Source organism: Methylobacterium sp. 174MFSha1.1, from assembly GCF_900116815.1.
GTDB lineage: Bacteria > Pseudomonadota > Alphaproteobacteria > Rhizobiales > Beijerinckiaceae > Methylobacterium.
The window spans coordinates 170,223-218,370 of record NZ_FPCB01000012.1 but is presented as its reverse complement, the minus strand read 5'-3'; the positions used below and the strand labels follow the sequence as shown (position 1 = coordinate 218,370).

Sequence of the window (48,148 nt, the reverse complement as noted above, 5' to 3'; positions counted from 1 at the left end):
ACCCGATCCCATCTCGAACTCGGCCGTTAACCGCCCCAGCGCCTATGGTACTGTGTCTCAAGACACGGGAGAGTCGGTCACCGCCAGACCTGCCAAGCACGCACACCTTCCCTCATCGCGAACACACCCTGGCGCGGGGTGGAGCAGCCCGGTAGCTCGTCAGGCTCATAACCTGAAGGTCACAGGTTCAAATCCTGTCCCCGCAACCAACCACATGAACAAGCCCGTCAGCGAAAGCTGGCGGGCTTTCTCGCGTTCAGCTCAGCGACAGCCGTACGCGGCGGTTCTGCTTGCCCTTCTTCTCGATCGCCGTGACGGTGGCGGTACCGATCTCACCCGTCCGGGCGACATGGGTGCCGCCGCAGGGCTGGAGGTCGAGGCCCTCGATCGCCACCAGACGCACCCGGCCGCTGCCGATCGGCGGCTTCACCGACATCGTCTTGACGAGGCCGGGATTGGCCAGCAGCTCCTCGTCGCTGATCCAGCGCGTCGTCACCGCCTCCTTGTCGAGACCGGCATCCGGGATGTCGAAGTCGAGCCGGCCCTCGCCGTCGCCGATCGAACCGCCGGTGACCGGGTAGGGGAGGGCGACCGACAGCAGGTGCAGAGCCGTGTGCACCCGCATGCGGGCGTGGCGCAGAGGCCAGTCGAGGACGAGGCGCACCGTCTCGCCCGGCGCCGGCAGGACCATGCCCGGGGCGACGCGATGCAGAATCGTGCTCTTGTCGGGACCGTAGACGGTGTCGAGAACCGCGATCTCGGTTCCATCCGCCCGCACCACGTGGCCGCGGTCGCCGGGCTGGCCGCCGCCCTGCGCGTAGAACAGGGTCCGGTCGAGGACGAGACCGGTATCGTCCGCCGCAACGATGCGAGCCTCTGCTTCGCGGAAATAGGCGTCGTCGCGGAAGAGGAGTTCGGTGGGCATGGGGGCCTTATCACACTCTGAGGCGGGAAGCGCGACATTGGCGCGTCGCCGCGCCGCCGTCGAGGTTTTGGTAAACGTTAACCATCTCGGTTAGCGAAGGCGCAGGAGTGCCGGGCCTATCCTCCGGATCAGTTCCGCGTCCGAGCCCGCGATGATCGCCACCCCGACCTTCCCGGACCTCTCGGCCCTCGTGGTCGACGAGAGCCTCTATATCCGCCGTATCGTGCGCGACATGCTGATGCGCGTCGGCATCAAGCGCCTGCTCGAGGCGCCGGACGGCGCCGAGGCGCTGGGCGTGCTCGCCGAGAGCAAGCCCGACCTCGTTGTGCTCGACTGGGATCTGGCGATCCTCTCCGGCGAAGAGTTCATCCGACTCGCGCGCACCCCGGCGACCTCGCCGGCGCCGACCGTGCCGATCATCCTGATGCTGGCACAGCCGCGCCGGAACGTGGTCGACCGGGCGATCAATCTCGGCGTCAACGAGATCATCGCCAAGCCGTTCTCGCCCAAGACCCTGTGGTCGCGCCTCGACGAGGTGATCAACCGGCCGCGGCCGTTCTCGCAGGTCAAGAGCCTGCTGCGGCCGCAGCCGCGCCTGGCTGCGGCGGCCGCCGTCAAGGGCATGCTCTGAGGCTTCGTCGCGAGTTAATCCGCGAGTCTAAAGTCTTATCTCTTCCCCGGTAATCCTGCTTTCGGCCGGCCCGACCTTTGTCCAGTATCCCGTTCCAAACCGGGCGCTCCCGCCGTCCGGACGGATCAGGGAGAGAAGCATGCTCACGCGCCTCGCCGCCGTCGCTGCCGTTCTAGCAGCCATCTCCGGCCCGGCCGCCGCCCAGGACGTCGTGCGTCTCGGCAACCTGAAATTCGCCCATTACGGCGCGATCTCCTACATGAAGGAGATCGCCGCGAAGTATAACCTGAAGATCGACGAGAAGCAGTTCGCCAAGGGCGCCGACATCTACCCGGCGATGGCCGTCGACCAGATCGACATCGCGGCCTCGGGCGCCGACGGCGCGGTGGCGGCGCGCGGCAACGGCGTGAAGCTCCTGGTGGTGGCGGGCTTCGCCAATGGCGGCGTGCGCATCCTCGGCCGGCCTGATCTCGGCGCCAAGACCCTGGCCGACGTGAAGGGCAAGAAGGTCGCGGTGGTGCGCGGCGGCACCCAGGACCTGATGCTGCTGGCCGAGCTGGAGAAGAACGGCCTGACCTGGTCCGAGCGGGCGGGCAAGGACGTCCAGCTCGTCTACTTCAACAACTACGCCGACCTGAACCAGGCGCTCGCCCAGAAATACGTCGACGTGATCTGCCAGAGCGAGCCGCAATCGACGCAGGCCATCTCGAACGGCTGGGGCTACGAGATCGTCAAGCCCTACGACACCCCGGTCGGCGTGCCGTACCGCCCGCTGGTCATGACCGAGAAGATGTACACCGAGAAGCCCGAGATCGCCGCCCGGGTGCTGAAACTGTTCGTGGAGGCGACCAAGACCTTCATCGAGAAGCCGGACCTGGCGGAAAAGTACGTCCGCGAGCAGGTCTTCAAGGGCCAGCTCAGCAGCAAGGATTTCCGCGATTCGATGGAGAACGCGGATTACACCTACGACATGCCGGCCGGCCACATGCAGGTCACCGCGGACCTGATGCACAAATACGGCCTCGGCAAGATGGTCAATCCGCCGAAGGGCGACGCCGAATGGGTCAAGCTCGACCTGCTCGAGAAGGCGAAGGCCGAGCTCGGCGCCAAATCGACCACGAAGACGAACTGAGCTCCGCATCGTGACCCGCCTCTCCGCCTTCCGCGGCGCGCTGCTGCCGGTCGGGCTCCTGATCCTTTGGGAGCTCGCCAGCCGGGCCGGCCTGTTCTCCGCCGTGGTGCTGCCGCCGCCGAGCGCGGTGGCCTCGCGCTGGTTCGCCAGCCTGATCCCGGCCCTGCCCTACGATCCGGCGAGCCAGAGCTACGCCGCCTGGCTGGTCTCGGGCGAGCTGCCGCACGACGCGGTGGCGAGCCTCGGCCGGGTGATCGCGGGCTTCGCCATCGGCGTCGGCCTCGCCCTCCCGGTCGGCCTGCTGATGGGCACGAGCGACCGGCTCTACGGCCTCGTCAATCCGCTGCTGCAGATCCTGCGGCCGATTCCGCCGATCGCCTACATCCCGCTCGCCATCGTGTGGTTCGGCCTCGGCAACCCGCCGGCCCTGTTCCTGATCGCGCTCGGCACCTTCTTCCCGGTCCTCGTGAACACGGTGGCGGGGGTGCGCCAGGTCGATTCGATCTATATCCGCGCGGCGCGCAACCTGGGTGCGAATTCCTGGACGATGTTCCGGCGGGTGATCCTGCCGGCGGCGAGTCCGTTCGTCCTCGCCGGCATGCGCATCGGCATCGGCACCGCCTTCATCGTGGTGATCGTCGCCGAGATGATCGCGGTGTCGGACGGGCTCGGCTACCGGATCCTCGAGGCGCGGGAATACATGTGGTCGGACAAGATCATCGGCGGCATGCTGACGATCGGCATCCTCGGCCTCGTCATCGACGGCGCGATGTCGCGCTTCAACGATCACCTGCTGCGCTGGCACCGCGGCCTGGAGCGCTGACCCCATGACCGCACCGCTCCGCAAGCCCGAGCCTGTCCACCGCTCCGCGCCGGCCGCCGCCGAGATCACGATCGACCACGCCTCGAAGGTGTTCGGCACCGGCGCGGGCGCCGTGGTGGCGCTCGAGGACGTCACCGCCGCGATCCCGAGCGGGCAGTTCGTCTGCCTGCTCGGGCCCTCGGGCTGCGGCAAGTCCACCCTGCTCAACGCTATCGCGGGATTCTCGCCCCTCACGACTGGCGAGATCCGGATGGCGGGTCGTCCGGTCGTCGATCCGGGCCCTGACCGGGGTATGGTCTTCCAGGAATACGCCCTGTTTCCCTGGATGACGGTGGAGCAGAACATCCGCTTCGGCCTCGACATCAAGGGCGCGGCGCGGGGGGAGGCCGACGCGGTCGTCGCCCGGATCGCGGACAAGCTCGGCCTGTCGGACTTCCTCGGCCGCTTCCCCAAGGACTTGTCCGGCGGCATGCGCCAGCGCGTCGCCATCGCCCGCATCCTGGCCCTCGATCCGCCGGTGATGCTGATGGACGAGCCGTTCGGTGCCCTCGACGCGCTGACCCGGCGCACGCTCCAGGACGAGTTGCTGCGGATCTGGGCCGAGTACCGCAAGACGATCGTGTTCGTGACCCACTCGATCGAGGAGGCGATCTACCTCGCCGACCGCATCGTCGTGCTCACCTACCGCCCGGGCCGGATGAAGCGCGACCTGATCGTGCCGCTCGCCCGCCCCCGCGACACGGCCTCGGCCGAGTTCAACGCGCTGAAGCGCGAACTCGCCGGGCTGGTGATGGAGGAGCAGCAGCGCTTCACCCAGGCCGAGCTGCACGGGACGGCGGTCGATTGACCACAATTCGTTGGCGGACATCGGGATTACCCCGGTGATGGGGCGGCGGCCGCGGCACGATCGCGGCTTTGCGTTCCGCCCGGAGCCACGTAAGCTCCCCATCATGTGATGGACTTTTCGCCCCGCGAGGGTGCGGATGTGAGGGATATCGGCACGGCCGATGAGGGATGAGACGGTCGTCTCCGTGCCGGCGCGCGCCGCGGAGTACGCCGAGACAGCGCGCGCGACCGCGCCTCCGCCGCACCCGGCGGGGGATGATCCTCCACGTCGCCCGGACCGGCGCGCCTACGCGGCGCTCGATCTCGGCACCAACAATTGCCGGCTCCTGATCGCCGAACCGGCGCCCTACGGGTTCCGGGTGATCGACGCCTTCTCGCGCATCGTGCGGCTCGGCGAAGGATTGGGCAGCACCGACCGCCTGAGCGACGGCGCGATCGAGCGCACCGTCGACGCGCTGGCGGTCTGCCTCGGCAAGATGCGCTCCCGCGGGGTGGTGCGGGCGAAGTCGATCGCTACCGCGGCCTGCCGGCTCGCGGTGAACGGCCCGGCCTTCGTCGACCGGGTGCACCGCGAGGTCGGCCTCGACCTCGAAGTGGTGGACCGGCGCACCGAGGCCTATCTGGCGGTCACCGGATGCGCGGCGCTCGCCGACCGGCACGCCGAATCGGTGGTGATCTTCGACATCGGCGGCGGCTCGACCGAGATCGTCTGGCTCGACGGCTCGGCCGCCCTCGCCCGCAGTGCCGACCCGACCCTGCGCATCCGCGCCTGGGACTCGCTCCCCGTCGGAGTGGTCACCCTGGCCGAGCGCTACGGCGGGGCCGACGTGACCCGCCCGGTCTTCGAGGGCATGGTCGAGGAGGTCGCCGACCGTCTGACCAAATTCGCGCTGATCGCGGGCGCGGCCGCGCACGCGCCGAACTTCCACCTCCTCGGCACCTCCGGCACGGTGACGACGCTCGCCGCCACCCATCTGCGCCTGCCGCGCTACGACCGGCGGCGGATCGACGGGCTGTGGATGCGCGACCGCGAGGTGACCGACGCCATCGACGGCCTGCTCGCCACGCGGCTGTCGGACCGGGCGCAGAATCCCTGCATCGGTCGCGACCGGGCCGATCTGGTGCTCGCCGGCTGCGCCATCCTGGAGGCGATCCGCCGCGCCTTCCCGTCCGAGCGCCTGCGCATCGCCGATCGCGGCCTGCGCGAGGGGCTCTTGATGAACATGATGCGCGAGGACGGGGTCTGGCGCCGGGGCGTGCGGCCGGGCTGACACGGCGTTCCGGGCTTGCGCATGTCAGCCCGGGGCGTCATCTGCCTTGCAAGATTTCGATCATCGAAGGTCAAGGCATATGAGCGATCGTCGCGGCGGCGGCGTCCGGGGCGACCTGAAGCAGCGGGTCAAGACCGCGCGCGGGCGCACGGTCTCCTCCAAGATCTGGCTGGAGCGCCAGCTCAACGATCCCTACGTGGCCCGCGCCAAGCGCGAGGGCTATCGCTCGCGGGCGGCCTTCAAGCTCATGGAGATCGACGACCGCTTCCGGCTGCTCAAGCCCGGCCAGCGGGTGGTCGATCTCGGCGCGGCGCCCGGCGGCTGGTCGCAGGTGGCGGCGGCCAAGGTCGGCAGCCATCCGGGCGCACCGACGCCGCGCGGCCGGGTGGTCGGCATCGACCTCCTCGAGATCGAGCCGATGCCGGGCGTCGACTTCGTCACCCTCGACTTCCTCGATCCGACCGCGCCGGGGCTCCTCACCGAGATGCTGGGCGGGCCGGCCGACGTGGTGATGTCGGACATGGCCGCCAACGCCACCGGCCACAAGAAGACCGACCACCTGCGCATCATGGGGCTCGCCGAGACGGCGCTGGCCTTTGCCCGCGAGATCCTGGCGCCGGGCGGCACCTACCTCGCCAAGGTGCTGCAGGGCGGCACCGAGGGTGGCCTGCTCGCCGACCTGAAGCGCGATTTTTCCGCCGTGCGCCACGTCAAGCCGGCGGCGAGCCGGGCGGATTCGAGCGAGCTCTACGTACTGGCGACCGGCTATCGCGGGGCCGAGGCGACCGACGGGCCGTATCGCGAGACCGATGACGGTGATGAGGAGGACGAGGCGGGCTGGCGGCCGTGACCCCGGCGGCGGCGATGGATCGCGCCCGGGCGCTCCTCCTGGCGGAGGGATTTTTCGAGATCGGGCAGGGGACGCGGGGCGAGAGCTTCTACTTCGGGCTGCCCGGTGCCGGGGGGCAGGTGCGGGTGGCGAATCACGCCCGCACGCCGAAGCAGCGGTTGAAGCATCCGGAGGTGGTGGCGAGCCTCGTCGTGACGGGGCCGTTGTCGGAGGCGACGCTCCAGGAGCGTGTGCGGGCCACCCTGCGGGATTTTCGAGCGCGCCAAGCATAGACAATGACGGCAATCGGGCCATCCTGACCCCTCTAGGGTAAGCGCGCTCCTCCTCTTGCATGGAGGAGCGGATCTGCGGTTCCAATTCTTATCAGCTTGGCTGCGTGAGTAGCTGATTTCAATCCCTTGCGGCCGTTCCACATCTCGCGCCCCCGGTCAGGGAGAGCAAGTGCCTGGCGATGACCGGATCGCCGACTGGTCGATCTGTTCCGGTGACCTCACCCAGTCCCTGTCTGCCCTGTGATACCATTTCCGGAAGATTACTTCCGGAAATGGTATCACCAGCCCGCGCGGCACCTGAGCGAAGCCGATTTCCGCATCGCGAAGCGATCAATCGGAAATCGTATGAGGCGCGGGCCGTCGCGTCGTGAGCGTGGCTCGATGCGACGTCCGCACGGGGCGCTGCCGTTCCCCGCGAGGTGTGGGGTCAGGTTGCCGCAACCACAGCGATGGGTCGCGCCGGCGAAACAACCTATCGTATTTATGATTTGTCTCTCCGCGCAATTCGATATAACGCGGAGTGCCTATACTTGACTTATTCTAAATAAGAAATAGTCGTATTTTCTGCCGAAAATCAATAGCTTGACCCGCTCACATGGATGATTTCCCTTTCAAGGATACGAATATCACCGGTCTCGCCTGTGATATCGTCGACACCTACGCCACGAGGAAGACCGTTTCGGTATCCGATTTGACGAGTCGTATTGCGGCAACTCACGCACGATTGGCGAAGCTGTGTGCAGGAATAGCGCCTCTCGAACGTAAGTTCATACCTATCGTCCCAATCGAAGGGACGGTTACCCCCGATCACATCATTAGTCTGGAAGACGGAAAACCCTACAAGGCGCTCAAGCGCCACTTGGCATCGCATGGACTTACCCCCGACCAGTACCGCCGCAAATGGGATCTGCCGCCCGACTACCCGATGGTCGCCGTCAATTACGCAGCGCGGTGTTCCAGCTACGCCAAGCGTATCGGACTGGGTCGAATCCGTCGCAAACCGACTATCGCTCAGGAAGCGAACATCAAAACGCAAATTCAGCTTCGCGCACTAAAATGTCGCTATAAGCACTAATCCGCGTTCTTCATTTGGCGCACAATTGCCTATCGATAACTAATGTTGGCTCTATGCCCGAGACAAGCAATGCCGAGATACTATTTTGATGTTCACGATGGACAGTACCTCACCCGGGACGAGGTCGGCATGGAGTGTCGTGATTCGGATGCGATCAGGGCCGAAGCGATGGCCGCCCTGCCAGCGACTGCGCGAGATGTCGTACCAAGGGAAGGGGATCGGCAGGCCTTGACGATACTCGTCCGCAACACGAGCAATCTGACCGTTCTCACGGCCACCTTGACCTTCTCCAGCATCTGGCTGGGGGAGGACACGCCGCCGTTGGCGGAAGATTTCGATCAAGCGGGACTTGTCTTTCTCATCTGAAGAGAGGTTTTCCGTACATGCTCCTCGGGTACGGACGAAGGGCTACGTCCCGCTCCGGGCCGCAAGAGGGACGACGACATCCGGGATAGCGGGATCCGACGACGCCGCGCCCGCTCACCCCGCCCGCTTCGCCGCATCCGCCAGGAACTCCGCCACCGCCTCGACGAAGGGCTGCCCGTAGGCGTCCCGCTTGCGCTCGCCCACCCCGTGGACCGAGCGCAGCGCCCAGAGGTCGACGGGCTTGGAGCGTGCCATCTCGATGAGCGTCCGGTCGGGAAAGATCATGTAGGCGGCGACGCCCTCCTGGCGGGCGAGCGTCGCGCGCAGGCCCCGCAGGTGCTGGAACAGGGCCTCGTCGGCCTCCGACAGGCCGAGCGTGTCGTCGCGGTCGGTCGAGCCGCGGCGGCGCTCCTTCGGGGCCTTCGGCTCGGGATCGGGGCGCAAGCTCACCGGCTCGCGGCCGAACAGGATCGCCTCGCCCTTGTCGGTGAGGGACAGGCCGCCATAGCCGTCGCCGTTCTCCGCCACGGCGCCGGCCGCGAAGAGCTGGCGCAGGATCGCCCGCCAGGCCGCCACCGGCTTGTCCGATCCGACCCCGAAGGTCTTGAGCTGGGCGTGGCCGTTGCGGCGGATCTGGTCGCTCTCCTTGCCGTGGACGAGGTCGCAGATATAGGCGGCGCCGAAGCGCTGGCCGGTGCGCACCACCGCGGACAGAACCTTCTGCGCCGCCACCGTGCCGTCGATGAGGGAGACGCCGCCGCGGCACAGGTCGCAGCGCCCGCACGGCTCGCTCTGCTCGCCGAAATAGCCGAGCAGCGACTGGCGCCGGCAGGTCGCGCCCTCGCAGAGCCCGATCATCGCCTCGAGCTTGCGGCGCTCGACCCGTCGGCGGTCGTCCGGCACCTCCTTCTCGTCGATCTGGCGCCGGCGGAGCGCCATGTCGTCGAGGCCGTAGAGGGTGAGCGTGTCGGCCGGCAGCCCGTCGCGGCCGGCGCGGCCGATCTCCTGGTAGTAGCTCTCGATCGTCGAGGGCATGTCGGCGTGGCAGACGTAGCGCACGTCCGGCTTGTTGATGCCCATGCCGAAGGCCACCGTCGCCACCACCACGACGCCGTCCTCCTGGAGGAAGGTGTCCTGGTTGCGCATCCGGACGGTCTGGTCGAGGCCGGCATGGTAGGCGAGCGCGTTGAAGCCGTCCTGTTGCAGGATCTCGGCGATCTGCTCGGTGCGCTTGCGGGAGGAGCAGTAGATGATGCCGCTCTCGGCCTTGCGCGGGCGCAGGAAACGGGAGAGCTGGCGCGTCGGGTGCTCCTTCGGCGCGAAGGTCAGGCGGATGTTCGGCCGGTCGAAGGAGTGGACGAACAGCTCCGGCTTGCGGCCGCGGGGAAACAGCCGCTCGGAGATGTCGGCCCGGGTCGCGGCGTCGGCCGTTGCGGTCAGCGCCACGGTCTGCACGTCGCCGAGCGCCTCGCGCGCGCGCGCGAGATCGCGGTATTCGGGCCGGAAGTCGTGGCCCCATTGCGAGACGCAGTGGGCCTCGTCGACCGCCAGCCGCCGGACGCCGGCGCCCTGCAGCGCCTCGATCAGGCCCTCCATCAGCAGCCGCTCGGGCGAGACGAAGAGCAGGCGCAACGATCCTGAGCGGATGCCGCGCCAGGTCTCGCGGGCGCTCGATTCCGAGACTGTCGAATTGAGGGTGCCGGCCGCGATGCCGAACCCCTCCATCTGCTTCACCTGATCGTGCATCAGCGCGATCAGGGGCGAGACGACCACGGTCAGCGACTGCTCCACCAGGGCGGGGAGCTGGTAGGTCATCGACTTGCCCGAGCCCGTCGGCATCACCGCGAAGACGTCGCGCCCGTCGAGCACGGCGCCGATCACCTCGGCCTGGCCGGGACGGAAATCCTCGTAGCCGAAGGTCTTTCGGAGCGCGGCGCGGGCCTCGTCGAGGCGGTCTGTCATGATGTTCGATGGCTCCGCGCGGCCTCGCGACGGGGCGCGAGGCGTGTCGATGGATCGGCGCCGGTGTCTATACAGGAACGCGCCCCCTGTCGCTCGACATCCGCGCCCGGACGATGGACCGGCTGGCTGGTAAATTGGCGACGAGGGCGGGCGCGAGCAAGACGGGAGCGGCCGGCCGGCGCCGGCCCGGGACGGTGTCGCGTCCCTACCGGCAGGGCGGGCCGCCCGGATGCCCGCAGCCGTGGCCCGGCGGAGGGGCGTGGGGGGCCGGGCGCGGCGCGGCTTGCGGATGGGGCGGCATCGGCTGGGGCCGCGGCGCCATCATCTGCGGCTGGCGCAGGGCCTGGGCCTGCTGGCGCCGCATCGCGTCCTGCATCTGCTGCTGCTGGCGCTGCATCATCTGCTGGCCCTCGAACCGCTGGCGGGCCTGGGCCTGCTGCGCCTGCATCATCTGCTGGCGCTGCATCGCCTGCTGGCGCGCCGCCTGCTCCATCCGCATCCGCTGCAAGCCGTCATCCGGCCGCGGCGCCCGGGCGGGAGCCGCCATGCGGGGTGGCTGTGCCGCCTGCTGGGGCTGCATCGCCGGCCGCGGGGCTTGCGCGGGGGCGACCATCCGGGGCGGCTGGACCGGGCGCGAGGGCACGACCGGCGGTCGCACGCCTTGAGGCTGCAAGCCTTGAAGCTGCGAGCCTTGGGGCTGCAAGCCTTGAGGCTGCAAGCCTTGGGGAGCCGCTGCGGCCGCCGGTCCCTGCGGGGGGCGGGCGGCGAGGGCGGGCTGGCCGGGCCTCCCGGCGACCGGGGGCGGCCCCGCCGGTTGCGCGGCGGCGGGCGGGAAACGGCCGGGCGCCTGCCCGGGAGTCTGGCCGGCAGCCTGATTCGGAGCCTGCCCTGGAATCTGGCCGAGCCCGACGGGCCGCCCGACCGGCTGGGGACCGGCGGGCCGGCCGGCGACGGCCGGCAGCGGCGTGCCGCCCGCACCGGGCAGCGCCTGCACGGGATTCGGCCGCGCCCCGGCCGGATTGGGAGCCGGGATCTGGCCGGGCAGGGGCTGCCCGGGCAGGCTCGGCCGCAGGGCCGCCGCGCCGGGCGGCACGCCGCCCACCGGCCCGCCGGCGCGCGGGATCTGGCCCGGCGCTGCTTGTCCCGGTGCTCCTTGTCCTGGTGCGCCCGGGAGATCCGGCCGCAAGGCCGCCTTCTGGGCGATGGCGGGCGGCAGGGCGACCCGGGCCGCGGCGGCCCCGAGCGCCGCGCCGGCGACCGCACCGGCCACCGGCGCGAGGCGGCCCGCGCCGGGCGGCGCCGGCTCGGGGGCGTGCTCGTTCACGACCGTGATGTTCTGGACGTGCAGGTTCTGGAACAGCACCGGGTTCGGCGGCGGCAATACGGACGGGGGCGCGACCACGTAGGTGGGCACCGGGACGTAGGCGGGCACCGGCAGGAGGTAGGCCTCGACCGGCGGCGGGGGCGGGGCCAGCTCGACCAGCATGGTCGGCCGCGGCGGCAGGAAGGCGACGGGCGGCGGCGGCAGGGCGTAGACAGGGTCGTCGAGAAAGAGCGCCGGCCGCTCGACGTAGATCACCTCGTCGGGCGGGGGCGGCGGCACGTCGTAGGCGAGCACGCGGAAATCCGGCGGCGGCGCGAAGGCGGCGGCGAGCGCCGTGAGGCGCCGGCGGGCGTCCCACGCATGCGGACCACGGGGATAGCGGCCGAGATAGGACCAGTAGGCCTCCGGCGTGTTGGCGAGCGCGCTGCGCCGCCAGGTCAGGGCCTCGCGGCGGGCCGCGATGATCGCCCGGACCCGCTTGGCCAACGGGTCGCGCGGATAGGCGGCGACGAAGTCCTCGTAGCCCGCCAAGGTGTCGCGGCCGAGGCAGGCGGCGTAGGCCTCGCGCGCGCCGATCTCGCCCAGGGGCTTCTGCGGCGGCTCGAACCCGGCGAGCGACGGCGCCCCGGCCTCCCGCTCCAGGAACAGGAACGGCGCGTCGATGCGCGACGCGCTCCACGGCACCTCGGCCCCGCTTGTCGCCTCCGCCACCCGCAGCCGCACCCGCTCGAACAGGGCGGCGGGGGCGAGCCCCCCTTCGCGGATCATCTCGACCAGCGCCAGCGCGTAAGCCCCGTAGGGGCCGGTCTCGGCCGGGCCGACGGTGCCGGGGGCGGCGTTGTAGGCGATCAGGCTGCCGGGCTCGGCCTCGACGAGCGGCAGGCCGCCGGCGAGCGGATCGCCGCGCAGGCGGAACGGCGCCGTGCGGGCGGCGTCGAGCACCACGAATCGGGCCTTGAGCGGCAGGGCGGCGAGGCGCTTGACGTAGTCCGAGACCCGCAGGGCCTGGAGCGGCACGTCGGAGGCGGTCTCGATCCGGGCGTCGACGGGCGCGAGATAGGCCTCGTTCTCGAGCTGCAGGCCGTAGCCGGAGAGGTACACGAAGGCCACCGCGTCCGAGCCGGCCGCCGCGGCTTTGTCGGTGAAGTCGCGCAAGGTGCGGCGCAGGGAATCCTCGTCGAGGTCGCGGGCGCCGACGACGTCGAACCCCGCCGCCTGCAGGGTCTGGGCGACGAGGCCGGCATCGTTGGCGGCGGTCGGGATCGCGCCGCCCGCATAGGCGCCGTTGCCGACCACGAGGGCGATCCGCCGCTCGGCCGCGGCCGAGGGGAGGGCGGCGGCGACGAGGCCCGCCAGGGCCGCGAGGGCGAGAACCAGAGGTCGGAGCGGCGACTTTCGGAGCGGCGGCATGGCGTTTGCCCTCCCGTGACGGGCGATCGGGGGAGTTCCCGGGGTTTCGCGTTGGATCGCCTCGTTTTCGGGCAGGACCATGGCGTGCCCCATCTCGAACCGTCGCGCTTGAACGGGCACTGAACGATGCGGCATCAGGCTTGCTGGGACCTGACCGAGAGGAAGACTGCATGCCGGACCGCCTGATCCACGCCGCCGCCAGCATCGCGGTCCTGATCGCGATCGCGATCCTGTTCTCGACCGACCGCCGGGCGATCCGGCCGCGGGTGGTCGCGTCGGCGCTCGCGGTCCAGGTCGGGCTCGGCGCCCTGGTGCTGTTCTGGCCCGCCGGCCGCACCGCGCTCGGCGCCGTCGCCGACGCGGTGCAGGCGGTCCTGTCCTACGGCGACCGCGGCGTGGCGTTCCTGTTCGGCGGCCTCGTCGAGCCGAAGATGTTCGAATTGTTCGGCGGCGGCGGCTTCGTCCTGGCTCTGCGGGTGCTGCCGCAGATCATCTACGTCTCGGCGCTGATCGCGGTGCTCTACCATTTCGGGGTGATGCAGGCGCTCGCCCGGGCGCTGGGCGCAGCGTTGCAGCGGGTGCTCGGCACCTCGCGGATCGAGACCTTCTCGGCGGTCATCACCATCTTCATCGGGCAGAGCGAGATCGCGGTGGCGCTGCGGCCGTTCCTGGCGCTCCTCACCGGCGCGGAATTGTTCGCCGTGATGACGAGCGGCGCGGCCTCGACCGCCGGCTCGATCCTCGCCGGCTACGCCGCCCTCGGCGTGCCGATGCAATACCTGCTCGCCGCCTCGTTCATGGCGATTCCCGGCGGGCTCCTCTACGCCAAGATCCTGGTGCCCTCGACCGAGCCGAGCCAGGTCACGACCATGCAGGTCACCTTCGGCGAGACCCGGGCGGTCAACGTGATCGAGGCCGCCGCCGACGGCACCCAGAAGGGCCTCGCGGTCGCCGTGGCGGTCGGCGCGATGCTGATCGCCTTCGTCGGGCTGATCGCGCTGGTCAACGGCATCGTCGCCGCTGCGGGCGGTCTCGTCGGGATGCCGGGCGCCTCGATCGAGGGCGGGCTCGGCTGGGCGCTGGCGCCGCTCGCCTGGCTGCTGGGCGTGCCGTGGGACCAGGCGACGCTCGTCGGCGGCGCCATCGGCCAAAAACTCGCCTTCAACGAGTTCCTGGCCTACGCCAACCTCTCGCCGGTCCTGAAGAGCGGCGAGCTCGGCCCCCGCAGCACCGCGATCCTGTGCTTCGCGCTCTGCGGCTTCGCCAACCTGTCGTCGATCGCGATCCAGCTCGCGAGCTTCGGCAGCCTGGTGCCCGAGCGCCGGGCGGAGGTGGCGGCCTACGGGCTCCGGGCGATCCTCGCCGGCACCCTGTCGAACCTGACCAGCGCGGCGATCGCCGGGGTGTTCATCGGGGCGTGAGCGATTGTTCGTGAATGGAATCGAGCAATTCGGCATCCGCGCCGACATCGCACTGCGTCATCCCGGGGCTCGACGAAGTCGAGAACCCGGGATCCATAACCGCCGACGGTGCAGACCGAGGCGGCCAGCGTTCCGTGTCTTCCTGAACCGTCAGCGGTTATGGATCCCGGGTTCCGCTGTCGCGGCCCCGGGATGACGCGGAGGGTTTCATCTTGGTCCGTCGCCTCAAGTAGGCTCTGACGTCCAAGATGGGATAGCCCGAAATCCTGCAAACTTCAGGACAGGCTCCGATACACCGCCGTCTCGAACTCCAAAAAATTCTCCACCGAGGTCGGATCGGCGAAGGGGAAGAGTTGCGTGCCCCAGAACCCCCCGATCCCGGCGGTCCGGTCGATCCAGAAATACAGGTTGGCGAGCCCCGCCCAGGCAAGCGACCCGGCCGAGCGCCCGGTCGGCGCCGCCTCGTCGTTGATCATGAAGCTCAACCCCCAGGATTTCGGCATTCCGGGGAAGAACTCGGCGTCGTGCGAGAGGTGGCGCTTCACCCCCGGCAGGGCGCGGATCTTCAGATCGGGGCCGAGGCCGTTCGTCGCCGCCATCGCGACGGTCTCGGGCCGCAGCACCGGCCCGTGCGGGCCGGCGCCGTCATTGAGCCACATCCGGATGAAGCGAAGGTAGTCCTCGGCGGTCGAGTAGAGCCCGTGGCCGCCCATCTCGACCTCCGGCTCCTGCGGCAGCTCGAAGCCGGCGATGACCGACAGGCTGCCATCCGCGGCCCGCTGGTGCATCCGCGCGAGGCGGGCGCGCATGGCGGAGGTCAGGACGAAGCCGGTCGAATCCATGCCCAGCGGTGCGAAGATCCGCTCCCGCATCACCGCCCCGAGGCGCCGGCCGGTCACCGCCTCGACCACCTGGCCGGCCCAGTCGATGTTGCTGCCGTACTCCCAGGATTCGCCGGGATCGAACAGCAGCGGCGTCATCAGCGAGGCGCGGGTGCCGCTGGTCACGCCCGGCCTTTTGCTCTCGCGCAGGAGCCGCGCGTAGGATTCGTTGAAGATGTCGTAGCCGAAGCCGGCCGTGTGCAGCAGCAGCATCCGGGTGGTGATCGGGCGCGCCGGCGGGCGCAGGCGCGGGGCGCCGTCCTCCGAGAAACCCTCGAGCACCTGGATCCCGTCGAGGTCGGGTACGTAGTCCGAGGCCGGGGCGTCGAGGTCGAGCCGGCCCTCCTCCGCGAGCTGCAGCACGGCGGTGGCGGTGACCGCCTTGGTGGTGGAGAAGATCGCCAGGACCGTGTCGATGGTCATCGGCGCGTCCTCGCCCCGCTGCCCGGCGGCACCGGCATAGAGCGTGCGCTCCCGGTCGGTCGCCATGGCGACGATCCCCGCCAGGTGCGGGGCCTCGTCGATCCCGCGCCGCAGGATCGCGTCGGCCACCGGCTTGAGATCGTCGTGCATCCCGTATCCTCCCGGTTCTCGTCTGGTCTGCCGTTCCGGCTGCTCTCTTGGCGGCCGCGAGCCTACCCTGACGAGTGTCGGCGTGTCAGTCCCGGAGGAGGTTGCGCCCGAAGACGAACCGGTCACGAGGGCACGATTGCCTCGCTCAAAATATAGATGGGCGGACGACCCGAAATCCCCGTCATCGAGCCGGTGTCGGCCACGCTATGCCGCTGCCTCATCAGAATGAAGGATGACGCCGCCCGCTTCTGTCTTTACGCCATTTGGGAATAAAGAAGCAGATCTGATCGTGCATCTCCGCCCGTTTGTTTCGGCAGATGGGCGATCACTGGTCTTCGGTGCGCCGGACCAAGCATCCGATCGCGCACGATTGGAGAGAGTTTCAGGACGATACGCCATTTGCTGGCCGCGACACAGGGGCGGGCCGGCCGATGGCGCGCACCCGCTCGATCGAGATCATCGAAGACCAGTCCGGCCCCGTCGACGATGGGCCGCAGGAGGCCGACATGCGTGTCCTGACCGCTCTCTCCGCCCTCGCTCTCGCCACCGGGCTGTTCTGGGGCACGATGCTGACCCGCCCGCCGACCAGCGAGGCCCGGCCCGGGCTCGGCATCGACACCCGCGAGATCACGCTGCGCGCGCATCTCGACGAGGCCGATCCCTGCGACGCCAATTGAGGCGTCGCCGCGGGCCTCAATGCTCCTTGGCGGCGGCGGTGACGGCGACGACCGACTCCGGCATCGCCGAGGAATGGTGGTGCGCGATCAGCCACTCGCCGTCCCGCAGCACGTAGACGAAGCTGTAGCGCGCCGGCACCACGACGTGCTCGCCCGGGTTCTTCCCGTCGATCAGGAAGGTGTAGGTGCCGACATCGGTCGCGATGTTGCAGCCGAGCTTGATCGTGTGGGTGTTGATGACGCCCTGCGGGTGCTTCTCCAGGAAGTGCACGAAGTAGTCCTGGATCATCGCCCGGTCGGTTCGCGGCATGTTGGACACCGTCGGCAGCAGCACGGCGTCGGGCGCGTAGTTCGCCGTGACCTTGGCCGCGTCGAGCGTCGCCAGCGCCTTGTTCCAGCGATCGAACAGGCCCTCGATCTGGCGCTGGCTCACCGCCGCGCATTCCGTCGCCTCGGCCCGCGCCGGCCCGATGCCAAGCATCATCGCCCCGGCGGCCGCGGCCGCGAGCATCGTCGTCCTCATGATTCGGCGTTCCCCCTGCCGCGATCGGCAGCGGGATAGTACGGCGACGGCGTTGCGTAATCGAGAAGAAAGCGCGCTGATCCGCATTGGCATCCGCTTTGCGGAGATTTAGGCCAGATTATATAGCGAAAGACGATAGGTTTTTAACTGTTACATTACGTAATAAGCGACCTATTTAACTGCTCGACATCTTGCGTCCCTCGTGCGGCCGCATCCTGAGCGCCTGTTCGCGTTGGCCGACCGACGTCGAACCCTCCATCGTCATCCCGGGGCCGCGACAGCGGAACCCGGGATCCATAACCGCTGAGCTTTCAGGATGAGGAGGAACGCCGGTCGCTTCGTTCGACATCGTCAGCGGTTATGGATCCCGGGTTCTCGCCCTCCAGGCGAGCCCCGGGATGACCCGGAGAGTCGTCGGGCTGGGTGCCGAAGAGCGCCGCCGCCGATAGAAGGGTCGCTGTGGGACAGGAGAGTGCCGTGCCGTACCGCTCGCGCGACCCGCTTCACGCGACGGCCGCGACCGGCCGCGTCGCCGCAGCCAGCCACTCGCGGGTCTGCGGATCGACCAGATCCGACAGCGTCTCGCGCACCCGGGCGTGGTAGGCGTCGAGCCAAGCGGTCTCCTCCGGGGTGAGCAGCTCCGGCACCACCAGGGCGAGGTCGAACGGCGCGAGCGTCAGGGTCTCGAAGCCGAGCATCGGGCGCTCTGCGCCCGTGATCTCCCGCTCCTCGACCAGGACCAGGTTCTCGATCCGGATGCCAAAGGCGCGGGTCTTGTAGTAGCCCGGCTCGTTCGAGACGATCATGCCGGGCTGGAGCGCCACCGTGCCGGTCTTGGCGATGCGCTGCGGCCCCTCGTGCACCGACAGGAAGGCGCCGACGCCGTGGCCGGTGCCGTGGTCGAAGTCGAGGCCGGCCTCCCAGAGCGGGCGGCGGGCGAAGGCGTCGATCTGTGCGCCCGTGGTGCCGCGGGGAAAGACCGCGGTGGCGATGGCGATGTGGCCCTTCAGCACGCGGGTGAAGCGGTCGCGCATCTCCGGGCTCGGGGTGCCGACCGCCACGGTGCGGGTGATGTCGGTGGTGCCGTCACCGTACTGGGCGCCGGAATCGATCAGGAAGAGCTCGCCCGGCTGCACCCGCCGGTCGGTGCCGCGGGTGACGCGGTAATGCACGATGGCGCCGTTCAACCCCGACCCGGAGATGGTCGGGAAGGCGACCTCGCGCAGGCAGCCGGTCTCGATCCGGAACGCCTCGAGGCGCACGACCGCGTCGATCTCCGACACCGCCCCGCCGGGCGCCTCCCGGGCGAGCCAGGCGAGGAAGCGGGTGACCGCGGCGCCGTCGCGAACATGCGCGGCGCGGGAGCCGGCGATCTCGGCGGCGTTCTTCTCCGCCTTCATGGCGGTGATCGGATCGGGCCCGACATCGAGCGCGCCGCCGGCCGCCGTGATGCGCCGGCCGAGCGCCACGGCGCCGGTCGCCGCATCGACCCGCACCCGGGCCTTGGCGGCGCCAAGCGCATCGAGCGCGGCGGGCAGCGCCCCCGGCTCGTCCCGCGCGGCGAGGCCGTCGAGGGCGCGGGCAGCCTCCTCCGTCACCTTCTCGGGGTCGAGGAAGAGGCGCGCCTCACCCTCCCGCGGGATCACCGCGTAGCCGAGGGGGATGGGAGTGTGGGCGACGTCGCCGCCGCGCAGGTTGAAGACCCAGGCGAGGTTGTGCGGGTCCGACACGACCAGCGCGTCGAGCCGGGCCTTGGCCAGGGCCTCGCGCACCCGCCCGAGCTTCGCCGACGCCGCCTCGCCGGCCAGGCTCTCGGGATGCGTCACCACCGGCGCCCGCGGGGCGGCCGGCCGGTCGATCCAGACGAGGTCGACGAGGTTGAGGGCGGTCGGCTCGACGCGCCCGCCGGCGTCCCTGGCGGCGCGCTCCAGCCGGGCGAGGCCGTCCGGGGTGTGCAGCCAGGGATCGTAGGCCAGCACCCCGCCCGCCGGCAGGTTGGCGGCGATCCAGCCTTCGACGCTGGTCTCGGCGAGCGGCACCGGGGCGACGACGCTCGTATCGACCTGCTCGCCGGCCTGGAGGGTGTAGCGCCCGTCCACCACCAGGGCGGCCTTGTCGGCGAGCACCACCGCGGTGCCGGCCGAGCCGGTGAAGCCCGTCAGCCAAGCCAGCCGCTCGGCGTTGGGGGGCACGTATTCCGACTGGTGCTCGTCGGCCCGGGGCACGACGAAGCCGGCAAATCCCCTCTGCGCCATCGCGGCCCGGAGCGCGGCGATCCGCGCCGCGCCCTCCCGGTGGCTGGGATCCTCGAAGCTCTGGAAGCGGGCGGTCTGGCTCATGCCCGCAGGCGTACGACGCCAGGGGCGGGGCGGCAACCGCCTCCGCTCAATACAGCGGCTGGAGCCGCACGTTCGGCACCGCGAAGGGACCGACCACCACGCGCCCGCCGGTGAGCCGCACGGTCGGCAGCACCTTGAGCGGCGGCTCGCCGGGGCGGTCTTGAGACCGGTCCTGGGACGGGCCCGCGCCCGGCGCCGGCTCCTTGCGGCGGCCGCCGAGGAACTGGCCGACGATGTTGCCGATCAGCGCCGCGCCGTCGCCGCCGAGCCGCGCCCCGAGCTGCTCGCTGATCAGCGGCGCGATCACCTGCTCGAGGCCGGCGGTGCGCACGTCGAGCTGGCCCGTCGGCCGGTGCTGGTCGTCGAGGGCGAGCACCCCTTGCGCCCGCAGGCGCCGGCTGCCCTTCTCGGCGGCGAGGCTGGCGATCTCGACCGTGCCGCCGGCCTCGCGCCAGCGCTCCAGTTCCTGCGCCAGGGTGCGGGTGCGAAAAGCCGCGGCCCGGGTCACGGTGGCGTCGAGGGCGATGTCGGCAGGCTCGGTCCCGCCGAGCACCGGGTCGAGGAGAGGCAGGCCCGCCTGCAGCACCCGGGCGCTCAGGTCGATCGCGCCATCGGTGGCGAAGCGGCCCGGGGTCGGCCGCGCATGCAGTTCGAGATGGCCGACCGTGAAGTCGATCGGCGAGGGGTCGGCGCCGGTGACGGCGCCTTTGAGCCCGTCCGCCACTACGGAGGCGCGCTGGAAGCCGTCGCTCGTGGCGTGCACGCTCGCTTCCAATTGGCTCCAGGTCACGTTGGCCTCGAGCCCGCCCTGCTGCACCCGGAACGGTCCGGTCGCCTCCAGGATCACGTGGCGCGGCTGGTAGACCTGCGCCACCGCCACCACCGGGCCGGTGGTGAAGCGCACGTCGGAGCGGGCGAAGGCGAGGTCCGTGCAGCGCAGCTCGAACCGGAACGGGAAGCCGGTCAGCGAGCGGTCCTTGCAGGTCCATTGCCGGCCGGCCTGCGCCTCGCGGGCGAACCACGCGCCGATCTCGCCCTCGGCCTTGCCGCGCAGCCAGAACCAGCCCGCGCTCCAGGCCAGGGCCAGCAGGAGCAGGAGCGCGAACGGCGCGAACAGGCCGAGGCGCAGGCCGGGCCCGCGGCCCGGGTGCCCGCTCGGCGGCGTCTCGTTGGTCGTCCCAACGGTGGTCGGCCTGTTCATCGGCATGATCCCGGCTCTGCGGCGGCCCGGCACGGGCCACCCGGATTGAACCGCGTCCCCGTAGCTGCTACCGGCCGCGCCCGGCAATAGTGGCAGGTCGGGCGGCCCGCTCACGAGGTCGTGCCGGACGAGGCTCCGGAAGAATCCTGCCGGGAGGAAACGAGGCGATGGAGACGGGCGAACCGTCGGATCTGTGGGTGTTCGGCTACGGCTCGCTGATGTGGCGGCCGGGCTTCCCCTTCGTGGAGAGTGGGCCGGGGCGCCTGCGCGGCTACCACCGCTCGCTCTGTGTGCTCTCGCACGTCCATCGCGGCACGCCGGAGCGGCCGGGCCTCGTGCTCGGGCTCGACCGCGGCGGCTCCTGCCGCGGCATGGCCTTCCGAGTCGCAGGGCGAGAGGCTGCCGGCACGCTCGCCTACCTGCGCGAGCGCGAGCAGGTCACGGCGGTCTATGTCGAGCGGGTGCTCGGCGTCACCCTCGACGACGGGCGCCGGATCGAGGCGGTGACCTACCTCGTCGACCGCCGCCACCCGCAATATGCCGGTCGCCTGCCGGAGGCCGAGCTGGTGCGGCTGGTGCGCCAGGGCCTCGGCCGCTCGGGCGCCAACCCGGACTATGTCCGCCACACCCACGACCAGCTCGTCGCCATGGGCATTCCCGACCCGATGCTCGCCCGCCTGACCGCCGCCTGCGTGGTGCCGAGCCCCTGACGGGATTTTTCCACGGGAGAGGGCGCCCCGCATCTCACCCGGGCCTCACCGCACCGATCCGATCATTCCCCGTTCAGGCGCGTTGGTCCGTGTGGGTCCGCCAAGAGACCCTGGCAAGAGACCCTGGCAAGAGACCCAGGCAAGAGACCTCGAGCGAACCGGAGCGCCTCCGCGTTGATGAATCCCACGACCCATCTCGCCCTGATCAACGCCTTCGTCGGCGACATCCAGGGCGGGCTCGGCCCCTTCCTCGGCACCTGGCTGGCGCAGGCCGCGCAATGGGGGCCGAGCCAGGTCGGCCTCGTCACCACCATCGTGGGCTTCGCCACGCTCGCCCTGAGCGCGCCGCTCGGCGCCCTGGTCGACCGGCTCGGCCGGCCCCGGATGCTGATCGCGGCGGCCTGCGCGGCGATCCTCGTCGGCACCCTGCTGCTCCTGCCGGCGCGCTCCTTCATGACGGTGCTCGCCGCCCAGTTCGTGGCGGCCGCCGGCGGCACGCTGGTGGTGCCGGCGGTGACGGCGCTCACCCTCGGCATGGTCGGCAAGCAGGCCTTCCCGAAGCAGCAGGGCCGCAACCAGGCATGGAACCACGTCGGCATCCTCGGCGCCGCCCTGGTGATCAGCTTCGGCACGCCGGTGATGGGCCCGAGCATCGCCTTCTGGGTGCTGGGCGTACTCTCCGCCTGCGCCATCGCGGCGGCGCTGGCGACGCCGAAAAAGGCCTATAACGGCCGGCGCGCCGTCGGCTGGAAGGAGGACGATCCGGACGACAAGCCCGAACGCTCCGGCATCCTCAAGGTCCTGTCCGACCGGCGCCTCCTGATCCTCTCGGCGGCGCTCGCCCTGTTCAACCTCGCCAACGGCTCGATGCTGAGCCTGCTCGGCCAGAAGCTGGTGGCGTCCGGCCAGGACGGCACCGGCTGGACCGCCCGCTACGTCATCGTCGCGCAAGCCGTGATGATCCCGGTGGCGCTCTTCGCCGGCTCCCTCGCCGACCGGCGCGGCCGGCGCCAGCTCCTGCTGGTCGCCTGCGCGGTGCTGCCGGTCCGGGCGCTGCTCTCGGCCTTCCTGTCCGATCCGTACTGGCTGGTGCTGGCGGAGGTGCTCGACGGCGTCGCCTCGGGCGTCATCGGCGTCGCGGTGCCGGTGGTGGTCGCCGACCTCACCTGGGGCTCGGGCCGCACCCAGACGGCGCTCGGCACCGTCGCGGCGGTGCAGGGGGTGGGCGGCGCCCTCTCGGGCTGGGTCGGGGGGCTGCTCGCGCTGCATCTCGGCTGGACCTGGGCCTTCCTGGCGCTCGCCGCCCCCGCCGGCGTCGCCCTGGTGCTGGCCCTGTGGCTGGAGGAGACCTGCGCCCCCGGCGGCCGGGACGGGGCGGGCGCGGCCTGCAGCCAGGACGCGCCGCCCGCGCCGCGCCGGGAGACGGCCGGGGCCCCGGCCGGCCCTTAGAGCATTTTTCGACGAAGTGGATGCCGGTTCGTTGCAGAAAAAAACGCTTCGAAATCAAGGGCATGGAGCGCACCCGATCGCAACGCGATCGGGTGCGCTCCAGAGATCGGGCCGGGGATTGCCTCCAGGCGCCCACTGGACAGGCCGGAGGCCGGCGTGATGCAATCGCGCCCGTCATCCCCGAGGCTCCTGAGGTGAGTGCGCCACCATGAAGACGCTCCTCGTTCCGGTCGCCCGCCACACCCTGCTCGATTCCGTCCTCGATACCGCGGTGCTCACCGCCCGCCGCTTCGGCGCCGGCATCGAGGGGTTCGGCCTGCGCCCGGCGCTGGCCGAGTACGTCCCCGTCGACATGGTGGGCGGCATGACCTGGGTGCGCGACGAGGAGACCGACCTCGTCGAGGCCCGCGATTGCGGCGGGCTGTTCACCGCCGCGATGGAGCGGCACGGCATCGCCCGCGAGAGCGCCGATGCGGGCAAGAACGGCCCGCGCTGGCGCTGGCGGCCCGACGCCCCTCCCGGCGACGGATTCCTGGCCCAGCACGCGCGGCTGTTCAACGCCACCGTGGTCGGCCGGCCCGGCAGCGGCGAGGGCGCGCCGCGCATGACGACGCTCGAGGCGGTGCTGTTCGAGAGCGGCCGTCCCCTGATCATCGCCCCACCGACTTCGCCCGCCAGCATCGGCGAGACCGTCGTGATCGCCTGGAACGGCTCGACCGAGACCGCCCGCGCGGTCGCCTTCGCGGCGCCCTTCCTGCGCGCCGCCTCCCGGATCGAGGTGCTGGGGGTCGATGCCGGCATGGTGCCGGGCCCGAGCGCCGAGGAGATGGCCGCCTCCCTCAACCGCGAGGGCCTGTCGGCGCAAGGGCGCACGCTGGCCGCCGGCCGCCGCACCGTCGGCGAGATCTTTCTGACCGAGGCCGAGGCGATCGGCTGCGACCTCCTGGTCAAGGGCGCCTATACCCAGAGCCGGCTGCGCCAGATGATCTTCGGCGGCGCCACCAGCCACATCCTCGCCCACGCCGCGATGCCGGTGCTGATGGCGCATTGACGGACCCGCATGACCGACGACGCTCCCGCCGACGATTTCCCCCTCGACCCACGGCTTGCCGCGGACACGATCCTGCTCGGCGACCTCGCCCTGTCGCGGGTGCTGCTGCTCGACGACAAGCGCTTCCCCTGGCTGGTCCTGGTGCCGCGCCGCGCCGACGTCTCGGAGCTCACCGACCTGTCGCCGGCGGATGCCGCCCGGCTGATGGAGGAGACCCGGCTGGCGGTGGGGGTGATGCAGGCGCTCGCGCAGCCCGACAAGGTGAATGTCGGCGCCCTCGGCAACGTGGTGGCGCAGCTCCACGTCCACGTCGTCGGGCGGTTCCGGTCGGATCCGGCCTGGCCCGGGCCGGTCTGGGGGCACGGCACGCGGGAGCCCTATCCGGCGCATGCGGCGGCGCAGCTGGTCGAGCGGGCGCGGGCGCTGTTCGCGGCGGCGTGAGGCCGGACGGTATCCGTTCCGCCGCGAGGCTGAGCTTCAGGGCCGGTCGAGGCCTTCGGCGAACGCGTCGAGGGCGACGAGGTCGCGCCGCAGGCGCGGAGCGTCGAGGGGGTCGCCGCCATAGACCATGGCGGATTGCCCGCGGCGGTCGAACAGCAGGATCGCGGGCGGCGGCTCGGGCAGCGAGGACGCCGGATAGCGCAGGGCCGCGGCCACCGCCTTGGCCCCGGCGGCGTCGGACGGGAGCACCCGGACCTGCGGCGCCGGGCCGAGCAGCTGCTTGACGACGCCGCGCAGGCGCGCGGCATCGTCGCCGGCCGGATCCATGCCGATGGCGAGGAAGACGACGCGGCCGCGCAAGGGAGCCGGCAGGTCGCGGGCCAGGGCGTCGAGGTCCATCGTCCGGGTGACGCAGAGGATCGTGCAGTCGGCGCTCACGAAGGAGACCACCGCCAGCCGGTCCCGCAAGGATTCGGGCAGGAGCGGCCGGCCGTCGACATCGACCCGGGGCCCCGCCTTGCCGGGCGCGGCGAGCAGGGCGTCGAGGTCGCTGCCCGCGGCCTGTGCCGCGAGACCTCCGGCACCGGCCCAGGCCCCGACCAGGCACAACCCGGCGATCCATGCATTCGCTTTCATTCTCACCCCGTCCCACAACGCGATGGTGCTGCGTCACCGAACGCGAGCCGTTGTAGGAGCCGGAGATTAACGGACGATCCCCAGCGGAAGCCTGCCGCCGCACGATGGGGGCCAGGCTATCCCCGGATCTCCCCAAGCCTTGACGGTGAGGGAAGCCGGCTTTTCGAGGCGACGCCGCCCGCGATCGATTGCGGCGTGGTACGATGTCCGTATCGCGAAGCGATCAGTCGGAAATCGTATGATGTGTACACCGGCTTCCCCGTCCCTGGCGGCTGACACGAGGATCGTTCCGAACCGGCTTCTGTCGTGACAGGATGTCAGCGTCTGCGTGCCAAGCGTGGTCCCAAGAGGGTCATCTGCGCCGTTGCCGCCTCGATGCGGCCCGCCATCGACCCCATGCCGAGGGACGGCAACGAACACGAGGATCTCGGCCTGAACCACTGCGACCGTCGGTCCGATCCGGTCAAAGCCGAGAGATCCGTCGCGCAACCGGCCACGCTCGGATACCCGACGTCGCTTCAACCGCTCCCGGTGGTAGCCTGAGCGCCACCGACGCCAAGCTCATGAACCTCCGTCCAGAAATCGGCGTCTTCGGAAAACCCGGGTCGGTTCCCATGGAAGGTTCCACGTCCTCCGAGACAGGCCGGCCGGCCAAGTGGATTCAGCGGCAGGAGATGTCGGAACCAGAACCGAGATCGCGTTGCATCGTACCAACTCGGCGGCGCCCTTCGAGGGCGTCTCGACGCTACGGTGTGACTGCGGCCCAGAGATCCTCATCCGTCGACCGACGAGAGAGTCGTGACGCTGGAACTTTCGTAGCAGGCCCCACGCTCATTCGCACTTTTGCCATCGTAAAAACCCGCCTTAACAAAAATTCCTTGTCGCCCCACCGGAACCGCCCGGTTGATCCGGCGCTCCGGAGCGCTCACGCTCCAGCCTAGAACGATAACGATCTGGGCTGGAAACCATGCCGAGCCACGACCTTGGCCGCGGAGCGGGCCGGGAGCCCTGGGATGCCGACCGGGCGGCCGCGATCGTCGCGTCCCACGCCCACCGCGAGGGCGCGACGCTGCCGATCCTGCACGCGCTGCAGGAGACCTTCGGCTACGTCGATCGGGAGGCCGTGCCGCTGATCGCCGAGGCGCTGAACCTGTCGCGGGCGGAAGTTCACGGCTGCCTCACCTTCTACCACGATTTCCGCAGCGAGCCGGCGGGCCGCCACACCGTGAAGCTGTGCCGGGCCGAGGCCTGCCAGGCGATGGGCGCCGACGCTCTGCACGAGGACGTGCTCGCCCGCTACGACGTCGCCTGGCACGGCACCACCCGGGACGGGCGGATGACGGTGGAGCCGGTCTTCTGCCTCGGGCTCTGCGCCTGCGGCCCGGCGGCCCTCGTCGACGGCGCGCCGGTCGGCCGCCTCGATCTCGACACCCTGGCGGATGCGCTGACGGAGGCCGCCGCGTGAGCATCACCCTCTACCTGCCGAAGGACGCCGCCAGCCTCGCGCTCGGCGCGGATCGGGTCGCCAAGGCGCTCGCTCGCGCGGCCGAAGCGCGTGGCCTCGACGTTACCCTGGTCCGCACCGGCTCGCGCGGCATGCTGTGGCTGGAGCCGCTGCTGGAGGTCGCGACGCCGGGCGGGCGCATCGCCTACGGGCCGGTGCGTCCGGGCGACGTCGAGGCGCTGCTCGATGCCGGGCTCGCCGAGGGCGGCGCCCATCCGCTCCGCATCGGCCGGCCGGAGGACCATCCCTATCTCGCGCGCCAGCAGCGCCTGACCTTCGGCCGCTGCGGGATCGTCGATCCGGCCTCGGTCGAGGATTACCGGGCCCATGGCGGCTATCGCGGGCTGGAGGCCGCCCTGGCGGCCGGGCCCGCCGGCACCGTCGAGGCGGTGAAGGCCTCTGGCTTGCGCGGCCGCGGCGGCGCCGGCTTCCCGACCGGCATCAAGTGGAACACCGTGATGCTGGCCGAGGCGGACCAGAAATACGTGGTCTGCAACGCCGACGAGGGCGATTCCGGCACCTTCGCCGACCGGATGCTGATGGAGGGCGATCCCCTCACGCTGATCGAGGGCATGACGATCGCGGCGGTCGCCGTCGGGGCGACGCGCGGCTACATCTATTGCCGCTCCGAGTACCCGCACGCCTTCGAGGCTCTGAACACCGCCATCGCGGCGGCGGAGAAGGCCGGCTGTCTCGGCGCCGACGTGATGGGTTCGGGACGCGCCTTCCACCTCGAGGCGCGCTTAGGGGCCGGCGCCTATATCTGCGGCGAGGAGACCTCGCTGCTCGAGAGCCTGGAGGGCAAGCGCGGCATCGTGCGGGCGAAGCCCCCGATCCCGGCCCTCAAGGGCCTGTTCGGGCGGCCGACGCTCGTCAACAACGTGCTCTCCTTCGCCGCAATCCCGTGGATCCTGGAGCATGGCGGCCCGGCCTATGCCGCCTACGGCATGGGCCGCTCGCTCGGCACCCTGCCGATCCAGCTCGCCGGCAACGTCGCGCGCGGCGGCCTGATCGAGACCGCCTTCGGGCTGACGCTCCGCGAGGCGATCGAGGAGTTCGGCGGCGGCACCGCGTCCGGCCGGCCCGTGCGGGCGGTCCAGGTCGGCGGGCCGCTCGGCGCCTACTTCCCCGAGAGCCTGTTCGACACCCCCCTCGATTACGAGGCCTTCGCGGCCAGGAAGGGCCTGCTCGGCCACGGCGGCATCGTGGTGTTCGACGACACCGTCGATCTCGCGCGCCAGGCCCGGTTCGCCTTCGAGTTCTGCGCCGCGGAATCCTGCGGCAAGTGCACGCCGTGCCGGATCGGCGCTGTGCGCGGGCTGGAGACGATCGACAAGGTGATCGCCGGCGAGTCGCCGCGCGAAAACCTCGCCCTCGTCACCGACCTCTGCGAGGTCATGACCGACGGCTCGCTCTGCGCCATGGGCGGGCTGACGCCCGTGCCGGTGATGAGCGCGCTCACCCATTTCCCGGAAGATTTTTCCGGCCGCGGCGCCCGGCTGCCGCTGGCCGCCGAGTGAGGACGCGTCCAATGGCCCTCATCAAGGAAATCGACTACGGCACCCCGATCCGCGTCAGCGACCAGACCGTGACGCTGACGATCGACGGCCAGAGCGTCACGGTGCCTGCCGGCACCTCGGTGATGGCGGCGGCGATGCACGCGGGAACCCAGATCCCGAAGCTCTGCGCCACCGATTCGCTCGAACCCTTCGGCTCCTGCCGCCTCTGCCTCGTCGAGATCGACGGGCGGCGCGGCACCCCGGCCTCCTGCACCACGCCGGCGGAGGCCGGCATGGTGGTGCACACCCAGTCGGACAAGCTCGCGCGCCTGCGCAAAGGGGTGATGGAGCTCTACATCTCCGACCACCCCCTCGACTGCCTGACCTGCTCGGCCAACGGCGACTGCGAATTGCAGACCCAGGCCGGCACGGTGGGCCTGCGCGAGGTGCGCTACGGCTATGACGGCGCCAACCACGTCTCGAAGAATTCCGAGCTCTACCTGCCCAAGGACGAGTCGAACCCGTACTTCGCCTACGACCCGTCGAAGTGCATCGTCTGCAACCGCTGCGTCCGGGCCTGCGAGGAGGTGCAGGGCACCTTCGCCCTGACCATCGCCGGCCGCGGCTTCGACTCGCGGGTGGCGGCCGGTCCCACCGACTTCTTCAATTCGGAATGCGTGTCCTGCGGCGCCTGCGTGCAGGCCTGCCCGACGGCGACGCTCCAGGAGAAGTCCGTCATCGCCATGGGGCAGCCCGAGCATTCCAAGGTCACGACCTGCGCCTATTGCGGCGTCGGCTGCTCGTTCAAGGCCGAGATGCAGGGCGACCGGATCGTCCGCATGGTGCCCTACAAGGACGGCAAGGCCAACGAGGGCCATTCCTGCGTCAAGGGCCGCTTCGCCTACGGCTACGCCACCCACCAGGACCGCATCACCAAACCGATGGTGCGGGACAAGATCACCGATCCCTGGCGCGAGGTGACGTGGGAGGAGGCGATCCAGCATGCGGCCTCCGCGTTCAAGCGCATCCAGGCGCAGTACGGGCGCGACTCGATCGGCGGCATCACCTCGTCGCGCTGCACCAACGAGGAGGCCTACCTCGTCCAGAAACTGGTGCGGGCCGGCTTCGGCAACAACAACGTCGATACCTGCGCCCGGGTCTGCCACTCGCCGACCGGCTACGGCCTGATGTCGACGCTCGGCACCTCGGCCGGCACCCAGGACTTCAAGTCGGTCGAGCAATCCGACGTGATCCTGGTGATCGGCGCCAACCCGACCGACGGCCACCCGGTCTTCGGCTCGCGGATGAAGAAGCGCCTGCGCCAGGGCGCCAAGCTGATCGTGATCGACCCGCGCCGGATCGACCTCGTCCAGTCGCCCCATATCCGGGCGGCGCATCACCTGCCGGTGAAGCCCGGCGCCAACGTGGCGATCGTCAACGCGCTCGCCCACGTCGTCGTGACCGAGGGGCTGGTGGATGAAGCTTACGTCCGCGCCCGCTGCGACCTCAAGGATTTCGAGATCTGGGCCCGCTTCATCGCCGACGAGCGCCACGCGCCGGAGGCGGTGCAGGACCTGACCGGCTGCGACCCGGTCGAAGTGCGGGCGGCCGCCCGGCTCTATGCCAAGGGCGGCGCGGCGGCGATCTATTACGGGCTCGGCGTCACCGAGCACAGCCAGGGCTCGACCATGGTGATGGGCATGGCGAACCTCGCCATGGCCACCGGCAATATCGGCAAGCCGGGCGCCGGCGTGAACCCGCTGCGGGGCCAGAACAACGTCCAGGGCTCCTGCGACATGGGCTCGTTCCCGCACGAGCTGACCGGCTACCGCCACGTCTCGGACGACGCGACCCGCGAGACCTTCGAGGCCCTGTGGGGCGCGCAGCTCTCGCCCGATCCGGGCCTGCGCATCACCAACATGCTCGACGAGGCGGTCGCCGGCACGTTCAAGGGTCTTTATATCCAGGGCGAGGACATCGCCCAGTCCGACCCCGACACGCACCACGTCACCGCGGGCCTGCGGGCGATGGAGTGCATCGTCGTCCAGGACCTCTTCCTGAACGAGACCGCGAAATACGCCCACGTCTTCCTGCCGGGCGCCTCGTTCCTGGAGAAGGACGGGACCTTCACCAATGCCGAGCGGCGGATCAGCCGCGTGCGCCAGGTGATGGCGCCGATGGGCGGCTACGGCGACTGGGAGGGCACGATGCTGCTCTCGAACGCGCTGGGCTACCCGATGAGCTACCGTCACCCGTCCGAGATCATGGACGAGATCGCGGCGCTCACCCCGAGCTTTGCCGGCGTGTCCTACGCCAAGCTCGAGGAACTCGGCTCGATCCAGTGGCCCTGCAACGACAAGGCGCCGCAGGGCACGCCGATGATGCATGTCGACCGCTTCGTGCGCGGCCTCGGCCGGTTCATGCTGACCGAGTTCGTCGCCTCCGACGAGCGCACCACCCGGAAGTTCCCGCTGATCCTGACCACCGGCCGGATCCTGTCGCAGTACAATGTCGGGGCGCAGACGCGGCGCACCGCCAACTCGCTGTGGCATCCGGAGGACGTGCTGGAGATCCATCCCTTCGACGCCGAGAGCCGCGGCATCGTCGACGGCGACCTCGTCAGCCTGGAGAGCCGGTCGGGCGACATCGCCCTCAAGGTCCGGGTCACGGAGCGGATGCAGCCCGGCGTGGTCTACACCACGTTCCACCACGCCAAGACCGGCGCCAACGTCATCACCACCGACTACTCGGACTGGGCGACGAACTGCCCCGAGTACAAGGTGACGGCGGTGCAGGTTCGGCGTACCAACCGGCCCTCCGATTGGCAGGCCCGGTTCTATGAGGAAGACATCTCCCTCACCCGCATCGCACAGAGCCTCGATGCCGCCGAGTAGCGGCGTCGCGACGAGCCATGCCGTCCCGACCCGGGTCGTCGCCTACGGGCGCGGCGAGGAGCGGGACGGGACGCGCCCGCTCGCCGTCGAGATGCCGGTGAACGTGATCTACGGCGACGTGCCCTACGCCGTGATGATGACGACGCCGGCCGATCTCGAGGATTTCGCCTACGGCTTCAGCCTGACGGAAGGAATCGTCGCCGGGGCCGACGAGATCCGCGGCGCCGTGGTCGAGGAGGGCGAGGGGGGCCTTCGCCTCGTCGTCGATCTCGCGCCGGGGCGCCTGCGCGAGCACCTCGCCCGCAAGCGGGCGCTGTCGGGCCGCACCGGCTGCGGCGTCTGCGGCATCGACGACCTCAAGGACATCCCCAAAGCCGAGCGGCGGAGTGCGGAGGGCGTCACGGTGTCCCTCTCGGCGGTCGAGCGGGCGTTGCAGGCCCTCGACGACCTGCAGGTGCTCGGCCGCGAGACGAGGGCGGTCCACGCCGCCGCCTGGGCCACCCGCGATGGGACCGTGCTGGCCGTGCGCGAGGATGTCGGCCGTCACAACGCCCTCGACAAGCTGATTGGCGCGCTCCTGCGGGCCGGCACCCGGCCCGAGGACGGCTTCCTCGTCATCACCAGCCGTTGCTCGTTCGAGATGGTCGAGAAGGCGGCGAGCTTCGGCGCGGCGATCCTGGTGGCGATCTCGGCCCCGACCTCGCTCGCCGTCGAGCGCGCCGACCTGCACGGCCTGACCCTGGCGGCGATCGCCCGCCACGACACCGTCACCCTGTTCACCGCCCCCGAGCGCCTGACCGTCCCGTGAGTCTCTCGCCATGAGTGTTTCGCAATGAGTGTTCTGCCATGAGCGCCGTCGATCCCAACGAGAAGCTCGTCCGCATGGCGAACCAGATCGCCGCCTTCTTCCGCTCCTACCCGCAGGACGAGGCGGTGGCGGGCATCCACAAGCACGTGACGGCGTTCTGGACCCCGCGCATGCGCAATCAGCTCGTCGCGTATTGCGGGGAGGCCGATCACGGGCTCGACCCGCTGGCGCTCACCGCCCTGAAGATCACCCCGAAGGCGAAGAGCCCGATCCGGGACGCGGTGACGGACCCGCACGCGCAGGGGCTGGGGGCGAGCGACGCCGGGTAACCCGGACCGTCATACGAAATCCGATTGATTGCTTCGCAATGCGGATTTCAGCTTCGCTCAGTCGCCGCGCGGGCTGGTGATACGAATTCCGGAAGGGATCTTCCGGAATTCGTATCACTGGACCAGGACCGCGCCGCCGCACCGCGTCCCGGTGACGGCGACGTCGGCGGAGCCGAGCGTCACGCCGGCGACGGCCAGGACCGACAGGAGGACGGTGTCGATCGGTGCCGTCGCCGCGCTCAAGGCAGCGGCGACCGCGCCTCGCAGGTCGAGCAGGCCCGGCAGCGCGAGGCCGTTGACCTGCAGGTCGAGATTCGTGAGCAGCGAGGCCGTCAGCGACGCGCCGATCATGTTGGTCGACACGGTCTTGACGCGGCCGGCCCGGATGTCGTCGTCGGAGAAGGTCAGGGATTGGTTCGTGGAGCCGAGCTGCACCGCCGAGCTTCCGGTGACCGCGACGAGAGGAGCCTGCAGGATCGTCGCCGGCGCGAGGACCGGACGGGGGGCGCCGAGGGCGAGCGCGCCGGACGGAGGCTGGCCGATCGCCAGGAACGCCACGCCGGTCGTGACGGCGAGGCTGACGCTGCGCTCGCCGACGGCGTTCCACGGGCAGGCGACCTTCGTCAGGACGGCGCGCGCCGGCGCGAGCTCGACGTAGACCGGAAGGTAGAGGTTGATGAGCGCGAGCGGCCCGGGCAGCCACAGCTCCACGAGGAGCCGTTGCTGGGCGGTACTCAAGGTGCCGCCAACGCCCGCGAACCCCGATGTGCGCCACGCCTCGCCGATGCGCAGCGTGATCCGGGCGCCGGCAAGGCCGGGCAACGCGGCGCCGAGGTCCAGGCTGACCTGATTGGCCGAGTTCGCCAGGAAGGCGGCTCCGGTGATCATGTCGAGCGCGTTGACCCAGAGCGCCTGGCCCGTCTGCGAGACCGGGGAGGTGCCGAGCTCGCCGGCCGTCAGCAGGCCCGCCAGGCGGATGGAGGCACCGGCGCCGCTCAGCATCGCCGTCAGGGCGTTGAGGGACGACCGGGATGCGGCGCCCGCGCTCCCCGGCTCGGAAGCCTGCCCGATCAGCGCCATGACGTCCGCGATCCGCAGGCTGGTCTTCAGGACGTCGTCGTAGGTCCCGGCCTGGAGGCCCAGCCGCGGCGCCGCGCCGCGCAGGAAGGCCAGGGCATCGACCCTCAGGCTGGCGAGGGCCCGGTAATCCAGGATCGTGAAGGAGACGGTCGTCCCGAGCAGGCGTGACAGCAGGGCGTTCGCGATCCCCGCATCGAAGCCGGCGAGGCGCGACCCGAGGCCGAACGAGGCGAGATCCGCGCGCAGGGCGGTGGCGTCGCCGGAGACCGTGAAGCTCGCCGGTCCTCCGACGATCCGCGTGAAGGCCGTCCGCACGGCGCTGGACATGCGAACCCGCGTCGCGTTGGGAGCCTGTCCGGCCGGCGTGAACCGGCCGGCGGCCGGAACTGCGCGGTCCGCGACGTAGGTGCCGGCCGCGACGCTCAGCGCGGCCGGGGCGCGATAGCCGTTGTCGAGCAGGGACCGGGACGCGGCGGCAAGACTGTGATCGGCCCGGGCCGCGGCGAGGGCGGCGAAATCGACGGCGGATTGGACGCGGCGTTTCTCGAGATAGACCTGGCCGAGATCGATCCCGAGGCCGGCGCACCCGCACAGGACCGTCAGCAGGACAGCCACGAGCGGCCCGATCGAGCCCGTCTCGTCGGCGCCGAAGCGCCGGCGCGGTCCGCGCCCGGTCACAGCCCGCCCCTCCGGATGCTGGCCGAGCGCGTGAGGGTCTGCGGCACCGGCGCCGCCGGCGGAAGCAGGTTGAGCAAAGTCGTCTTGAGGTTATACCGCAGGGTCACGACGAAGAGGTCGGGATCGTCCGGATCCGGTCCGGCGTCGATGACGACGGCGTCCGCCCGGAGCAGCTGGCCGACCGCAACGCTTCGTTGCGCCGCCGCCCTTGCCAGAGCCGCGCGCTCGGCGGGATCGAGCCCCGCGATGGCCGCCCGTGCGGCCTCGCTGGCGGCGGCCTGTAGACTGTGGGCGACCCCGAGGAAACTCCCGAATGCTATGGTGCCGAGGACGAGAGCCAGCAAGACCGGGGCGACGATCGCGAATTCGACGACGGCCGATCCCGATCGATCGTGGACGAACCGCGTCGGCGAGCCGCGTGGAACACGCATGGGCAACCCCGGGTTGATCAACCTGAGATTGATCTGAGTGTAGGAAAGTTTCACGCTCGTTAACGCGGTGGCGGCGTGTTGCGTATGGAACCTGACGCTTAACCCGGCTATGTATGCTGACGATTGTTTTCACTAGTCAGATAAAATTTTATCCAAAGACATCGTCGCCATACATGTAGCCGCCGATACGCTTATAAATATTTGCGATCGCCGCTACGATAATCAATCCGGCGGCACTTATTAAAATGTATCGAGCCGGAAATATGGAAGAATGAGAGTTGTTACAGCCACGAAGCGCAACTTCTGTTTGATTGGCTCGCGAATACCATCCAGCCGCCCGCAAGCTGTCTGCTCTCACGACCGCTTGCAGGTTGTGATGACCTATGGTCATCTGAGCGGGTGATCGAGCGGAACGCGCCAGGGCGTCACGGCCTCACATCCGGCAGGCGGCCGGGTGTCTCGGGCGAGAGCATCGCCGGTCACGAACCCAGGAGGCGACGATGGTGTGGTTCCTGCCACGCTTTCGCGTTTCGGTGGTCTACAAACGAGTGCGGAGGACCAGTGTGGTCCTGATCCTCCGCGTACAGCTCGGCTAGCATAGCCCCATCGAAAGGAGCGAGGTGCGGAAGCTCCTCGCTCCACTCCTGGGTCAGAATGTATGGGTCGGTGACGAACAGTCAACGCCGATCGGCCGGCTCATACGATTTTCGATTGATCGCTCGGCGATTGCTGCGCAATCGCTTTCGCGATGCGGAAATCGGCCTCGCTCACGTGTGTGGAGCCGTAGGCTCCACCGCGCGGGCTGGTGATACGATTTCCGAACTGATCGTCCGGAAATCGTATCACACTCCCTCTCCGGCACCGTTCGGCAACCGGATCGCGAAGGTGGAGCCCGGCTCGGGCGCGTGGGTCTCGGCCGTCGCCCGCCCGCCATGCAGTTCGGCGATCCGCTTGACGATCGACAGCCCGAGCCCTGTCGAGCCCTCGCCGGCGGTGGGCTTGGCCGAGAGGCGCTGGAAGCGGCCGAACAGCCGGCCGATATCCTCCGGCGACAGGCCGGGCCCGTGGTCGCGCACGGCGTAGACCGTCTCTCCGGCCTCCCGCGCCACCGTGACGACGATCTCGGCGCCCGTCGGCGAATACTTGATGGCGTTCGAAATCAGGTTGTCCATCGCCTCGCGCAGGCGCTCGGCGTCGCCGTGGAGCGTGAGACTGTCGGGGATGTCCGAGCGCAGGGTCTGGCCCTTGGTCTCGGCCAGCGGCGCGTTGGCCTGCGACACCTCCCGGGCGAGGGCGGCGAAGTCCACCGGCTCGCGGCGCAGCACGATGTCGAGGGCGTCGGTCATCGCGTCGGCGATGAGGGTCTCGATCATGCCGGTGAGGCGGCGCGCCGTCTCGCGGATATGGCCGATCTGGGCGTGCATCGCCTCGGCCGGCGGCGGCTTGGCCTCGATCATGTCGCCCAGCATCTCGGTCCGGCCGAGGATGACGGCGAGCGGGTTCTTCAGGTCGTGAGCCACCGTGCCCAGGATCTCGGTCTTGAGCTGGTTGGCGCGGCGCAGGTCCGAGCGCTGCATGGCGAGCCGGCGGTTGGCCCGCATCAGTTCGGCGGTGCGCTCCACCACCCGCTGCTCCAGGCCGATATTGGCCCGCTGCAACTGCTCGTAGAGGATCACGTTGTCGAAGGCGACCGACAGGCGCGAGGTGAACAGGCCGATGAGCGCACGGTCGGTCTCCGAGAGCGAGCGGTCCGCCTTCAGGAGCGCGACGATCTCGCTGCCGCTCGCGGTGTGGACGTAGAGGGTCGACCATCGGTCGCCGAAGGTGTGGCGCCGCTCGCTGAAGGCCTGGGCGACGATTCCCCGCACGTCGTCGTCGAGGGGGCGCTGGCCGTCGCCGCCGGCGAGGTGCTGGTAGCAGCCCGAGCCCGCGAGCACGCTGACCGCGTCCTGCGGGCCGGATTGCTCGCGCAGGACGAGGATGCCCTCGCAGGCGACGTTGAGCAGCGAGGAGACCTGGGTCAGCACGCCCTCGGCCAGCCGTTGCATCGACTTGTAGTCGAGCAGCATCGGCGCGGCGTCGATGATGATCTCCAGCCCGCGCCGGGTCTCCTCCAGGCGCTTGAGCTGCTGGTAGGCGCGGAGCGCCGCGGTCAGGCTGGTGAACAGCTTGTCGGCGGTAAGCTCGGTCTTCGCCTTGTAGTCGTTGATGTCGTAATCGACGATGACGCGCCGCTCCGGCGCCTGGCCGGGCTGGCCGGTGCGCAGGATGATGCGCACCGTGTCGTCCTTCAATTCGCGCCGGACGAAATCGACGAGGCGCAGGCCGGCATCGTCGGTCTCCATCACCACGTCGAGCAGGATCACCGCCATGCCGCGCCGCGCCGTCAGCAGGGAGCGGGCCTCGGCCGCCGAGTAGGCCGAGATCAGCTCGAGCCCGGCCCCGTCGAGCCCGTAGCCCGAGAGGGCGAAGCGGGTGCCCTCGTGCACCGCGGGGTCGTCGTCCACCACCATCACCGGCCAGGCGGCGGTTGGCTGGTCCGCACCGGGCTCGTCGTCCGGCAGCAGGAAGAGGATGTCGTCGTCGCTCATCGACCGTCCGTGCGCGCGGCCCCGGCCGCGCCGGCGGCGCGCGAAGCTTCGCGCCGGCATCCTGGCCGGGAGGACGCGAAACGACAAGGTCGCGCAAGGTCGTGACGGACGAACCGGCCCGCTCCAATATGATTTGTCGGGGCTCGACCGTTCGGCGGATCGACACCGCCGCCGCGCGACCCCCGATGACCGGGCTCTCGCCCGAGCGACGACACGGCACGTCGGGTGCGCGAGAGCACATCCCGCGCGACGACCTTCACCACGTAATGATCGTGCAACAGAGCCCGCCTACAAGCGCCGCGCTTGCAGAACAGGGAGGCACGCCATGCTTCACGTGGTCCCGGAACATGTCGGCGCGATCGCCGCTCCGCTGCCCGACGATGCGCCCTGGCAGCGCGATCTCGATGCCCTGGACGCGCTCCTGCAGGATTCGCGCCCGCGGCGCCCGAGCCGCGCCCAGATCGCCGCCCTGATCGAGGCCGAGGCGCCGGGCGCCCTCTCGGCCGCGTCCCGCGCCCGGATCGCCGAGCGGCTCGCCGGCATCCTCGCCTGATCCGAGCCCGGGGGGCGCGACGGATGGACCTGAGGACAAATTCCGTGCTGCAGCCCGGCCGGCGGCGCGGCACGTGGACGGAATGCGCCCAAGGCGGCATTGTCGTCACTGGCGACCCGGAGCTTCGGGGCCGCTGCGGCACGGGGGCGCGGAATGGTGGCGAGGCGGGGACGCGGGCGGTCGGCCCGTCCGGGAGCGGCGTGATGACGGGTGCCGCCCCGCACGTCGTGGTGGTCGACGACGAGCCCGATGCCCGCGCCATGGTGGGCGATTACCTGCGCATGCACGGGTTCGAGGTCAGCCTGTGCGACGGCGGCCGCGCCCTGCGCCGGCGTCTCGCCGAGGTCGCCCCCGACCTGATCGTCCTCGACCTCAACATGCCGGAGGAGGACGGGCTGTCGATCGTGCGCGACCTCAAGGGCCGTTCGACGATTCCCATCATCATGCTCACCGCCACCGCGAGCCCGATCGACCGGGTGGTCGGCCTCGAGCTCGGGGCGGACGATTACCTGCCCAAGCCCTGCGAGCTGCGCGAGCTGGTGGCGCGCATCCGCTCGGTGCTGCGCCGGGCGGCGCAGACGCGCGGCACCGCGCCCGAGGCGGCCCCGCCGGGGATCCCGCACGGGGTCCAGGCTCCGGCAAGGCAGGAGAACGGCGTCCGCTTCGGCCGGATGATCGTCGACACCGAGACCCTGCGCCTGCGCGACGAGGCCGGCACCGAGCAGATCCTGACCCGCTCCGAATACGCCCTGCTGAAGGCCTTCCTCGACAACCCCAAGCGCGTGCTGACCCGCGAGCGCCTGCTCGACCTCGCCGACGCCCGCGACCCGGAGGCGTTCGACCGGGCGATCGACGTGCGGATCAACCGCATCCGCAAGAAGGTCGAGCCCGACCCGGCCAATCCGCGTTTCATCAAGACCGTCAGGGGGATGGGCTACGTGTTCCGGCCCGACGGCGATTGAGCACGGGGCTGCCCCGCGGCAGGATTCCGCAACCCGGGTCTTGATCGAGGGCGGGGGCCTCGCCACGCTATTCCAGCACAATCCCGTCGCGCTATGTAGGGCGGACGAGGGAATCGTTCGCCCGTCGCCGCTGCCGAGGAGAAGGCCGTTGTCGCCCAGCCCCGCTCCCACCCTCTCCGGCGCCGATCCGGTCGCCGGCACCGTCGACCCGGTCTGGCGGCGGCTGCGCCAGGAGGCCGAGGCCGTGATGCGCGACGAGCCGCGCCTCGCCTCGTTCCTGTTCGCCAGCGTCCTCAACCACGCCACCCTCGAATCGGCGGTGGCGCACCGCGTCGCCTCGCGGCTCGGCCACCCGGCCCTGACCGCCGACCTGATCGCCCAAAGCTTCGGCGAGGCGGTGGCGGACGATCCCGGCATCGGCCAGGCTTTCCGGGCCGATATCGGCGCGGTGATCGACCGCGACCCGGCCGCCGGCCGGGCGATCGAGCCGGTCCTGTACTTCAAGGGCTTCCACGCCATCCAGGCCCACCGGCTGAGCCACTGGCTCTGGACCCGCGGCCGGCGCGACCTCGCGCTCTACCTGCAGAGCCGCTCGTCGGAGGTCTTCCAGACCGACATCCACCCGGCGGCGCGGATCGGCCGCGGCATCTTCCTCGACCACGCCACCGGCCTCGTCGTCGGCTCGACCGCGGTGATCGAGGACGAGGTCTCGATGCTGCACGACGTCACCCTCGGCGGCACCGGCAAGCAGGGCGGCGACCGCCACCCGAAGATCCGGCAGGGCGTGATGATCGGCGCCGGCGCCAAGATCCTCGGCAACATCGAGGTCGGCGCCCGCGCTCGGGTCGCCGCCGGCTCGGTGGTGCTCCAGGCGGTGCCGCCCTGCACCACGGTGGTGGGCGTGCCGGCCCGCGTCGTCGGCTCGGCGGGCTGCTCCGACCCGGCGCGGGCGATGGACCAGTTCATCCATCTGATGGACGGGATCTGACGGCCGGGCCGACTTGCCTTGCCGATTTGCCTTGCCACCCCTGCCTTGCCCGCCCGGCCTCGCCGTGGCAAGGCGGGGTCCCTACCGATCCGAGCCCCCGTGGACCGCCCGCGCGGCACGCCCGGCGGGGGAGGGTCGTCGTCGCATCCCGAGCCCGCCCGCGGCTCTCGGGGTCCTGGTTGAAGGCGGCCGAGGCCCGCGCCCGCTCGGGGCGCGGTCACGGCCGAGCCTAAAAGCACGTGAAGAGGCCAGCGTGAACAAGACCGAGATGACGAAGGTGGAAGGCTACCTTCGCCGCACTTTCGCCAACCACAACATCCGGCTCGTCGCCCGTCCCAAGAAGACGGATTCGGCCGAGGTCTATATCGGCGAGGAATTCGTCGGCGTGCTGTCGGTCGACGACGAGGATGGCGACCGCTCGTTCAACTTCTCGATGGCGATCCTCGACACCGACCTCGAAGAGTAGTCTTGGACAAGTAGTCCCGGCCGAGGATTTCCGGCCGTCAGGGGGTGGAGCCGAACAGCCGCTCCAGCCCCGCGAGGCCGGCGCTCCAGGAGGGCAGCCGGTCGGCCGAGAAGCGCAGGCGCAGGCTCACGCTGCCGACCCGGATCTCGCTAAGGCAGGCGGCATCCGGCTCGGGCACCCGTCCGGTGGCGCAGCGCACCGCGAACCGGCTGCCCTCGCCCTGCGCGAGATAGAGATCCTCGCCCTCGAACGGCGTGCCGGCCCGGAAGCGCCGGCGCATCAGGCCGTCGGTCAGCGGCTGCGCCTCGGCGGTCAGGAAGCGGGCGTAGCGCCGGGCCGGACTCAACGGGGCCTCGGTCTCGGGCGCCCGGGTCGCCGTCACCCGCATCAGGCCGGGCAGGGCGCTGCCGGTCAGCTCGGTCCACGGAATCGCGAGGTCGATTCGCTCGGACGTCGCCTCCGCGGCGGCGACGGGCCGCACGATCCAGGCCGCCGGCAGGACCAGGGGCCGGGCGGCGAGGGTGCTCACCACCACCGGCCCGGCCGGAGCCATCGGGCGGGCGAGCCAGGCCGCGACGACGCCCGTGAGGGCGAGCGAGCCGGCGAGGCCCAGGGCCGCCGCCAGGATCAGGCGCCGGTCGACCGGATGGCCGGCGACGGGCGGAACGGCGGGCCGGCCGACCCGCCCCGCATGCATCACGTCCCGTTCGAGTCGCGCCACGGTGGCGCTCAGTGCAGGCCCCATGGCGCCCGCCTCCGATTCGTTCGATCGATGCCCGGAGCGGGCATGTCCCGGAACGTTCGGCTCCGACCGTTAACGGCTCCTTACCGGAACTCGGGCACGGGGTGATTTTCTGTGGCACGGGCGACCCATGCCGAGGGGAATCCCGCAACGGGACCAGCCGCAAAGATCTGTGGATAACGAAAAATTAACCATAACCCCAAATCGCACCTGGCGCAGGGTGGGACGAACGCGGCTACCGGAGTTTAACCTCCCATGAACCTCTCGCCCTCCGCCCTCGAGAACATCCAGACCCTGGTGCTCGGCCTCGCCTTCGCGGGACTGCTGGCGAGCGCCTTCGAATGGGCGACGGCGCGGCGCGCGAGCTTCGGCCTCCTGTCGGGCGGCGGCCTCGTGGCCATCGCCTCCCTGCCGGTCCTCGCTTTCGGGGCACCGTTCATCATCCTGCGCAACACCGTGCGCGGCCGGCGCATCGAGGGGCGTCCGATCCCCTTCGTGATGCTGGCGACGATGCTGGCCTGCGGCTGGAGCCTGGTCTCGGGCCGGGTGGTGCTCGATCTGGCGCACTTGGTTTCGGGCGCCTGAGGGGCTGTCCGATCCGCCTCCTCGTTTCAAACGCTCAGGGTCAGTCCGGGGCCGCGCAGCGGAGACCGGAATCCAGAACCGCGGATGGTTCAGGATCGGGCGGAGGCCGTTCCGCCTTTTTCTGACACACCCGAGTGTCTGGATTCCGGGCTCCGCTGCGCGGCCCCGGATTGACGAGGAGATTTGTAAACGCGGTGGGAAGCCAACGAATAGGCGCCGAGCGTCTATCGAGAGGGGGCAGGCTGCCCATTCTCGTCCACTCGGACCGGCGTCTAGGCGCCCCCGTCAGCGGTTCGCCGTGGTGACCGGCGACGTCACACCGTTGAGCGCCACCCAGGCGAGGCCGTCCTGGCCCTCGCGCTTCACGTAGGTGTAGCCGGTGCGCTGCCAGGGCAGGATCGCGTTGGTCTTGTTGTCGAGGATGTAGTCGCCGCGGTCGGTGCGGACCATCAGGACCGCGTGGCCCTCGCCGATCTCGTCGATCACCACGGTCATCCGCAGGGCGCGGCGGGCAAGCCCGCGCTCCACCAGCATCCGGCGCTTGAGGAGCTGGTAATCCTCGCAATCGCCCATGCCGTCATCGGGGAAGTCCCAGCGGTCGACGACGCCCCAATGGTCCTGGTCGATCACCGGGCGGATGCGGCCGTTGACGCGCCGGTTCACCGCCATCAGCGTGCGCCACAGGGCCGGCGTCATCGTCAGCGTGGTCGGCTCGCTGGTGTCGACGGCGCATTCCGCCGGGTAGCGGGTGCAGAAATCGGTCCAGGCGCTCACGGGCTTCGCCGCCCCGCCGCGCTCGATCGCCACGCTGGCATCGGGCAGGGCCGCGAGGGTCTGGGTCTGCCCCTGGGCGGTCGCGCCGCCGATCAGCAGCAGCGTGCCGAGAAGTCCCAGCTGCGCCGCACGGGCGCCGCGCTTCAGGAGGCCCTGGCGATCGACATGCCGCACGTCGACATGGCTCGCCCGGCCGAGGCCGTCCATCACTGCCCGCATTGCCCCATCGACTCGTCGCTTGGTTCTTGCATCCAAGCTGCCACGGGGGCGGACGGCGCTCAACCGAAAAATTTAAACCCTGGTAAACGCCCCTGCCGCACTTTGGTTCCAATTCGGTACGCAGATTCTTCGACTGATTCGTCCCCTCACCGATTGGCGGTGACGGTCGGGGCGGTGGCACCTCCCAAGGACACCCAGGCGGTCGCGTCCTGCGATTCGCGCTTGATGAAGGTGTATCCGGTCTTGTGCCAGGGCAGCACGGCGCTGGTCTTGTTGTCGAGGACCAGATCGCCGCGGTCGGTGCGCAGCATCAGCACAGCGTGGCCCTCGCCCTTCTCGTCGATCACCACCGTCATCCGCATCGCGCGGCGCGGCAGCCCGGCCTGGGCCAGGAGCTTGCGCTTGAGGAGCTGGAAGTCCTCGCAATCGCCCGAGCCGTCCTCGGCCAGGTCCCAGCGGTCGGGCACGCCCCAGTGCTCCTGGTCGGTGACGGCGCGCAAGCTGGTGTTGACCTGGCGGTTGATGCCGGTGACCGTCTGCCACAGCCGCGGGGTCAGGGTGACCTGCGCCGGCTCGCTCGCATCCACCGCGCATTCCGACGCGTAGCGGGCGCAGAACTCGACCCAGCCGACGATCGGCCGGGCATGGCCGAGATCCGGGGCGCCGGCGCTCGGCATCGGCAGGGCGGCGAGGGTCTGGGCCGCCGCCTCGTTGCCCGGGGCCGACACCAGGGCCGCCGCGAGCATGCCGGCGCCGACCAGAACCCGCTTCACCTGCCGCTCGAAACCCGTGGTCATCTGCGCCATCCCCTTCGTTACGAAGGAGATTGGCCCCCGACCTGCTCGGCGGCGCTGAAATGGATCCGCGCAATTTTATCGATCGGACCGGCCCTGATGTGGTCCCGCGGACAGGACCAAAACCTCGCTCATCGGGTCCGGCGCATTCGCCGGACCGCGTTAGGGGTCGGAATACCTTAACCGGACGTTCCGGGCTGGATCGGCGCCTGGTACGTCAGGCCCATGTCCCACGGGAAGTAGATCCAGGTGTCCTGGCTCACCTCGGTGACGAAGGTGTCGATCAGGGGCCGGCCGGCGGGCTTGGCGTAGACCGTGGCGAAATGCGCCTCCGGCAGCATGGCGCGCACCACTTGGGCGGTCCTGCCGGTGTCGGTGAGGTCGTCGAGGACCAGCACGCCGCGGCCCTTGCCCTCGCCGATCGCCCGGATGCTCGGCGCCACGTCCTTGAGCACCTTGAGGGCGCTCTGCTCCTGGTAGTCGTGGTAGCTCGCCACGCACACCGTCTCGACCAGCCGGATGCCGAGCTCGCGCGCCACGATCGCGGCCGGCACCAGCCCGCCGCGGGTGATGCACACGATGGCCTCGAACGGGCCGGCGCCGGCGAGACGCCAGGCCAGCGCCCGGGCGTCGCGGTGGAACTGGTCCCAGGAAACCGGGAAAGCCTTGTCGCTCGGGGAAGCCATCGTCAGGTCCGTTCGGCTTGCAGGCGCGAGAGCAGCGCCTCGATCTCGGTGCGCGCCGCAGCGAGCGCCTCCGGCTCGCGCCCGCGCACCACGATCTGGTTGCGGAATCCCGCCGGGGTCATCGACGGATAGGAACCGATCGAGACGCCGGGATGCGCCTTGGCGATGAGCGCCAGGCCTTCGGCGTAGCCGCCCTCCGGCAGGTTGCCGGCCTCGATCGTCTCGGCGGTGACCCGCGCCCCGGTCTTCAGCCGCGGGGCGACCGAATCCATCATCGCCTGCATGATCGAGGGCACGCCCGCCATCACGATGACGTTCTCGATCATGAAGCCCGGCGCCTTCGAGATCGGGTTCTCGACCAGCTCGGCCCCGAACGGGATCCGGGCCATGCGCAGGCGGGCCTCGTTGAGGTCCTCCGGCTTGATCCGCTCGAGCAGCATGGCCTTCGCCCGCGGGTCGACGTCGATGCCGACGCCGAGGGCTTGGGCCACGCAATCGGCCGTGATGTCGTCGTGGGTCGGCCCGATCCCGCCGGTGGTGAACAGGTAGGTGTAGCGGCCGCGAAGCGCGTTCACCGCCGCCACGATCTCCTCGGCCACGTCCGGCACCACCCGCACCTCGCGCAGGTCGATGCCCGAATTGGTCAGGTACTCGGCGATGTAGCCGATGTTCTTGTCCTTGGTGCGTCCGGACAGGATCTCGTCGCCGATGACCAGGATGGCGGCCGTGACCGGGGCGGGGCTGGCGTCAGGCATCGTGCGGTTCTCTTCGGCTGCCCGCCGCCGCGGCGGCGACAGGGTTACGCCCGCCTTATCGCGACGCCTCCCGGGGCTCAAGCGTGACACCCAGGCCCGCGCCGGTTAAGCGCCGGACATGCCCATCGAATCCGTGATCTCATGCGCTTTCCCGGCCCGCTGACCGAGGGGCGGCTGCTGCGCCGCTACAAGCGCTTCCTCGCCGATGTCGAACTGGCGGATGGCCGCCTCGTCACCGCGCATTGCGCCAATCCGGGGGCGATGCTGGGGCTCGTCGAGCCGGGCCGGCCGGTGCTGCTCTCGGCCTCCACTAATCCGGCGCGCAAGCTCGCCTGGTCGTGGGAGCTGGTCGAGGCGGACCTGCCCGGCGGGCCGCAATGGGTCGGCATCAATACCGCCCGGCCGAACGCCCTGGTGGCCGAGGCCTTTCACGAGGGGCGGCTTCCGCCGCTCGCCGGCGCGACGTCCTGGCAGGCCGAGGTCGCCTACGGCCGCGCGAGCCGGGTCGATTTCCTGGCCGGCGACGCCGCCGGGCCGATCCATGTCGAGGTGAAGAACTGCCACCTGATGCGCCGGCCCGGCCTCGCCGAGTTCCCTGACTGCGTCGCCGCCCGCAGCGCCCGCCACATGGACGAGCTCGCCGAGGTGGTGCGCCAGGGCGGCCGCGCCCTGGTGCTCTGGGTGGTGCAGATGCGGGCCGACCAGTTCTCGGTCGCGGGCGACCTCGACCCGGGCTTCGACGCCGCGTTCCGGCGCGCCCGGGCGGCGGGCGTAGCGGCCCACGCCTTCACCTGCCGGGTCGACCGGACGGAGGTGACGATCGGTGAGGAGATCCCGATCGTCGCGTGAGGCGCTACCAGCGCCCCGGGCCGGGCTCGTCGTCCCCGTGCCGGTGGCGGTGCCAGGGCGGAGGGCCGTCCCGGTAGCCGCCCTCGCGATAGCCACCCTCGCGATAGCCCGGGCCCTCGTCGCAGACCCGCACCCGGCGCACCAACTCGTCGCCATAGGCGTCGATGCGGCGCTTGACGAAGACCCGGCACGGGCCAGGCCCCTGCACGAAGCGCGGCGGGGGAGGGGGTGGAGCGCGCCACTCGCTCCGTCCCTCGAAGCGGGGCGGCGGATCTTCGTCGAGGTCGGCCGCAGCCACCGGGCCGGCGAGGGCCAAGACGGTGAGAATTTGGAGAGCAACGGCACCGAGGACGAGGCGGGCGGTCGGGCGCGGGGGGCGCACGGTCATGGCGGGCGGCTCTTGGCTGGCGAAGCGGGGGGCGGTGGTGACCGCCGGCATGGGAGCATCCTCGCGGACCGGCGTTGAACCGCGGCTGAAGCGGCCGTTGCCCGGCAGACAGGTTGCGGCGGGCGGGGCCGCCCGCGCCGCCCCCGCGCACGGGCGCACCAGGATTCGTGCGCAAGACTCGTGGGACGGTGATCAGAATTGGACTGCCGGTCCCCTTCGGTAAGGTTTGATTAGACCGGCTGACCTACCCTTGCGCTCACGGGGGAACCGCCACTCATGAGCATCAAGCGGCTTTTATTCTCATCGATCGTGACGATCGGCGCGATCGCCTGCGTCCTGGCCGCCAGCATGGCGCTGCTTCACCGGTCCCGGATCAACGAGATCGATCGCGGCCTGCTCCGCCTCGACGTGGTGCGGGCCCTCTCGGCGATCCCGCAATCCGTCAACATGGAGCGCGGGCTGTGGGGCCTGCTCCTGCCGGCGGCATCCCTCGACGAGGCCTCGCGGCATACCGGGCTCGCCGACCTGCGCCGCCGCTCGGACGAGGCCGTGGCCGCGCTGCGCCGGGCGGTCGAGGCCGGTGCCGCGGCCCTGCCGGAGGCGGGCCCGCTCCAGGCGCGGGCCGCGGAGATCGAAGCCGCCTTCGGTGCATCCCGCCAGCTGGCGCGGGACCGGCTCGCCCTGCCGCCGGAGCAGCGCGGCGACGGGGCGGGTGCCCTCGGCAAGGCCATGGCCGAAATCAGCGACAAGGCCGCCGCTACGGCCGGCGAGCTGACGCGCGACCTCGCCGCGGCCGACGGCCGGGCCAACCGCTGGATCGCCGTCGCCGGCATGGCCGGCGACCTGCGCGACATCGGCGGACGGCAGGCCGGCTTCCTCCAGAACCTCGTCGTGCCCCGCAAGCCGGTGACGCAAGCGCAACGGGTCGAGTTCTGGACCTTCCAGGGCCGCGTCGACCAGCTCCTCGCCGGCCTCGAGAAGGCGGCGGCCGATCCGGCCGCCGGCGAGGCGGTGGCGACCGCCATGCAGGGGATGCGCCGCGGCTACGTCCAGGTGTTCTCGGAACTGAAGAAGGACCTGCTGCCCCATTTCGACACCGGCGCCTTCCCGCTCGACGGGACGGGCTACCGCGAGCGGGCGGTGCCGATCTGGCCGCCGGTCCTGCGCCTGCGCGACACCGCCTTCGACCGGGCCGCCGCCATCCTGACCGAGCGTCGCGCGGAGGCCGAGGGCGGCTTCGCCCTCGCGCTCGCCGCCCTCGCGGCGACGGTCGCGGTCGGCCTCGGCGTGCTGGTCCTCGCGGCCATGCGGGTGATCCGACCCCTCACCGGCATGGCGCAGGCGATCGGCCGCGTCGCAAACGGCGATCTCGACGTCGCGATCCCGGGCGCCGGGCGCCGCGACGAGATCGGCGCGATGGCGGGGGCCGTCGCGGTGTTCAAGGACAGCCTCGTCCGCAACCGGGCGCTCGAGGCGGAGGCGTCCACCACCCGCGCCGGCGCCGAGGCGCGGCGCCGGGCCGACCTGCACCGGATCGCCGAGCAGTTCGAGGGGGCGGTGAGCGCCGTCGTCGGCGGCGTGGCGCAGGCCGCGGACGAGATGCAGGCGAGCGCCCAGACCATGGCGGCCACGGCCACCCGCACGGCCGACCGCAGCCACGCGGTGGCGGCGACCGCCGGCCACACCGCCGCCAACGTGCACACCGTCGCGGCGGCGGCCGAAGAACTCGGTTCGTCGATCGCCGAGATCAGCCGGCAGGTCGACGGCTCGGCCGATCTCGTCCGGGTCGCGGCGGCAGAGGCCGCGCAGACGGTCTCGCTGGTCCAGGATCTCAGCGGAGCCGCGGCCCGGGTCGGCGACGTCGTGGCGCTGATCTCCTCGATCGCCAGCCAGACCAACCTGCTGGCCCTCAACGCCACGATCGAGGCGGCCCGGGCCGGCCCGGCGGGCCGCGGCTTCGCGGTGGTTGCCGCCGAGGTCAAGGAACTGGCCGGCCAGACGGCGCGGGCCACCGAGGAGATCACGAGCCAGATCTCGGCGATCCAGTCCTCGACCGGGCGGGCGGTCGGCGCGATCGACGGGATCACGGCGCGGATCGAGGAGATTTCGGGGGTGGCGAGCGCGATCGCGGCGTCCGTGCAGCAGCAGGGGGCGGCGACGCAGGAGATCGTCCGCAACGTCGCCGAGGCCGCCGCCGGCACCGGCGAGGTCACCGGCACCATCGGCACGGTCGCCCGGACCTCGGAGGAGACCGGCGCCGCCGCCGCCCAGGTGCTGGCCTCGGCCGCGGCTCTGTCGCGGCGGAGCGAGCAGCTGAGCGGGGAGGTGGCGCAGTTCCTGGCGACGATCCGGGCGGCGTGATGCCAGGCGGGGCGGCGGCCCTACTTCGTCGCCGCCACCACGATCTTCGTGCGGCTGATGAAGGCGCGCGGGTCGGCGCCCTGATGGCCGTAGAGGTCGCGGGTCACCGTCACGCTCTTGCCCCCGAGGCTCTTGCGGCACTCCTCCTTGACGAAGGTCTCGCCGAGCGGCGTCTCGTCGCCGGCGGGCTTGCCCTCGGCGCAGGCCCAGCCGTCCTCGCCCCAGTGGCCGCGGGCCTGGATGCCGAGGAGGTGACCCTTCTTGCGCAGGTAGAGCGGCACCTGATCGTCGGTCTCGATCACCAGCCCGGCGATCCGGGCGTCGTCGCCGACGAGCAAGGTCAGCCGGGCCGGGTGCCCGGCGACCCGGGTGCCGTTGCGGGTGGTGTCGTCGGCGTAGACGAAGCCGATGGCGTGGCGTCCC

45 protein-coding genes, 1 tRNA gene and 1 rRNA gene (1 of these 47 running past the window's edge) are annotated in these 48,148 nt (G+C 70.7%); 29 read left to right on the top strand and 18 right to left on the bottom strand.

The genetic code is table 11. From position 1 onward, the window contains the following. Both rrf and BM430_RS11875 read left to right on the top strand, forming a co-directional pair. Positions 1-89, top strand: a 5S ribosomal RNA gene (gene rrf, locus BM430_RS11880); the annotation flags it as partial. A gap of 43 nt (positions 90-132) precedes the next feature. Beyond that, positions 133-209, top strand: a tRNA-Met gene (locus BM430_RS11875). 47 nt (positions 210-256) lie between these two features. Here BM430_RS11875 and BM430_RS11870 read toward each other — a convergent pair. After that, entirely contained in the window at positions 257-925 is a 669-nt protein-coding gene (locus tag BM430_RS11870; protein WP_093567461.1) for an alanyl-tRNA editing protein, read from the bottom strand. Between the two features lie 151 nt (positions 926-1,076). On the opposite strand from BM430_RS11870, the gene BM430_RS11865 reads away from it, so the two are divergent. The 9 genes from BM430_RS11865 (at position 1,077) to BM430_RS11825 (ending at position 8,191) form a co-directional block, all read left to right on the top strand. Further along, the gene (locus BM430_RS11865; RefSeq protein WP_048427611.1) at positions 1,077-1,556 is read left to right on the top strand and encodes a response regulator; all 480 of its coding nucleotides are present in this window, start codon (positions 1,077-1,079) and stop codon (positions 1,554-1,556) included. 139 nt (positions 1,557-1,695) lie between these two features. Next, positions 1,696-2,688: an ABC transporter substrate-binding protein gene (locus tag BM430_RS11860; protein WP_093567460.1), complete on the top strand. Its 993-nt coding sequence runs from the start codon at positions 1,696-1,698 to the stop codon at positions 2,686-2,688. Positions 2,689-2,695: 7 nt separating this feature from the next. Continuing rightward, positions 2,696-3,511, top strand: coding sequence for an ABC transporter permease (locus BM430_RS11855; protein ID WP_093567459.1), 816 nt, complete (start codon positions 2,696-2,698; stop codon positions 3,509-3,511). Positions 3,512-3,515: 4 nt separating this feature from the next. Next, a complete protein-coding gene (locus BM430_RS11850) occupies positions 3,516-4,358 on the top strand; it encodes an ABC transporter ATP-binding protein (protein WP_093567458.1) in 843 nt (280 codons plus the stop codon). Positions 4,359-4,518: 160 nt separating this feature from the next. Continuing rightward, complete coding sequence (locus BM430_RS11845) at positions 4,519-5,628, top strand: Ppx/GppA phosphatase family protein (RefSeq protein WP_093567457.1); 1,110 nt, start codon at positions 4,519-4,521, stop codon at positions 5,626-5,628. Between the two features lie 79 nt (positions 5,629-5,707). Continuing rightward, entirely contained in the window at positions 5,708-6,478 is a 771-nt protein-coding gene (locus tag BM430_RS11840) for an RlmE family RNA methyltransferase (RefSeq protein WP_093567456.1), read from the top strand. A gap of 14 nt (positions 6,479-6,492) precedes the next feature. Then, a complete protein-coding gene (locus tag BM430_RS11835) occupies positions 6,493-6,750 on the top strand; it encodes a hypothetical protein (RefSeq protein ID WP_093567475.1) in 258 nt (85 codons plus the stop codon). A gap of 595 nt (positions 6,751-7,345) precedes the next feature. After that, positions 7,346-7,825, top strand: a complete 480-nt coding sequence (locus tag BM430_RS11830; protein WP_093567455.1) for a Ros/MucR family transcriptional regulator — start codon at positions 7,346-7,348, stop codon at positions 7,823-7,825. A 69-nt stretch (positions 7,826-7,894) separates the two neighbouring features. Next, complete coding sequence (locus BM430_RS11825) at positions 7,895-8,191, top strand: DUF6894 family protein (RefSeq protein ID WP_093567454.1); 297 nt, start codon at positions 7,895-7,897, stop codon at positions 8,189-8,191. Positions 8,192-8,305: 114 nt separating this feature from the next. On the opposite strand, the gene recQ is transcribed toward BM430_RS11825, so the two are convergent. Together recQ and BM430_RS11815 are read right to left on the bottom strand one after the other, a co-directional pair. Continuing rightward, complete coding sequence (gene recQ / locus BM430_RS11820; protein ID WP_093567453.1) at positions 8,306-10,153, bottom strand: DNA helicase RecQ; 1,848 nt, start codon at positions 10,151-10,153, stop codon at positions 8,306-8,308. A gap of 205 nt (positions 10,154-10,358) precedes the next feature. Next, positions 10,359-12,887, bottom strand: a complete 2,529-nt coding sequence (locus tag BM430_RS11815) for a caspase family protein (RefSeq protein WP_093567452.1) — start codon at positions 12,885-12,887, stop codon at positions 10,359-10,361. A gap of 170 nt (positions 12,888-13,057) precedes the next feature. Between BM430_RS11815 and BM430_RS11810 the strand changes: the two genes are divergently transcribed. Further along, positions 13,058-14,308 carry a NupC/NupG family nucleoside CNT transporter gene (locus BM430_RS11810; protein WP_093567451.1) on the top strand — a complete coding sequence of 417 codons (1,251 nt, stop codon included), beginning with the start codon at positions 13,058-13,060 and terminating at the stop codon, positions 14,306-14,308. A gap of 275 nt (positions 14,309-14,583) precedes the next feature. Here BM430_RS11810 and BM430_RS11805 read toward each other — a convergent pair whose 3' ends face one another. Next, on the bottom strand, positions 14,584-15,762 hold the full coding sequence (locus tag BM430_RS11805; RefSeq protein WP_093567450.1) for a methyl acetate hydrolase AcmB: 1,179 nt from the start codon (positions 15,760-15,762) through the stop codon (positions 14,584-14,586). Between the two features lie 431 nt (positions 15,763-16,193). On the opposite strand from BM430_RS11805, the gene BM430_RS11800 reads away from it, so the two are divergent. Continuing rightward, the gene (locus BM430_RS11800; protein ID WP_093567449.1) at positions 16,194-16,439 is read left to right on the top strand and encodes a hypothetical protein; all 246 of its coding nucleotides are present in this window, start codon (positions 16,194-16,196) and stop codon (positions 16,437-16,439) included. 16 nt (positions 16,440-16,455) lie between these two features. Here the strand turns inward: BM430_RS11800 and BM430_RS11795 are convergent, their stop codons facing one another. From BM430_RS11795 to BM430_RS11785, 3 genes are all read right to left on the bottom strand, one after another. Continuing rightward, a complete protein-coding gene (locus BM430_RS11795) occupies positions 16,456-16,962 on the bottom strand; it encodes an SgcJ/EcaC family oxidoreductase (RefSeq protein WP_093567448.1) in 507 nt (168 codons plus the stop codon). A 503-nt stretch (positions 16,963-17,465) separates the two neighbouring features. Continuing rightward, complete coding sequence (locus tag BM430_RS11790) at positions 17,466-19,301, bottom strand: aminopeptidase P family protein (RefSeq protein ID WP_093567447.1); 1,836 nt, start codon at positions 19,299-19,301, stop codon at positions 17,466-17,468. 46 nt (positions 19,302-19,347) lie between these two features. Then, on the bottom strand, positions 19,348-20,502 hold the full coding sequence (locus BM430_RS11785) for a DUF2125 domain-containing protein (RefSeq protein WP_093567446.1): 1,155 nt from the start codon (positions 20,500-20,502) through the stop codon (positions 19,348-19,350). Between the two features lie 167 nt (positions 20,503-20,669). On the opposite strand from BM430_RS11785, the gene BM430_RS11780 reads away from it, so the two are divergent. From BM430_RS11780 to BM430_RS11765, 4 genes are all read left to right on the top strand, one after another. Further along, positions 20,670-21,212 carry a gamma-glutamylcyclotransferase gene (locus BM430_RS11780; RefSeq protein WP_093567445.1) on the top strand — a complete coding sequence of 181 codons (543 nt, stop codon included), beginning with the start codon at positions 20,670-20,672 and terminating at the stop codon, positions 21,210-21,212. A 177-nt stretch (positions 21,213-21,389) separates the two neighbouring features. Beyond that, on the top strand, positions 21,390-22,661 hold the full coding sequence (locus tag BM430_RS11775; RefSeq protein ID WP_093567444.1) for an MFS transporter: 1,272 nt from the start codon (positions 21,390-21,392) through the stop codon (positions 22,659-22,661). Between the two features lie 208 nt (positions 22,662-22,869). Next, positions 22,870-23,712 (top strand): universal stress protein, encoded by an 843-nt coding sequence (locus tag BM430_RS11770; protein ID WP_093567443.1) that lies wholly within the window; start codon positions 22,870-22,872, stop codon positions 23,710-23,712. A 9-nt stretch (positions 23,713-23,721) separates the two neighbouring features. Then, complete coding sequence (locus BM430_RS11765) at positions 23,722-24,153, top strand: HIT domain-containing protein (protein ID WP_093567442.1); 432 nt, start codon at positions 23,722-23,724, stop codon at positions 24,151-24,153. A gap of 36 nt (positions 24,154-24,189) precedes the next feature. Here the strand turns inward: BM430_RS11765 and BM430_RS11760 are convergent, their stop codons facing one another. Beyond that, positions 24,190-24,789, bottom strand: coding sequence for a thioredoxin domain-containing protein (locus tag BM430_RS11760; protein WP_143132011.1), 600 nt, complete (start codon positions 24,787-24,789; stop codon positions 24,190-24,192). 967 nt (positions 24,790-25,756) lie between these two features. Between BM430_RS11760 and BM430_RS11755 the strand changes: the two genes are divergently transcribed. The 5 genes from BM430_RS11755 to BM430_RS11735 are packed head-to-tail and all read left to right on the top strand — an operon-like array spanning position 25,757 to position 31,823. Further along, the gene (locus BM430_RS11755; RefSeq protein ID WP_093567440.1) at positions 25,757-26,254 is read left to right on the top strand and encodes a formate dehydrogenase subunit gamma; all 498 of its coding nucleotides are present in this window, start codon (positions 25,757-25,759) and stop codon (positions 26,252-26,254) included. Then, positions 26,251-27,813, top strand: coding sequence for a formate dehydrogenase beta subunit (locus tag BM430_RS11750; RefSeq protein ID WP_093567439.1), 1,563 nt, complete (start codon positions 26,251-26,253; stop codon positions 27,811-27,813). The genes BM430_RS11755 and BM430_RS11750 overlap by 4 nt, the downstream gene beginning before the upstream one ends. An 11-nt stretch (positions 27,814-27,824) precedes the next feature. Then, a complete protein-coding gene (gene fdhF / locus BM430_RS11745; RefSeq protein WP_093567438.1) occupies positions 27,825-30,686 on the top strand; it encodes a formate dehydrogenase subunit alpha in 2,862 nt (953 codons plus the stop codon). Continuing rightward, entirely contained in the window at positions 30,673-31,494 is an 822-nt protein-coding gene (fdhD, locus tag BM430_RS11740; RefSeq protein ID WP_244539446.1) for a formate dehydrogenase accessory sulfurtransferase FdhD, read from the top strand. Before fdhF ends, fdhD begins: the two co-directional genes overlap by 14 nt. Before the next feature lie 38 nt (positions 31,495-31,532). Continuing rightward, positions 31,533-31,823 carry a formate dehydrogenase subunit delta gene (locus BM430_RS11735; protein WP_093567436.1) on the top strand — a complete coding sequence of 97 codons (291 nt, stop codon included), beginning with the start codon at positions 31,533-31,535 and terminating at the stop codon, positions 31,821-31,823. Positions 31,824-31,937: 114 nt separating this feature from the next. Here BM430_RS11735 and BM430_RS11730 read toward each other — a convergent pair whose 3' ends face one another. The 3 genes from BM430_RS11730 to BM430_RS11720 all read right to left on the bottom strand — a co-directional run bounded on the left by BM430_RS11730 (position 31,938) and on the right by BM430_RS11720 (position 36,603). Beyond that, a complete protein-coding gene (locus BM430_RS11730) occupies positions 31,938-33,581 on the bottom strand; it encodes a pilus assembly protein TadG-related protein (protein ID WP_093567435.1) in 1,644 nt (547 codons plus the stop codon). Beyond that, positions 33,578-34,066, bottom strand: a complete 489-nt coding sequence (locus BM430_RS11725; protein ID WP_093567434.1) for a TadE/TadG family type IV pilus assembly protein — start codon at positions 34,064-34,066, stop codon at positions 33,578-33,580. The genes BM430_RS11730 and BM430_RS11725 overlap by 4 nt, the downstream gene beginning before the upstream one ends. 788 nt (positions 34,067-34,854) lie before the next feature. Beyond that, the gene (locus BM430_RS11720) at positions 34,855-36,603 is read right to left on the bottom strand and encodes an ATP-binding response regulator (protein WP_093567433.1); all 1,749 of its coding nucleotides are present in this window, start codon (positions 36,601-36,603) and stop codon (positions 34,855-34,857) included. Positions 36,604-36,928: 325 nt separating this feature from the next. Between BM430_RS11720 and BM430_RS11715 the strand changes: the two genes are divergently transcribed. The 4 genes from BM430_RS11715 to BM430_RS11700 all read left to right on the top strand — a co-directional run bounded on the left by BM430_RS11715 (position 36,929) and on the right by BM430_RS11700 (position 39,572). Further along, positions 36,929-37,156: a hypothetical protein gene (locus BM430_RS11715; RefSeq protein ID WP_093567432.1), complete on the top strand. Its 228-nt coding sequence runs from the start codon at positions 36,929-36,931 to the stop codon at positions 37,154-37,156. Positions 37,157-37,359: 203 nt separating this feature from the next. Continuing rightward, complete coding sequence (locus BM430_RS11710; RefSeq protein ID WP_093567431.1) at positions 37,360-38,118, top strand: response regulator; 759 nt, start codon at positions 37,360-37,362, stop codon at positions 38,116-38,118. Between the two features lie 148 nt (positions 38,119-38,266). After that, positions 38,267-39,106, top strand: coding sequence for a serine O-acetyltransferase (gene cysE / locus BM430_RS11705; protein ID WP_093567430.1), 840 nt, complete (start codon positions 38,267-38,269; stop codon positions 39,104-39,106). 253 nt (positions 39,107-39,359) lie between these two features. Continuing rightward, entirely contained in the window at positions 39,360-39,572 is a 213-nt protein-coding gene (locus tag BM430_RS11700; protein ID WP_093567429.1) for a DUF3126 family protein, read from the top strand. A gap of 37 nt (positions 39,573-39,609) precedes the next feature. On the opposite strand, the gene BM430_RS11695 is transcribed toward BM430_RS11700, so the two are convergent. Further along, on the bottom strand, positions 39,610-40,317 hold the full coding sequence (locus tag BM430_RS11695) for a hypothetical protein (RefSeq protein WP_143132010.1): 708 nt from the start codon (positions 40,315-40,317) through the stop codon (positions 39,610-39,612). 252 nt (positions 40,318-40,569) lie between these two features. Between BM430_RS11695 and BM430_RS11690 the strand changes: the two genes are divergently transcribed. After that, on the top strand, positions 40,570-40,899 hold the full coding sequence (locus BM430_RS11690) for a DUF6949 family protein (protein WP_093567427.1): 330 nt from the start codon (positions 40,570-40,572) through the stop codon (positions 40,897-40,899). A 285-nt stretch (positions 40,900-41,184) separates the two neighbouring features. On the opposite strand, the gene BM430_RS11685 is transcribed toward BM430_RS11690, so the two are convergent. The 4 genes from BM430_RS11685 to BM430_RS11670 form a co-directional block, all read right to left on the bottom strand. Next, on the bottom strand, positions 41,185-41,892 hold the full coding sequence (locus BM430_RS11685) for a transglutaminase-like cysteine peptidase (protein WP_093567426.1): 708 nt from the start codon (positions 41,890-41,892) through the stop codon (positions 41,185-41,187). A 146-nt stretch (positions 41,893-42,038) separates the two neighbouring features. After that, positions 42,039-42,638, bottom strand: coding sequence for a transglutaminase-like cysteine peptidase (locus BM430_RS11680; protein ID WP_244539451.1), 600 nt, complete (start codon positions 42,636-42,638; stop codon positions 42,039-42,041). 227 nt (positions 42,639-42,865) lie between these two features. Continuing rightward, on the bottom strand, positions 42,866-43,372 hold the full coding sequence (gene gpt / locus BM430_RS11675) for a xanthine phosphoribosyltransferase (protein WP_093567425.1): 507 nt from the start codon (positions 43,370-43,372) through the stop codon (positions 42,866-42,868). A gap of 2 nt (positions 43,373-43,374) precedes the next feature. After that, complete coding sequence (locus tag BM430_RS11670; protein ID WP_093567424.1) at positions 43,375-44,127, bottom strand: competence/damage-inducible protein A; 753 nt, start codon at positions 44,125-44,127, stop codon at positions 43,375-43,377. A gap of 141 nt (positions 44,128-44,268) precedes the next feature. Between BM430_RS11670 and sfsA the strand changes: the two genes are divergently transcribed. Next, on the top strand, positions 44,269-44,976 hold the full coding sequence (sfsA, locus tag BM430_RS11665; RefSeq protein WP_093567423.1) for a DNA/RNA nuclease SfsA: 708 nt from the start codon (positions 44,269-44,271) through the stop codon (positions 44,974-44,976). Between the two features lie 4 nt (positions 44,977-44,980). Here the strand turns inward: sfsA and BM430_RS11660 are convergent, their stop codons facing one another. After that, complete coding sequence (locus BM430_RS11660) at positions 44,981-45,415, bottom strand: hypothetical protein (RefSeq protein ID WP_093567422.1); 435 nt, start codon at positions 45,413-45,415, stop codon at positions 44,981-44,983. A 225-nt stretch (positions 45,416-45,640) separates the two neighbouring features. On the opposite strand from BM430_RS11660, the gene BM430_RS11655 reads away from it, so the two are divergent. After that, positions 45,641-47,725 carry a methyl-accepting chemotaxis protein gene (locus BM430_RS11655; RefSeq protein ID WP_244539445.1) on the top strand — a complete coding sequence of 695 codons (2,085 nt, stop codon included), beginning with the start codon at positions 45,641-45,643 and terminating at the stop codon, positions 47,723-47,725. Positions 47,726-47,745: 20 nt separating this feature from the next. On the opposite strand, the gene BM430_RS11650 is transcribed toward BM430_RS11655, so the two are convergent. Continuing rightward, positions 47,746-48,148 carry the 3' portion of a hypothetical protein gene (locus tag BM430_RS11650; protein ID WP_093567421.1) on the bottom strand. Its footprint extends 224 nt past the window's final position, so 403 of the gene's 627 nt are visible here — the last part of the coding sequence; the start codon falls outside the window, past its right edge; its stop codon occupies positions 47,746-47,748.

Bases quoted from the DNA above. Each gene is read 5' to 3' on its own strand.
- BM430_RS11870 (WP_093567461.1), bottom strand. From the start codon at position 925: ATGCCCACCGAACTCCTCTTCCGCGACGACGCCTATTTCCGCGAAGCA.
- BM430_RS11865 (WP_048427611.1), top strand. From the start codon at position 1,077: ATGATCGCCACCCCGACCTTCCCGGACCTCTCGGCCCTCGTGGTCGAC.
- BM430_RS11860 (WP_093567460.1), top strand. From the start codon at position 1,696: ATGCTCACGCGCCTCGCCGCCGTCGCTGCCGTTCTAGCAGCCATCTCC.
- BM430_RS11850 (WP_093567458.1), top strand. From the start codon at position 3,516: ATGACCGCACCGCTCCGCAAGCCCGAGCCTGTCCACCGCTCCGCGCCG.
- BM430_RS11845 (WP_093567457.1), top strand. From the start codon at position 4,519: ATGAGGGATGAGACGGTCGTCTCCGTGCCGGCGCGCGCCGCGGAGTAC.
- BM430_RS11840 (WP_093567456.1), top strand. From the start codon at position 5,708: ATGAGCGATCGTCGCGGCGGCGGCGTCCGGGGCGACCTGAAGCAGCGG.
- BM430_RS11835 (WP_093567475.1), top strand. From the start codon at position 6,493: ATGGATCGCGCCCGGGCGCTCCTCCTGGCGGAGGGATTTTTCGAGATC.
- BM430_RS11830 (WP_093567455.1), top strand. From the start codon at position 7,346: ATGGATGATTTCCCTTTCAAGGATACGAATATCACCGGTCTCGCCTGT.
- BM430_RS11825 (WP_093567454.1), top strand. From the start codon at position 7,895: ATGCCGAGATACTATTTTGATGTTCACGATGGACAGTACCTCACCCGG.
- recQ (WP_093567453.1), bottom strand. From the start codon at position 10,153: ATGACAGACCGCCTCGACGAGGCCCGCGCCGCGCTCCGAAAGACCTTC.
- BM430_RS11815 (WP_093567452.1), bottom strand. From the start codon at position 12,887: ATGCCGCCGCTCCGAAAGTCGCCGCTCCGACCTCTGGTTCTCGCCCTC.
- BM430_RS11810 (WP_093567451.1), top strand. From the start codon at position 13,058: ATGCCGGACCGCCTGATCCACGCCGCCGCCAGCATCGCGGTCCTGATC.
- BM430_RS11805 (WP_093567450.1), bottom strand. From the start codon at position 15,762: ATGCACGACGATCTCAAGCCGGTGGCCGACGCGATCCTGCGGCGCGGG.
- BM430_RS11800 (WP_093567449.1), top strand. From the start codon at position 16,194: ATGGCGCGCACCCGCTCGATCGAGATCATCGAAGACCAGTCCGGCCCC.
- BM430_RS11795 (WP_093567448.1), bottom strand. From the start codon at position 16,962: ATGAGGACGACGATGCTCGCGGCCGCGGCCGCCGGGGCGATGATGCTT.
- BM430_RS11790 (WP_093567447.1), bottom strand. From the start codon at position 19,301: ATGAGCCAGACCGCCCGCTTCCAGAGCTTCGAGGATCCCAGCCACCGG.
- BM430_RS11785 (WP_093567446.1), bottom strand. From the start codon at position 20,502: ATGAACAGGCCGACCACCGTTGGGACGACCAACGAGACGCCGCCGAGC.
- BM430_RS11780 (WP_093567445.1), top strand. From the start codon at position 20,670: ATGGAGACGGGCGAACCGTCGGATCTGTGGGTGTTCGGCTACGGCTCG.
- BM430_RS11775 (WP_093567444.1), top strand. From the start codon at position 21,390: ATGAATCCCACGACCCATCTCGCCCTGATCAACGCCTTCGTCGGCGAC.
- BM430_RS11770 (WP_093567443.1), top strand. From the start codon at position 22,870: ATGAAGACGCTCCTCGTTCCGGTCGCCCGCCACACCCTGCTCGATTCC.
- BM430_RS11765 (WP_093567442.1), top strand. From the start codon at position 23,722: ATGACCGACGACGCTCCCGCCGACGATTTCCCCCTCGACCCACGGCTT.
- BM430_RS11760 (WP_143132011.1), bottom strand. From the start codon at position 24,789: ATGAAAGCGAATGCATGGATCGCCGGGTTGTGCCTGGTCGGGGCCTGG.
- BM430_RS11755 (WP_093567440.1), top strand. From the start codon at position 25,757: ATGCCGAGCCACGACCTTGGCCGCGGAGCGGGCCGGGAGCCCTGGGAT.
- fdhF (WP_093567438.1), top strand. From the start codon at position 27,825: ATGGCCCTCATCAAGGAAATCGACTACGGCACCCCGATCCGCGTCAGC.
- fdhD (WP_244539446.1), top strand. From the start codon at position 30,673: ATGCCGCCGAGTAGCGGCGTCGCGACGAGCCATGCCGTCCCGACCCGG.
- BM430_RS11735 (WP_093567436.1), top strand. From the start codon at position 31,533: ATGAGCGCCGTCGATCCCAACGAGAAGCTCGTCCGCATGGCGAACCAG.
- BM430_RS11720 (WP_093567433.1), bottom strand. From the start codon at position 36,603: ATGAGCGACGACGACATCCTCTTCCTGCTGCCGGACGACGAGCCCGGT.
- BM430_RS11715 (WP_093567432.1), top strand. From the start codon at position 36,929: ATGCTTCACGTGGTCCCGGAACATGTCGGCGCGATCGCCGCTCCGCTG.
- BM430_RS11710 (WP_093567431.1), top strand. From the start codon at position 37,360: ATGACGGGTGCCGCCCCGCACGTCGTGGTGGTCGACGACGAGCCCGAT.
- BM430_RS11695 (WP_143132010.1), bottom strand. From the start codon at position 40,317: ATGGGGCCTGCACTGAGCGCCACCGTGGCGCGACTCGAACGGGACGTG.
- BM430_RS11690 (WP_093567427.1), top strand. From the start codon at position 40,570: ATGAACCTCTCGCCCTCCGCCCTCGAGAACATCCAGACCCTGGTGCTC.
- BM430_RS11685 (WP_093567426.1), bottom strand. From the start codon at position 41,892: ATGCGGGCAGTGATGGACGGCCTCGGCCGGGCGAGCCATGTCGACGTG.
- BM430_RS11680 (WP_244539451.1), bottom strand. From the start codon at position 42,638: ATGCTCGCGGCGGCCCTGGTGTCGGCCCCGGGCAACGAGGCGGCGGCC.
- gpt (WP_093567425.1), bottom strand. From the start codon at position 43,372: ATGGCTTCCCCGAGCGACAAGGCTTTCCCGGTTTCCTGGGACCAGTTC.
- BM430_RS11670 (WP_093567424.1), bottom strand. From the start codon at position 44,127: ATGCCTGACGCCAGCCCCGCCCCGGTCACGGCCGCCATCCTGGTCATC.
- sfsA (WP_093567423.1), top strand. From the start codon at position 44,269: ATGCGCTTTCCCGGCCCGCTGACCGAGGGGCGGCTGCTGCGCCGCTAC.
- BM430_RS11660 (WP_093567422.1), bottom strand. From the start codon at position 45,415: ATGCCGGCGGTCACCACCGCCCCCCGCTTCGCCAGCCAAGAGCCGCCC.
- BM430_RS11655 (WP_244539445.1), top strand. From the start codon at position 45,641: ATGAGCATCAAGCGGCTTTTATTCTCATCGATCGTGACGATCGGCGCG.